The following is a 57,671-nucleotide window of genomic DNA, read 5'->3' as shown; positions in this document are numbered from 1 at the left end:
GCGGTGCAGGTGATATGGCTGCCGGCGCAGCTCAGCCGGGCACCCATGAGCGCGCCGACCTGCGCGCTCCCGCTGCCGCGCGACGGCTCCCCGCCGGACGGCCGGTGCGCCCGGGCGCCCTCGACCGTGACCCGGAAGGACGTGATCCCCCCTGCCGTCGCCCTTTCGATCGTGCTGTACCGAAAAGACCCCTCGAACAGCCCCTTACGCGCGCTGACGATCGTACTGCGGTAATTCCCTTTCCTGGGGCGCGTGTCCGAATTCGCCATCACGACGTAAAGGAGAGGAATTAATGCGGCGGCAACCCCGACGGCAACCGTCACCGTCACGGCCGTGCGCTTCCTCATCCCCATGGCGATTCCCCCTTGTCCGAGGCGCTCACGATGCCAGGTCATCCCGTATACCCCGGCGGCGCACCAGGTAATTCCAGAACGTTGTCCGGAAAGCGCCGGGAATGCCCGCCACGGGCGCCGCTCCCGTATACGGCGGCCCGTCCCGTAGGGGATCGTCTCCGGGTCGGATCCGGGGTCGTCCCGTGCGTAGCCGCGGCGGGGACTGGTTAGGCTCCTTGACGTGAGCAGGCTCCATGTCGTCAGCGGCAAGGGCGGCACCGGAAAGACCACGGTCGCCGCTGCCCTCGCCCTTGCCCTGGCCACCGAGGGGCGCCGGACCCTCCTGGTCGAGGTCGAGGGCCGCCAGGGCATCGCCCAGGTCTTCGAGACCGAAGCCCTGCCGTACGAGGAACGCAAGATCGCCGTGGCCCCCGGGCCGGACGCCGCCTCGGCCGGTGACGCCGCCCGCGGCGGGCGCCGCCCCGGCGAGGTGCACGCCCTCGCCATCGACGCCGAGCGCGCGCTGCTGGACTACCTCCAGATGTTCTACAAGCTCGGCAGCGCCGGCCGGGCCCTGAAGAAGCTCGGCGCGATCGACTTCGCCACCACCATCGCCCCGGGCCTGCGGGACGTCCTGCTGACCGGCAAGGCGTGCGAGGCCGTGCGCCGCAAGGACAAGCAGGGCCGGTACGTCTACGACGCCGTGGTGATGGACGCCCCGCCCACCGGCCGCATCACCCGCTTCCTGAACGTCAACGACGAGGTGGCGGGCCTGGCCAGGATGGGCCCGATCCACAATCAGGCCCAGGCGGTCATGCGGGTCCTCAAGTCCCCCGAGACCGCGGTGCACATGGTCACGCTCCTGGAGGAGATGCCGGTCCAGGAGACCACGGACGGCATCGCGGAGCTGCGCGCCGCCGGGCTCCCGGTCGGCGGCATCGTCATCAACATGACCCGTCCCGCCGTGCTCGGCACCGGCGATCTCGACATCGCCGCCCGCGGCGCCCGCGCGGGCGTGGCCAAGGCGCTGTCCCAGGCGGGGCTGGGCGGGGCGCGCCGCGGCGGGCTGGCCGAGCGGCTGATCGACCCGCTGCTGGAGCAGGCGCGCGAGCACGCCGAGCGCGTCGATCTGGAGCGCGCCGAGCACGCCGAGCTGACCGCGCTCGGCCTGCCCACCTACGAGCTGGAGCTGCTCCCCGAGGGAGTGGACCTCGCCGGTCTCTACCGCCTGGCGAGGGAGCTGCGGAGACAGGGGCCCATATGACCGCCGACGATCCGACGCTGGACGCCCCGGCCCCCTGGCTGGAGGTCGACGCGCTGCTCGACGACCCCGGCACCCGCATCGTGGTGTGCTGCGGCTCCGGCGGCGTCGGCAAGACCACCACGGCCGCCGCGCTGGGCGTGCGCGCCGCGGAGCGCGGGCGCCGGGCCGTCGTCCTGACCATCGACCCGGCCCGCCGGCTCGCCCAGTCCATGGGCATCTCCGAGCTGGACAACGTCCCCCGCCAGGTCAAGGGCGTCGACGGCGCGTCCGGCGGTGAGCTGCACGCGATGATGCTGGACATGAAGCGCACCTTCGACGAGATCGTCGAGGGCCACGCGGACGCCACCCGCGCCCGCGCCATCCTGGACAACCCCTTCTACCAGTCCCTGTCGGCCGGTTTCGCGGGCACGCAGGAGTACATGGCCATGGAGAAGCTCGGCCAGCTCCGCGCCCGCGACGAGTGGGACCTGATCATCGTCGACACCCCGCCCAGCCGCTCCGCGCTGGACTTCCTGGACGCGCCCAAGCGCCTCGGGTCGTTCCTGGACGGCAAGTTCATCCGGGTGCTGATGGCCCCGGCGAAGGTCGGCGGCCGGGCCGGGATGAAGTTCCTCAACGTCGGGATGTCGATGATGACCGGCACCCTCAGCAAGCTGATGGGCGGTCAACTGCTGCGCGACGTCCAGACGTTCGTCGCCGCGATGGACACGATGTTCGGCGGCTTCCGCACCCGCGCGGACGCCACCTACCGGCTGCTCCAGGCCCCCGGCACGGCATTCCTGGTGGTGGCGGCGCCGGAGCGGGATGCGCTGCGGGAGGCGGCGTACTTCGTCGAGCGGCTGGCGGCCGAGCGGATGCCGCTGGCCGGCCTCGTGCTGAACCGCGTGCACGGCAGCGGGGCGGCGAAGCTGAGCGCGGAGCGGGCGCTGGCCGCCGCCGAGACGCTGGCCGACCGCGCCGCGGAGGAGGCCGAGGCGGACGCCGGGGCGGCCCCGGGCGCGGCGGAAAATCTTGGCGCGGACGGCATTGTGGATCACGGCGACGGGAAGGCTGCTTCCGGTACCGCCGACGGCCCCTCTCCCGCCCCGGCGGCGCCTGCCGGACACCCCCCGGTCTCCGCCGAGCAACTCGCCGCCGGTCTCCTTCGACTGCACGCCGAACGCATGCAGATTCTCGACCGTGAGCGCCGTACGCGGGATCGTTTCACCGCTCTGCATCCGGAGGTCCCGGTCGCCGAGATCGCCGCGCTCCCCGGCGACGTCCACGATCTCGACGGTCTGCGGCTGATCGGCGCCCGCCTCGCCCTCGACCCCACCCATACCGACGCATCCGACTGACCCGTTCCCCGGCCGGCGGCCCTGACGGGCGCGGCCCGGTGACTCGGCTCGCCTCATCCGCCCCTCGCACCCGGCGCGTTGGCGCGTACGGGTACGGCAGAAATCCACGACGGGCATCGCGGACACGGCAGAACGCGCTGCCGGCACGGCGAACCCGCGGCCCGGCTCGTGCGCTGACGCGTGGGCCGATCCGGTGGATCCCGCGGTCAGCTGGTCAGCTGACCGCGGCGTAGGTGTCGTACGTCTCGTCCTCGCACTCCACGGGCAGCATGCCGGTGCTGCGCTCGTACTCCGTGCGCGCCGTCTCCAGCAGGCGCCGCCATGACGTCACGGTCGGGCGGCGGCGGAGCAGCGCGCGGCGCTCGCGCTCGGTCATGCCTCCCCAGACGCCGAACTCCACCCGGTTGTCCAGCGCATCGGCAAGGCATTCGGTGCGTACCGGACACCCGGTGCACACGGCCTTGGCGCGGTTCTGGGCCGCCCCCTGGACGAACAGTTCGTCTGGATCGGTGGTGCGGCAGGCTGCTTGTGCGTTCCAGTCGGTTACCCAGCTCATGCTGGCGCCGTCCTCTCCCGAAATCGAGGCTCCCCCACGGCGGCAAGCGGCATATTCACCGTTGCCAGTTGAGGACGTTACGGAAGGCGAGCAGGGCGCAACACCCCCTTCGGGCCCAATCTTGAATGGTCCTAACGGACTATGCGTACGCGGCAGATCACCCAACGGAGTGAGCGAGCGACATACGTCGCTTTTCTCGCATCGCAGGACAGGTCGCCGGGTACATACCGGAATTCCGGTGACACGAGCGGATGTTCGGGATACGGCCCCACGCGCGAATGGACCGGAAGGGGGAGGACGGGCACGCTGGGGCGGAAAGCTCCGCTGTGACAGATGTGAAACAGCGTAGGCGAACAGTTGCGCCCCTGTCCGGCGATTGAGAACGTAGGGTGCCCTCATGGGTAAGAAGCGCGACGGCAGGGGTCTGAGCAAGACCCAGCAGGCCGCGAAATTCCTGGGTGTCAGCGTGCTGGCCGGAGCCGTTCTCGCGGGTCTCGCCCTTCCTGCCGCCGGAGCACTGGGCCTCACGGCCAAGGGCACCGTCGAAGGGTTCGACGAGATCCCCTCGGACCTCAAGGCGCCACCGCTGAGCGAGCGGACCATCGTCCAGGACGCCAACGGCACCGAGATCGCCAAGATCTACTCCCGTGACCGCACGGTCGTGGATCTCAAGAACATGTCGCCGTACATCCAGAAGGCGATCGTCGCGATCGAGGACGCGCGCTTCTACGAGCACGGCGCGGTCGACATGAAGGGCATCCTGCGCGCGGTCAACAAGAACGCGCAGTCCGGCGGCGTCTCCGAGGGCGCCTCGACGCTCACGCAGCAGTACGTGAAGAACGTCTTCATCGAGGAAGCCGGGAACGACGCCGACAAGGTCGCGCAGGCCACGCAGCAGACCATCGGCCGCAAGATCAAGGAACTGAAGTACGCGATCCAGGTGGAGAAGGAGCTCGGCAAGCGCAAGATCCTGCAGAACTACCTCAACATCACCTTCTTCGGACAGCAGGCGTACGGCGTCGAGGCCGCCAGCCAGCGGTACTTCAGCAAGTCCGCCAAGGACCTCAGCCTCGGCGAATCGGCGCTGCTCGCCGGCCTCGTGCAGTCCCCGACGCGCTACGACCCGCTCAACAACCGCGACGAGGCCACCCGCCGCCGCAACACCGTGCTCCAGCGGATGGCCGATCTGAAGGACATCACGCAGGCCGAGGCCGACGCGGCGGCGAAGCAGCCGATCAAGCTGGCGGTCAGCCGCCCCAAGAACGGCTGCATCACCGCGACCGACGGCGCCGGATTCTTCTGCGACTACGTCCGCAACGTCTTCCTCAACGACAAGACGTTCGGCAAGACCGCCAAGGCGCGCGCGAAGCGGTGGAACCAGGGCGGTCTGACCATCCGCACCACCATGGATCCGCAGACCCAGAAGGCCGTCCAGGCCTCGATAGGCGGTCATGTCCACGCCGATGACCAGGTCGCCAGCGCCGCGACGATCGTGGAGCCCGGCACCGGCAAGATCCTCGGCATGGGCCAGTCCCGCCCGTACGGGTTCGGCAAGAACGAGACGGTGATGAACCTCTCCGTCAACCACGACATGGGCGGCGGCGCCGGGTACCAGCCCGGTTCGACGTTCAAGCCGCTGGTCGCCGCCGCCGCGCTGGACCAGGGCATGAGCCCGTACCAGGAGTACTCCTCGCCGTACCGGATGCAGTACCCGAGCCCGGTGCAGACCTGCAACGGCGAATGGCAGGGCCACGACTCGACGCAGAACGAGAACAAGTCGGAGGTCGGCCCGTACGCCATGAAGGAGGCGACCGCGAAGTCGGTCAACACCTACTTCGTGCAGCTGATCAGCGACATGGGCATCTGCCCGGCGGTCAAGATGATCGACAAGCTGGGCATCGAGCGCGCCGACGGCAAGCCGATGCAGGAAGTGCCGTCGATGACCCTCGGCGTGCAGGAGATGTCGCCGCTGACCATGGCCGCGGCGTACGCCGCCTTCGCCAACAACGGCACCTACTGCACGCCCATCGCCATCGCCTCGATCACCGACGCGGCCGGCAAGCCGATGGCCGTACCGCGCAGCGACTGCCAGCAGGCGATGTCCGAGAACACCGCCAAGACGATAAACGCCCTGCTCAAGGGCGTGGTCGAGGACGGTACGGGTAAGGAGGCCGGCCTCGGCGGGCGCGACAGCGCGGGCAAGACCGGCACCAGCGACAGCCGCTACGCCGCCTGGTTCGTGGGCTACACCCCGAACATGGCCGGTGCCGTGTGGGTCGGCGACCCGATGCACAAGCGGAAGATGTTCAACATCACCATCGGCGGCACCTTCCACGAGAAGGTCTACGGCGCCGACACCCCCGGCCCCATCTGGCGGGACGCGATGAACGGCGCACTCGCCGGGCGTCCGGCGCCGGGCCTGCCGACCGTCCAGATCGACGATCCCGGCGATCAGCCGGCGGACGACGGCAAGGGCAAGGGGAAGCCCGGCAAGGGCAAGCCCGCGAAGCCGGGCAACCACGGCAACAAGCCGGGCGGCGGCTGGCACCTCCCCGGCGACATACTGGACCGCCTCAAGCAGCACCACTGAGGCCGCGCCGCGAGCACGCCGAAGGGGCGCCTTCCCACCGGGAGGGCGCCCCTTCGGCGTAGGCAGCCGGCAGGCGTCTCAGCCGGCCAGCAGCTTCTTGACGGCCGCGGCGACCCGGCCGCCCTCGGCCCGGCCCGCCACCTTCGGGTTGACGATCTTCATGACGGCGCCCATGGCCTTCGGGCCCTCGGCGCCGGAGCCCGCGGCCTCCGCCACCGCGGCCGCCACCAGGATCTCCAGCTCCTCGTCGGACAGCGGCTTGGGCAGGTAGCCGGCGAGGACCTCGCCCTCGGCCCGCTCGCGCTCGGCCGACTCACCGCGCCCGCCCTTGTCGAACGCCTCCGCGGCCTCGCGGCGCTTCTTCGCCTCCCGCGCGATGATCTTCTCGACCTCGGCGTCGGACAGCTCGCGCGCTGCCTTGCCCGCGACCTCCTCCTTGTTGATCGCGGTCAGCGTGAGGCGGAGGGTCGAGGAGCGCAGTTCGTCGCGCGCCTTGATCGCGACGGTGAGGTCATCCTGAAGCTTGGACTTGAGCGTGGTCATGCCGTCGAGTATGCCCGCCCCCACCGGCAGCCGTCGCACCTTTTCCCCGCACCGCGGCCCCCTGTCACCCCCATGAACAGCCGCGATGCCGCCGCTGCGGCCCGCAGCCGGGCCGCCGCCGGCGGCCCGGCACTCTGCGACGATGGAACCATGCGCGCGCGATACGGAGTTCCCCTGTCCCTGACCGCAGTCGGCGCGGCCGGCCTGGCCTACGCCGCCGGCTTCGAGGTCCGCTCGTTCCGCCTGCGGCGCGTCACCGTGCCCGTACTGCCCCGGGGCATGCGGCCGTTGCGCGTCCTGCAGGTCTCCGACATCCACATGGTCGGCGGCCAGCGCAAGAAGCAGCGCTGGCTGCAGTCGCTCGCCGGGCTGCGCCCCGACTTCGTGATCAACACCGGGGACAACCTCTCCGACCCCGAGGGCGTCCCCGAGACCCTCGACGCCCTCGGCCCGCTGATGGAGTTCCCCGGCGCCTACGTCTTCGGCTCCAACGACTACTACGGTCCCAAGCTGCGCAACCCGGCCCGCTATCTGATCGAGAAGGTCCAGGGCCGCCACGGCCTCAACGGCAACGCCCCCGCCGTCGGCGTCGTCCACAACCCGTGGGAGGAGCTGCGCGACGCGTTCGACGCGGTCGGCTGGGTCGGCCTGTCCAACACCCGCGGCCGCCTCAAGCTGGAGGGCGCCGAGATCGCCCTGACCGGCCTGGACGACCCGCACATCAAGCGCGACCGCTACGCCGAGGTCGCCGGCGGCCCCGAGTCCGGCGCCGACCTCTCCCTCGCCGTCGTCCACGCGCCGTACCTGCGCTCCCTGGACGCCTTCGCCGCCGACGGCTACCCGCTGATCCTCGCCGGGCACACCCACGGCGGCCAGCTCTGCATCCCCTTCTACGGGGCGCTGGTCACCAACTGCGACCTCGACACCAACCGCGTGAAGGGCCTGTCGACCCACACCGCCGACGGCCGGACGTCCTTCCTCCACGTCTCCGCGGGCTGCGGCACCAACCGCTACACCCCGGTCCGCTTCGCCTGCCCGCCCGAGGCCACCCTCCTCACCCTCACCGCCAAGGAGTGACCCTCCGCGGGGCGCCCGGCCGACCCCGGCCGAGGCGCCCCGCGCCGGTCCCCGGGAACCGGATTTCACCTCTGGGGATCAGTCCGCTAAAGTAGAGCTCGTTGCTTCGGGGTGTAGCGCAGCTTGGCAGCGCGCTTCGTTCGGGACGAAGAGGTCGTGGGTTCAAATCCCGCCACCCCGACTGAAGGAACAAAGATCAGGGCCCTGATCCGTGAAAGCGGATCAGGGCCCTGGTTCGTTGTGGCGCACCACACGGTCCGCTCCTCGCGCGGTCAGCGTTCTCCGGTCGAAATCCGGTACGTGATCTGAAACACACTTGGTGCGGGGAGCTTTTTTCTTCGGCTCCCGGAGGAACGGCGGAGGGGCCCGGCCCCGTCGTGCGACGGAGCCGGGCCCCTTGCTCTGCGGCCGGCGTTCGGGTCAGACCCGGTCCGCCGCGATCAGCACGTACTGGAACGAGCCGTCCTCGTAGGAGTTGATGAAGGCGTCCTCGATGCCGGTGACGAGGGAGGACGTGGCGCGCAGCTTCCAGTAGGGGAGGGTGGCGGGGGTGAGGTCGATGACGGCCTGGGGGACGAGGCGGTTGTCGGCCATGGCGCGGAGGTATTCGCGGCGGGAGTGGATGTTGCACTCGAAGTGCGCGTTGATCTGCGAGACCCACTTCGAGGGCTGGCCGTAGCGCGGGTTCCAGCAGCCGGTGATCGTGACGTAGCGGCCGCCGACGCCGAGGATGCGGGAGTGCTCGGCGAAGAGGTCGTGCAGGTCGACGTACATGCTCGACTCGTTGTTCCACGAGGCGGCGGCCCGGCCGGTCTCGAAGGGGGTGTCGAGCATGTTGCAGACGCGGGCGCGGATGTGGTCCTCGATGCCGAGTTCGCGGGCGCGGTTGTTGGCGAAGTCGGCCTGCTTGGCGGAGAGGGTGACGCCCTCGACGTGGCAGCCGAACCGCTGGTGCGCCATGACCATGGAGCCGCCGCGGCCGCAGCCGGCGTCCACGAGGGTGTCGCCGCTCTTGATCGCCCCGAGGTTCTCCAGGAGGACGTCGGCCTGCGCCGACTCCAGGCGGTGGAGCTCGGCGATCAGCTTCTTCTCGTATGCGCTGTCGGCGGGGTCGCCCAGCGAGTCGTGGTCGACGGCGCCGATGCCGTAGTGGTGGTGGTAAAGCCCGTCGACATCGCCGAGGCGCAGGTTCACGGGCCTGGCCTCCTGGTCCCAGTAGCGGGCGATGTCTCCCTGGTAGGGCGAGGCCGCGCCGGGAATGAACACAGAGGTGCCGGTGGTGAGCTCGGTGCTGGTCACAGAGAAATCCACTTCTTACCAGAAATCGGGCAGGCTGTATCGGTAGGTGTTGGTCCGGTGCCAGTAGTGGTTGCCGTCGACCCATACGGCGACCCCGCGCAGGAAGCGGAGCACGGTCGGGACGGGACAGGCGGCGGCCAGGGCGGCGGCTTCGGATTCGAAGGCGTGCATGAGGTCGTTGTGGACCTCCACCGCCTTCAGATAGGCGTCCCGGTCGGAGACGCCCTCGCGTTCGGCGATCACCACGGGCAGATTGAGGTGGCGGCCGGGGCTGTTGAGCTCCTTGGTGTACGAGTAGAGGTCGTTGACGATCGTGGTGGCGTTCCCGGCGAGTGCGATCACCCGCTGCATGGCGGGCAGCGCGTGCAGATCGGCCGGGAGTTCGTAGCCGCCGACGGTGTCGGTGATGGTCGGGCAGGGGCGGAAGTTGTTGAACTGACGCATCGCCAGGTACTCCCACACCTCCGGAACGTGGTCCTCCTGCGCCCAGGCGGCCTCGGCGAGGTAGCCGAGGTGCAGGCGGGCCATGTCGTGCCGGTACCGGTCGGCCTGGGAGGCGCTGGACTGGCGGACGAAGTACTCCATGGCGGAGCGGTAGGCGCGCCGGGGGGCGTCCGACTGGAGCGAGGCGAGCCACGCCGGTTCGTACTCGCTCGTGGTGTGCAGCGGGTCGAGGGCGGTGTGGGCGAGGAGGAGGCGGCTGCCGAGGCCGATGGGTGAGCCGCCGTGGTCCTCGCAGTAGCAGTCGTCGACGGCGTTCTCGGCGACCATCAACCGGGTGGCGATCATCAGGTGGTCGACGGTGGGTGCGTCGGGGTGGCAGGCGACCATGTAGCGGCCGACGGAGAACCCGTCGAACTGGTCCTCCCACTCCGGCGGATAGGCCTGGACCTCGTCGACCGCCCACCGCTTGATCCGGGCGCTGATCTCCTCGACGCGCGCCGGGTCGGGCTCCGGCACCGGGTGGTGGTAGAGGCCGGGGATCGCGGAGCCGGGGGCGGGCGGTCCCGATGTGGCGGGCTCCTCCGGTGCGGCCGGCTCCTCCTGGCGGCGCAGGCGCAGGCTCGCGGTGCCCAGGCCGCTGGGGCCGCGCAGGATCCTTTCGACGGCGGGCCGCTCCACCGCGGCGGCGCCCTCCCGCGCGGCGGCGCCGGGTGCGGCCGGGCGGGCGGTCCGGGCGAACGAGGGCGGGCCGGGCAGCGCGGGCCGGGCGCCCGCGGCGGGGCGGGTCCCGGCGCGGGCCGCAGCGGCGGAAAGGCCCGGCTGCAGAGAAGAAGGCCCGGGATCGGACATCCGTAGCTCCTTGGTGAGATGAGGTGGGCTGCCCCGGATCCCGGGCGTGCTCGCCCGCCCGGGAAGGTCCGGGCCGTCGCGGCCGGTGCGGCCGCCGTCCCGCCGGCCGCCCGCGGGACCGGGCGGCCCCAGGGCCTGTTCGAGCTCCCGTCGTCGCCCGAAGGGCGGCCTCGCGGCGTCTGGTGCGCGCCCTAGCTGCGCCGGTGGGCGATCTGCACGTTCTCCAGCACGCCGAGCGCGTCGGGCACCAGGATGGCGGCGGAGTAGTAGGTGGAGACCAGGTACGAGATGATCGCCTGCTCGTTGATGCCCATGAACCGCACGGACAGGCCCGGCTCGAACTCCTCGGGCAGGCCGGTCTGGTGCAGGCCGATGACGCCCTGGTTGTCCTCGCCGACGCGCATGGCGAGGATGGAGCTGGTGTTCTCCTTGGTGACGGGGATCTTGCTGCACGGCAGGATCGGGACGCCGCGCCAGGCCGGGACCTGCTGGCCGCCGAGGTCGACGTGGTCGGGGTAGAGGCCGCGGGCGTTGAACTCGCGTCCGATCGCGGCGATCGCCTTGGGGTGGGCGAAGAGGAACTTCGTGCCGCGGCGGCGGGAGAGCAGGTCGTCGAGGTCGTCCGGGGTGGGCAGACCGGAGTGGCTCTGGATGCGCTGCTTGAAGTCGGCGTTGTGCAGCAGACCGAACTCGCGGTTGTTGACCAGCTCGTGCTCCTGGCGCTCGCGCAGCGCCTCGATGGTCAGCCGCAGCTGTTCCTCGGTCTGGTTCATCGGGCCGTTGTAGAGGTCGGCGACCCGGGTGTGGACCCGCAGGACCGTCTGTGCGACGGAGAGTTCGTACTCGCGCGGGTGCATCTCGTAGTCGACGAAGGTGCCGGGGAGCTCGGGCTCGCCGGTGTGGCCCGCCGACATCGCGATCTCGGCCTCGCCGTGACGGTTCTGCCGCTGGTGGGGCAGGGCGCGGACCTTCTCGACGTGCTCCTGGAGCTTCGGCGCCGTGGCGAGCACCGATTCGAAGTCGGCGCGGGAGAGGGTCAGCAGGGTGCCGGCGGTCTCCGCGGTGGCCGTGGACTCCCAGACGGCTTCGCCGTCCATGAGGGCCTGCTCACCGAAGTGGCCGCCGTCGGCGACGATGTTGACGGAGACGTCGCTGCCGTACTTGCCCTCGGCGGTCTGGCTGATCCGGCCGTGGGCGACGAGGTGAATGCTTTCGGCGGGGGTGCCGCGCTCGGCCAGCACCTCACCGGCGCGGAAGTCGTGCTGGACGCAGCGGTTGGCGATGGCCTTCAGCACCTGCTCGTCGTCGAAGCCGCGCAGCAGGGCCAGTTCGCCCAGCTCACGGGGGATGACGCGGACGTCGGAGCCGTCCTGGACGAACTCGATGCGGCCGTCGCCGACGGTGTAGGTCAGCCGGCGGTTCACCCGGTAGGCGCCGCCCTTCGCCTCGACCCAGGGCAGCATCCGCAGCAGCCAGCGGGAGGTGATCTCCTGCATCTGGGGGGCGGACTTGGTCGTGGTGGCGAGATTGCGGGCAGCCGCGGTGCTCAGGCTGGACTGCTCGGAGGGGGCCGGCAGGGCCTCCTGGCCGGTCTCAACGGTCATCTGGCGAGCTCTCCTTCGCAGGGGGTGGCGGCGTGCGCGGGCCACCGAGGAAAGGTGGAAAGAGGATGGGGGGCGCGAGGAAATGCGGTAAGCGGACGGATTTCAGAATTCCGTCCGACTCCCGGGGACCAGTAAAGGGGCAGGACTCCCAGCTCACGCAAATAAGAACGCCGGTGTTACCTCGATGCGGTGACGTTCAGGGGTGTGAGGTTTAGCAAGCGGCCCGAATGTTTTCGGACTACCCGATACGGAGCAGGTCAGTCATACCGAAAAGCGCCCGGGAGAATCACTCTTCTGCTAACCGGCGGGAGATGACTTAACGCCTCGTCAGAAATTGCGCGAAGTTCGGACAAAGGCGAGCAAGGGGCGGCACAATCCGCCGCGACGGCCGCCCATCCGCTCCCGACGCCTCGCCGCCCCTCGTTTGACATCCTCCGACACATCGAGAAAAGTAGATGCGACGCGTTTGCGGTGAACGCGCCGACCGGAGCGGACGGAGCGGAGCCATGGATCCCCTGGCCATCTACAAGGCGCTGGCCAATCCGGCCCGGCTGCAGTTCCTGCAGTGGCTGAAGGATCCGGCCGCCCACTTCGACGAGGACGCGTACCGGCAGCAGGGCCTCGGGTTCCACATCGGGGTGTGCGTCGGCGACATCCGGTCCCGGTCGGGCCTCTCGCAGTCCGTGGTCTCCAGCTATCTGCAGACCCTGCGGGACGCGGGACTGCTGGAGTCCGAGCGGATCGGCAAGTGGACGTACTACCGGCGCAACGAGCGCACGATCGAAGCCTTCGCGGCACACGTCCGCGACGCGCTCTGAGCCGCTGCCGGATCCGGCGACGCCCGCCGAGGCGCCGCCGGGTCCCGGTGACCGTGCGGCCTGGCCCGACCCGGCCCAGCCCGATGCGCGGGCGCTGAAATCCGAGCCCTGACGGACCAGGGATCCGCCCGCCCGTATGTATCGAGAAATCTCGATACATAGATGCAATACATAGAGGCCCAGGAAAGGACACGGCGATGAGGAGAGAGGCGGTGGCGCTTCCGGCGCTCGCGCTGGGGGTGTTCAGCATCATCACCACGGAGATGGGATTCGTCGGCGTCCTACCGGAGGTGGCGGCCAGGCTGGGGGTGAGCGAGTCCACCGCGGGACTGCTCATGGGCTCGTTCGCGCTGGTCGTGGCGGTGTCCGGGCCCTTCATGACGCTGGCGTCGTCCGCGGTCGACCGGCGGGCCGTGCTGGCGGTCACCATGGGCGTCTTCGCCGCGTCGAACGCCGTCTACGCGCTCAGCACGGACTTCGGGCTGACGCTCGCCTTCCGGATCATCCCGGCGCTGCTGCATCCGGTCTTCTTCTCCGTCGCGCTGGCCACGGCGGTACGGCTCGGGGAGCGGCAGCCGGCGCGGGCCACGGCGCGGGTCTTCGCGGGCGTCACCGTCGGCTTCGCCTTCGGGGTGCCGCTGACGTCCTATCTGGCCGGACACTTCTCGCTGCCGGCCGCCTTCTGGTGCGGCGCCGCGGTCAATCTGCTCGGCCTGGCGGGCCTCGTACGGTTCCTGCCGGCGATGCCGGCGGGGGAACGGCTGTCGTACGGCGCCCAGTTGGGCGTGTTGCGGTGGGGGCGGACGTGGCTGACGCTCGCGTCCGTGGTGCTGGTCTTCGCGGCGCTGTTCTCCGTCTACGGCTACTTCGCGGCGTATCTCGCGACCGTCACCGGGATGCGGGGGTCCTGGATCAGCGCGATGCTGCTGGTGTTCGGCGTCGTGATGATCTTCGGGAACTTCGCCTTCGCCGCGCTGCTGCGCCGCGGGGTGCGCCGCACCGTGCTCGCCTTCCCCGTCCTGTGCCTGGCCGTGTTCGCGGCGCTGTTCGCCCTGGGGACGCACCTGCCGGCCGTGGTGGCGCTGGTCCCGCTCTGGGCGGTGGTGCACTCCGGGGGGCTGATCGTGTGCCAGAGCTGGCTGGGGCGCGATACCCGGCAGGCACCGGAGTTCGGCAACAGCCTCTTCGTCTCGTTCTCCAATCTGGGCATCACGGTGGGGACGACGGTCGGCGGCTGGTCCCTGGCGGCCCTCGGCCCGCGGGCGCTCCCCTGGACCGGTGGCGCGTTCGCGCTCGCGGCGCTGGTCGCCGTGGCGCTGCGGCTGGCGTGGGGCGAGCGGGCGGAAGCGGCGCCGGAGCACGGTCCGGGAGCCGCCTCGGCCGGTTCCGGGCCGGTGCCGGTTGGCGAGGTAATTCACTGACAGCGTGGTCCGCGGCGAGTACGTTCCTTGGCGACGCCGATGAGTTGACGGAAGGGTCCCTGTGTCACAGCACCAATGGAATGCCGTCGAAAGCTACTTGGCCCCGCTGCTCGCCCCGCACGACGACGCCCTCGATGCGGCGCTGCGGGCCAGCGACGCCGCCGGACTGCCCCAGATCGCCGTCTCCCCCACCGAGGGCAAGCTGCTGCACCTCCTCGCGCAGACCCAGGGCGCGCGCCGGATCCTGGAACTGGGCACCCTCGGCGGCTACAGCACCATCTGGCTGGGGCGCGCGCTCCCCGCGGACGGGCGGCTGATCTCCCTGGAGGCGGACACGGCACACGCCGAGGTGGCGCGCGCCAACCTCGACCGGGCGGGGCTGTCCGCGGTCGCCGAGGTGCGGGTGGGCCCGGCACTCGACTCGCTGGCAGCGCTGGCCGCCGACGGCGCCGAGCCGTTCGACCTGGTCTTCATCGACGCGGACAAGCCCAACAACCCGCACTACCTGGAGTGGGCGCTGCGGCTGACCCGCCCCGGATCCCTGATCATCTGCGACAACGTCGTCCGCGACGGAAAGATCGCCGACGCGGCCGGCGCCGAGCCCGCGATCCAGGGAACCCGGCGCTGCCTGGAGATGATGGCCGAGGACCCGAGGCTGTCGGCGACCGCGATCCAGACGGTCGGCAGCAAGGGGTACGACGGCTTCGCGCTGGCCCGGGTGGTCGCGTAGGGGCACTGCCGCAGGGGCGTCCCCGAGGGGCGCCCCTGCCCGGTCAGGCGGGCCGGGTGGCCTTGAGGGAGTACATGAGCGGGATACGGGGGCGGCCGGCGGGGAGGCGGTAGAAGCCGTCGTCGTCGCGTTCCAGTGCGTCGAAGCGCTGGAACAGCGTCATGTCGTGCTCATGGAGGAACTCGATCCGCAGCCCCGTCGCGGCGACCGCGCTGACGACGTCGCCGATCGGGTGCTGCCATTCGACGGCGCGGTTGTTGACCGTCGGGGCGCCGAAGTCCGTGTAGGTACCGGGGGTTTCCTCCACCCACGCCTCACGGCTGAAGTAGTCGTGCGTGACCTGGGAGGCCGTGGCCTCGTCCAGCGCGTCGCACAAGGGGTGGAACTCGGCGAGGTAGAGGAAGCCGCCGGGGGGCGACGAGGGAGGCGGCCGTCTCGGCCCACCGCTGCACGTCCGGCAGCCAGTTGAGGGCGCCGATGCCGGTGTAGACGATGTCGTAGGCGGAATCGGGCACCGCCGCCACCGCGTCGTACACATCGGCGGCCACGAACGAGGCGCGGTCGGCGCCGTATCCGAGGTCGGCGGCGGTCTCGCGGGCGGCCTCGACGGCCGGTTCGGAGAAGTCCAGGCCGACGACCTGGGAGGCGCCGCGGTGCAGCCACGAGAGGGTGTCCTGCCCGAAGTGGCACTGCAGGTGCAGCAGGGAGCGGCCGGTGACGTCGCCGACCTCCGCCGCCTCGAAGGGGCGGATCGCGTCCCGGCTGCGCCGGAACCCTTCGTGGTCGTAATACGCGCTCTCCAGGTGCAGCGGCACCCGCTCGTCCCACCTCGCGCGGTTGGCCTCAAGCCAGTCGTCAGGGCCCGTGTGCGGTCGCATTCCGCGAAGTTATCCACAGGCATGGGCGGTAGCCAACAGGATTTCTGCGTCCGGGCGCAGAATGGGGCCATGACTGACGAGACCACCGACCACGGCCCCGGCACCGCCCCGGACGGCCCGCAGAACACCCCGCTGCCGCACTCCCCCGCGGCCGCGGCCGACGGCTCCGGCATGCCGGAGTGGGAGCAGCGGTTCCGCGCCCCGCGGGTCTCCCTGCCGGACTGGGCGGAGGACGCCCCGGACCGCTCCCTGTTCGTCTCCAACGCGACCGGCACCTTCGAGCTGTACGCCTGGGACCGGAAGACCGGTCGGCAGCGGCAGGCCACGGACCGGCCGAACGGCACCACGGACGGCACGCTGTCACCGGACGGCGAGTGGATCTGGTGGTTCTCGGACACCGATGGTGACGAATTCGGGGTGTGGATGCGGCAGCCGTTCGGCGGCGGCGCGGACGAGCCGGCCACGCCCGGCCTCGCCCCCTCCTACCCCGCCGGGCTCGCCCTCGGCCGGGACGGCTCCGCCGTCGCCGGCCGCTCCACGGACGAGGAGGGCTCGACGATCCACGTCGTACGGCCCGGTGCGGAGCCGGTGGAGATCTACCGGCACCAGGAATCGGCCGGGGTCGGTGACTACTCCCACGACGGTTCGCTGATCGCGATCGAGCACACCGAGCACGGCGATGCGATGCACTCGGCGATCCGCGTCGTCCGCCCGGACGGTTCGACCGTCGCCGAGCTGGACGACACCAAGGGCGGCACCGAGGAGCTGGGGCTGTCCGTGATGGGCTTCGCGCCGGTCGCCGGCGACACCCGGCTGCTCGTCGGCCACCAGCGGCGCGGCCGGTGGGAGCCGATGGTCTGGGACCCGCTGACCGGCGTCGAGACCGCTCTCGACATCGATCTCCCCGGTGACGTGGGCGCCGACTGGTACCCGGACGGCTCGGCCCTGCTGATCGAGCACGAGTACCAGGCCCGCAGCGAGCTGTGGCGCTACGGCCTCGGCACGGACGGGCAGGCCGGTGGCGGACTGGAGCGGGTGGCCACCCCGGCGGGCACGGTGTCGGGCGCGACGGCGCGGCCCGACGGCGCCGTGGAGTTCCTGTGGTCGTCGGCCGCCCAGCCGCCGGAGGTCCGGTCGACGAGCGGCGCGGTCGTCCTCGACCCGCCCGGAGTGAAGGCCCCGGCCTCGGTCGCGGTGACGGATGCCTGGGTGGAGGGGCCGGGCGGCCGGATCCACGCCCTGGTCCAGCGGCCCGCGGGCGACGGCCCGTTCCCCACCGTCTTCGACATCCACGGCGGCCCCACCTGGCACGACAGCGACGCATTCGCCTCCGCGCCGGCCGCCTGGGTCGACCACGGCTTCGCGGTCGTCCGCGTCAACTACCGCGGCTCGACGGGCTACGGCCGCGCCTGGACGGACGCGCTCAAGCACCGTGTCGGGCTGATCGAGCTGGAGGACATCGCCGCGGTCCGCGAATGGGCCGTCGCCTCGGGCCTGGCCGACCCGGAGCGGCTGATCCTCTCCGGCGGCTCGTGGGGCGGCTACCTCACCCTGCTGGGCCTCGGCACCCAGCCGGACGCCTGGGCCCTGGGCCTGGCCGCCGTCCCGGTCGCGGACTACGTCACGGCGTACCACGACGAGATGGAGGCCCTCAAGGCGATGGACCGCACTCTCCTCGGCGGCACCCCGGAAGAGGTCCCGGAGCGCTTCGAGGCGTCCTCCCCGCTCACCTACGTGGACGCGGTGCGGGCCCCGGTCTACATCTCCGCTGGTGTCAACGACCCCCGCTGCCCCATCCAGCAGGTGGAGAACTACGTCGAGCGCCTGGAGCAGCGCGCCCACCCGCACGAGGTCTACCGCTACGACGCGGGCCACGGCTCCCTCGTCGTCGAGGAACGCATCAAGCAGGTCCGCCTGGAACTGGACTTCGCGCTGCGGTACCTGAAGGAGAACGCGCGGGAGGAGGGGGAGAGCTGAGGTTGAGGGGGTAGGGCGGGGCTGTCCTGGGCGGGGCAGTCCTGAGCGGGGCTGGGCTGTCCTGGGCGGGGCCGGTTGGTCCCGGGCGGGCCCGGTCGGTCCCGGTCAGGCGGTTGGGGCGGTCGGTCTCGGTCGGTCCTGGTCGGTCCCGGTCGGGTGGGCCGAGTCGGCGCGGGTCGGTCTCGGCCGGGTGGGCCGAGTCGGCGCAGGGCTGCCGGGCTGCCGGGCTGCCGGGCTGCCGGGCTGCCGGGCTGAGCTTGGGGGGGGGCGGGGCGGGAGGGGTGAGGAGGGTGGAGGGGGAGGGAGGGGGCGGGGGAGGCCCCCAGAGGAACCCCTACCCCACCGAAACCCCTTCCCGCTCCCCCTCCCCCACACCAACCCCGTCCCCGTCCCCGTCCCCGATCCCCAACGCCGCGTCCCGGGCCGTCTCCGCCTCGCGTCGGAAGAGGCGGAACCACATGAAGACGACGAAGCCGGCGAAGACGAACCATTCGAGGGTGTAGCCGAGGTTCTGGAACGCCTTGAGGTCGAGCCCGCTGCCCTCCGCCGCGGCCGGCGGTACGGCCTTCAAGGGCGCGGAGGTGTCGCCGAGCGTGATCCAGGCGTCGTAGACCGGGTACGGCACGATGTTGACCAGCGAGGCGGCGCTGATCATGCCGAGCTGCCCCTTGGGGAGGCCGCCGGCGGAGTGCACGCCGCTGGTGCCGATGTTCTCGGATGCCTGGAGGGCACCGGTGACGGTGACCTCACCGGCCGGCGGCGCGGGCACCTTCGCGGTGTCGGCGGGGTTGTCCGCGTCGCCGGGGAGCCAGCCGCGGACGACCGGGAGGGCCTTGCCGCCGTCGGTGCGCAGCGGCGTCAGGACGTAGAAGCCCGGGCGGCTGCTCGCCTTGCGGTCGAGGGTGCGGTCCGGGACGAGCAGTTGGCGCCGGACGTCGTACGTGCCGCGGGCGCGGGCCTGCCGGCCGGAGGTGACCTGGTCGACGGGGAGGAGGCTGCCGAGGGGCCGAGCGGCGGCCGTCTCGGCTGCCGCGGCCCGTTCCGCCTGCTGCTGATGCGAGTCGAAGCGGACCTCGAAGCGGCCGAGCTGCCAGCTGCCCATGAAGATGCAGAAGGGGATCGCCAGTACGGCGAAGACGTTGATTCCCCACCACCGCGGGGTCAGCAGGAACCGGTACACGCCTCAACGGTACGGGGCCCGTTCGGCGTTCCTGCACCGCCCCCTGGCAGGGCCCGCTCCCCCGGCGGGGCGCCCCGCACGAGGCGGCGGCGACCTGGCTATTTGCCGTTCAGCACGCCGGTCCGGTACACGGTTCCGGCGCAGGCGTCGGTGAGGGTGGTGTCGGCGGCGATCGGGTCGCCGGCCTCCGGGGTGTGGCTGAGGACGATGCCGCCGGGCGCGGCGCCACCGCCGCCCGAACCGCCGCCGCTCCCCCCGGCGGTGTCGCCGCCCTGGCCGCCGCCCGTGCCCTCGCCGTTGTCGTCGGCCGCCGGGGCGTCCGACGGGCTGGACGGGGAGGCCGACGGCGAGGGTCCGGATCCGTTGCAGCCGCCGGACGACGGGATCCAGGCGAACTTGATCTCGTATGCCTGGCCGGGCTTGAGCACGAGCTGGTCAGGGGCGGTGGCGGGGTCGGGCAGGCCGGTGGCCTCGTCGCCGCTGGTGTGGTCGACGACGTGGATGCGGGCGGTGTCGGCGGCGCCCTGTGCGACGACGTCCACGGTGCCGCCGCCGTCGACGGAGCAGGCGGTGGCGGAGGTGTTGACGACGCGGAAGGCGCCGTAGACGCGGCCCTCGGCGTCGGCGGGGGCGACGTTGCCGCTGCCCTTGCCGAGTTGGTCGCGTCCGCAGACGGGGGAGGTGACGTCCATCGTTTCGTACGGGTCCGGGCTGACCTCGCCGGAGCCGTCGCCGGGGTGGTGGGGCTTCTCCGAGGTGCCGTGGCCGTCGTCGTGGTGGCCGGTGCCGCCGGGGGCCGTGCCGCCGCCGGAGGTCTGGCGGCCGCGGGTGGCGGTGCCGCCGTCCGGGGCGCCGTCGGTGGCGCCGGTCTGCCGGTTTCCCGCGGCGTTGGCGGGCCGGTCGCCAGGGGCTTCGTCGAGGTGGGCGACCTGCACCATCGCCGGGATGGAGGTGCCGCCGAGCAGCAGCGCGGCGGCCGCGCCGACGACGGCGTGGCGGCGTCGCCGGCGCCGGGCGGGTACGGCGTGCCGGATCTGGTCGAGGGCGTCGGGCGCCGGTTCGAGGTCGCCGACGGAGGACTGCAGCAGCCGCCGCAGCGCGTCCTCGTCGCCGAATCCGCCGTCGCCGGGCTCCTCGCCCTGCCCGGGGACGCCGGGACCGGAGCCCGCGCCTCCGCCGTGGTGGCCCGCGCCGCCGGCGCCGGGGGCGCTCTCGCCGGGTGCGGCGTCTCGGGCTCCCTGGGCCCAGCCGGGACCGGCGTGGCCGCCGTCCCCGCCGCCGGATGTCACGAAATCTCCGGCACCGTCCGGGCCGCCATGATCGCCCGCCCCGGAGTGTGCACGGGCCGGGTCGACGGTGTTGCCGTTCATGCCGGTGCCTCCATCGCGACGCGGAGCGCCGCGATACCGCGCGAGCCGTACGCCTTCACCGAGCCGAGCGATATGCCCAGCGTCTCGGCGACCTGCGCCTCGGTCATGTCGGCGAAGTAGCGCAGCACCAGCACCTCGCGCTGGCGGCGCTGGAGTCCGCGCATCGCCCGGATCAGTTCATCGCGTTCCAGCAGGTCGTAGGCGCCTTCCTCGGCGCTGGCCATGTCCGGCATCGGCTTGGAGAGCAGCTTGAGGCCGATGATGCGGCGGCGCAGCGCGGAGCGGGAGAGGTTGACGACGGTCTGCCGCAGGTAGGCGAGGGTCTTCTCCGGTTCGCGAACGCGGTTGCGGGCGGAGTGGACGCGGATGAACGCCTCCTGGACGACGTCCTCGCAGGAGGCGGTGTCGTCGAGGAGCAGCGCGGCGAGGCCGAGCAGGGAGCGGTAGTGGGCGCGGTAGGTCTCGGTGAGGTGGTCGACGGTGGTGCCGGTGGCCGCCGTGTCGTCAGATTCGCCGAGTGCGTCGGCGTCACCGCGCGGGGCGGGGAGCTTGCCGGGCCGCGTGGTGGGCCAGGGCGCGATCACCGGCATGCCCCCGGCGCCACGGGCGTGGGGCGGACGCACCGCCGCGCCCGCTGCGCCCGCCGGGGCGATCGTGAATGCGAGAACCTCTGCCACGCCTGTTGGACACGCATCTCCCCGTCAGGGTTGTACGCGCACGCCACCGTCTCCGATGTCGCGTTGTATGCCCTCATTGCGCCCCAGCTCTTCCTTGGTGCCCCAATTGTCCCGACGCGTTCGCTCCGACCTCGGCCGTGCCGGGGCCGCCGCCGGCGCGCCGTGACCACCCAGGGAGCCGTACGCCCCAGGAGCCTCGCCCGCCCACGACGCCCCGCGGGGCAGGACCCAAGACGCTCCGCTCCCGATCGCCGGTTCCCGGACGGTTCCGATCCTCCCGACCGGGCACACCGAGACGCCCCTGACCAGGCACGGGACGCCGGATCCCCGGACGCAATCACAGAACCTTCACACGTTTCGCAAGTATGTCGCAGGGGGTCGGCACCGCGACACCCGAATCCCGGAACGCCTCGCCGCCGGGTCGGCGACGTCCGGAAACAGGCCGCTTCCGGCCACCTCGCCGGCCCCGGTCACCAGGGTCCGGTCCCGCCCACAAAAGCGGGCGGCCCGCCCCCGCGTCACGCGCGGGGAGCGGACCGCCCGGTCCGTGCCGGTGGGTCAGCGCCCGGTGCCGCCGTAGACCACGGCCTCGTCGCTGTCCGTGTCGAGGCCGAAGGCGGTGTGCACCGCGCGGACCGACTCGTTGACGTCGTCGGCGCGGGTGACCACCGAGATGCGGATCTCGGAGGTCGAGATCAGCTCGATGTTCACGCCGGCGTTCGACAGTGCCTCGAAGAACGTCGCGGTGACGCCCGGGTTGGTCTTCATGCCCGCGCCGACCAGGGAGATCTTGGCGATCTGGTCGTCGTAGCGCAGCGAGTCGAAGCCGACCGCCGCGCGGGTCTTCTCCAGGGCGGCGACGGCCTTGCGGCCCTCCGCCTTGGGCAGCGTGAAGGAGATGTCCGTCAGTCCGGTCGAGGCGGCCGAGACGTTCTGGACGACCATGTCGATGTTGACCTCGGAGTCCGCGATGGCGCGGAAGATGCGCGCGGCCTCGCCCGGCTTGTCCGGCACGCCGACGACCGTGACCTTCGCCTCGGAGGTGTCGTGTGCGACGCCCGAGATGATTGCCTGCTCCATCGGCTGGTCCCCTTGCGGTTCGTTGCTGACCCACGTGCCCTTGAGCCCCGAGAACGAGGAGCGGACGTGGATCGGGATGTTGTAACGGCGTGCGTACTCGACGCAGCGGTGCAGCAGCACCTTGGAGCCGGAGCTGGCCAGCTCCAGCATGTCCTCGAAGGAGATCCAGTCGATCTTCCGGGCCTTCTTGACGACCCGGGGGTCGGCGGTGAAGACGCCGTCGACGTCGGTGTAGATCTCGCAGACATCGGCGTTCAGCGCGGCGGCCAGCGCCACCGCCGTGGTGTCCGAACCACCGCGACCGAGCGTCGTGATGTCCTTCTTGTCCTGCGAGACGCCCTGGAATCCGGCGACGATGGCGATGTTGCCCTCGTCCACGGACGTCTGGATACGGCCGGGCGTGACATCGATGATCCGCGCCTTGTTGTGCACGGAGTCGGTGATCACACCGGCCTGGCTGCCGGTGAAGGACTGCGCTTCATGACCGAGGTTTTTGATCGCCATCGCCAGCAGCGCCATGGAGATTCGCTCTCCGGCGGTCAGCAGCATGTCGAACTCGCGCCCCGATGGAATCGGGGACACTTCCTGAGCGAGATCGATCAGCTCGTCCGTCGTGTCGCCCATCGCCGAAACCACCACGACAACCTGGTTGCCGTTCTTCTTGGCCTCGACGACTCGCTTGGCAACGCGCTTGATGCCCTCGGCATCCGCAACGGATGAGCCGCCGTACTTCTGCACGACAAGGCCCACGTGCGCTCCTCGCAACTGTCTCTTCGGGAGTTTCCTCCCGGACCCCCGGAAATGGGGGTACTGCGGTCGACTCAGTTTAACGAGCAGGCGGAAACCGCCTCGCCGATACCGCATGGTGAGACACAACGCTCAACCATCGATCATCTTCGTACGCCGATGATCACCGTGTCCCGCGGCGGCTCCGCGCGGCGCCCCGTCGCGCCCGCTCGGCCAGCACATGCCCGCTCCGGCCCGGAGCACACGGGAACGTAAGCCAGGTCACACACCGCCACCACCGCACCGCATACGGTTTCCGCCATCCCGGCGGCGCCCCGGAAATCCCTCGGGTACCGCCCCGCCCACCGGCCACGGCGCACCGCGCCTGGAGGCTCCGCCACCGCTTCGGCCCGGCCGTACGCGACGGCCCTGCGCGACGGCCGGACGCCGCGGCGTCACGCCCGGCGGATCCCCAGCGGCCCGGCGATCTCCGCCGCCATGACCTTGCCCGCCTCCTCGGCGAGCCGCTCCTCGTCGCCGCCGGCGTCGCTGTCGGTGTCCAGCCCGTCCAGCGCGTCCAGCGGCTGGTCCAGGCGGACGTGGGCGACCAGCGACTGCAGCGCGCGCAGCGCCGCCGACGCGGTCGGGCCCCAGTTGGTGAGGTAGGAGAACTGCCACCACCACAGCGCCTCGCTGACCCGGCCCGCCTTGTAGTGCGCGAGCCCGTGGCGCAGATCGGTGACGATGTCGGCGAGGTCGTCGGAGATCCGGCAGGCCACCGGCTCGCTGCGCGGTACGTACGGGTCGAAGACCTCGGAGTACACGTCGACCGGGTCGAGGAGGCGGGCGAACTGCTCGCGCAGCTCGTCGGCGTCCGGCTCCGGGCCGCTGTCCGGTTCGTAGCGCTCGTCCGGGACGATGTCCTCATGGGCGCCGAGGCGTCCGCCGGTGAGCAGCAGCTGGGAGATCTCCAGCAGCAGGAACGGCACCGCGCTGTCCGGTTCGTCGCCCTTGGCGACCTCGGTCACCGCGACGATGAAGCTCTCGATCGAGTCGGAGATCGATACGGCGAAGTCGTTGGGATTCTGCGTCGCGTTGTGCAGCGTGGCATCAGACATCGAGAAGTCTCCTCCCTTCGAAGGCCCGCCCGAGCGTGACCTCGTCGGCATACTCCAGATCGCCCCCGACCGGCAGTCCGCTGGCCAGTCGCGTCACCTTCAGCCCCATGGGCTTGATCATGCGCGCCAGATACGTGGCGGTGGCCTCGCCCTCCAGATTCGGGTCGGTGGCCAAGATCAGCTCGGTGACGGTGCCGTCGGCGAGCCTGGCCAGCAATTCCCGGATCCGCAGGTCGTCCGGGCCCACGCCCTCGATCGGGCTGATCGCCCCGCCGAGCACGTGGTACCGGCCGCGGAACTCCCGCGTCCGCTCGATCGCCACGACGTCCTTGGGCTCCTCGACGACGCAGATGACCGCCGGGTCGCGGCGCGGGTCCAGGCAGACCCGGCACTGCTCCTCCTGTGCGACGTTGCCGCACACGCTGCAGAACCGGACCTTCGCCTTGACCTCCATCAGCGCGTTCGCGAGCCGGCGGACATCGGTCGGCTCGGCCTGCAGGACATGGAAGGCGATCCGCTGCGCGCTCTTGGGACCGACGCCGGGCAGCCTGCCCAGCTCGTCGATCAGATCCTGAACCACGCCTTCGTACACGGAACGTCTTCTTTCTCTTCTGCCCTGCTCAGTACGCTAGTTGGCCACCGCCGGAATGGGGAGACCGCGGTCGGCCCCGGGCCTCAGAAGGGCAGGCCGGGGATTCCGCCGCCGCCCATGCCCTGCGCCAGCGGGCCGAGCTTTTGCTGCTGGAGCTGCTGAGCACTGGCGTTCGCGTCCCGGACGGCCGCGAGCACCAGGTCGGCGAGGGTCTCGGCGGTCTCCTCCGCGGAGTCGACATCGACCGCCTTCGGGTCGATGACCAGGCTCTTCAGCTCACCCGAGCCGGTCACCGTCGCCTTGACGAGGCCGCCGCCCGCCGATCCCTCGACGGGCGTCTCCGCCAGCTCCTGCTGGGCGGCCGCAAGATCCTGCTGCATCTTCTGGGCCTGCTGGAGCAGCTGCTGCATATTGGGCTGACCACCGGGGAACACGACGTGACTCCTGCCGTACGACAACGATTGGTGCGGTAGGCCCGAGCCTACGTGCTTCCCGGGACCCGCGCCTTACGCCGTACGGACGAGCCGCCACACATACGCCCGGCCCGGTCCGCTCCGCCATCCTGCCCCTCCGGGGTGAACGGAGCGGGGCCGTCCGGCCACCCGCTGCGGTACGGACGGAGGCCCGCCCGCCGGAGCCTGCGCGGGGCGGAGTACGTACGGAGTGAGGGTGTACGGGCGCGTGGGCTCGTAGCCGCACCTGCGGGCGCACGGCCCCTGGCATGGGCCCGCGCCGCCGGGTGACGCGGCGCGCGGGGCGGTCCGGTGGTGCCCCGGAGCCTCACGCGGGGCGCCCGCCCTCTCACTCGTTGTTGAACTCCTCCACCACCGTCGCGCCCAGCTCCCGCACGATGAGGTCGTGGCCGCTCAGGGCGGAGTCGACGAGATCGGGGTCGTCCTCCTCCGGCATGTCGTACTCGACGGACACCGGCGGCGGCTCGGGCGAGACCTCGGGCTCCGGGGTGCGGCCGCCCGGACCGCCGGACGACGGCGACGACACGGCCTCCCGCGCCATCCGGGCGCCCTGGCTGCCGCCGGAGGCACCGCCGCCGGTGGCCGGGCCGCCCTGCGCGGGCGCGGACGACGGCGGACCGGACTGTGCGGGGCCGCCGTAGCCACCGCCCTGACCTGCGCCGTAACCGCCGCCCTGGCCGCCGAAGCCGCCCCCGCCGCCGCGGGCGCCACCGGTCGGCGGGTTGGCACCGCCCGACGGGTCGACGATCGCCTCGACCCGCCACTGCACCTGGAACCGCTCGGCGAGCACGTCCTTGAGCACGTCCTCGCTGCCGCCGTTGGCGAAGCTGTCGCGCGCCCCGGCGTTGGGGAAGCCGATCTGGAGGGTGGTGCCGTCGAAGCCGGAGACCTGGGCGTTCTGGCTCAGCAGGATCCAGGTGAAACGCCGGCGGCCCTTGACCGCCTCCAGGATCTGCGGCCACATCTGCCGCACCTGAGCCGCGCCCTGCCCGCCCGCGGCCGGGGCCTGCGGTGCGGGCGCCTGCGGCGCGGCGGGCTGCTGCGGCGCCGCTGCGGGCGCCGGGGCGGACGGACGCGCGCCCTGCCCCGGAGCCGTGGCCGACGGCCAGCCCCCGGGCCGCCGCGCGGCCTCGCCCTGACCTGCGCCACCGCTCCCGGGCCAGGCACCGGGCCGCGCGGGAGCCGCCTCACCGCCCGCGGCGGGTGCCGTGACCCCCGCGTCCGGCGCACCGGCCGCCGGGCCGCCGCCCGTACCGCCGGGCCAGGCACCGGCCGGACGCGCCTGCTCCCCGGCCTGCTCGGCCGCGTGCGAACCGCTCCGCGGCGCCGCGCCCTCCGCCGGTGCGGCGGCCGGAGCCGCGGGCTGAGCCTGCACGGGCGGAGCCGCAGCGGGCTGATTCGCCGCAGGGGAGGCCGGGCCGCCGGTCGCCCCGCGCACCGCCGCCCGCGCAGCCGCCGGGCCCGCCGGACCGGCGGGCGGACCCACCGGGTGGGCCTCCGGCCCCGGCACGTATCCGACGGCAGGGCCGCCACCGCCGTCGACCACCGGCGCACCGCCACCCGCGAACCCGGCCCCGCCGCCCCCGGCGAGCCCGGCCGCACCGACGCCGCGCTCCAGCCGGTCCAGCCGGCTCTGCACGGACCGCTCGTCGTCGTACGCCGCGGGCAGCAGCACCCGGGCACAGATCAGCTCCAGCTGGAGGCGCGGCGAGGTGGCACCGCGCATCTCCGTCAGCCCGGTGTTGACCAGATCGGCGGCGCGGCTCAGCTCCGCGGCGCCGAACACGGACGCCTGCGCCGTCATCCGCTCCACGACGTCGGCGGGCGCGTCGATCAGCCCCTTCTCCCCCGCGTCGGGCACCGCGGCGAGAATGACCAGGTCACGCAGGCGTTCCAGCAGATCGGCGACGAACCGGCGCGGGTCGTTGCCGCCCTCGATGACCCTGTCGACGACCTCGAAGGCCGCGGCGCCGTCCCCGGCCGCGAACGCCTCGACGATCGCGTCCAGCAGCGATCCGTCGGTGTACCCCAGCAGCGCCGTCGCCATGGCATACGTCACACCGTCGTCTCCGGCGCCGGCCAGCAGCTGGTCCATGACGGACATCGAGTCACGCACCGAACCGGCGCCGGCGCGCACGACCAGCGGCAGCACCCCGTCCTCGACGGGCGCGGACTCCCGCTCGCACACCTCGGAGAGGTAGTCCCGCAGCGTCCCGGGCGGCACCAGGCGGAAGGGGTAGTGGTGCGTACGCGAGCGGATCGTCCCGATGACCTTCTCGGGCTCCGTCGTCGCGAAGATGAACTTCAGATGCTCCGGCGGCTCCTCGACCACCTTCAGCAGGGCGTTGAACCCCGCCGAGGTGACCATGTGCGCCTCGTCGATGATGTAGATCTTGTACCGGCTGGAGGCGGGCCCGAAGAATGCCTTTTCCCGCAGGTCACGAGCGTCGTCCACGCCACCGTGGGAGGCGGCGTCGATCTCGATCACATCGATCGAGCCCTTGCCGTTGCGCGCCAGGTCGACACAGGACTGGCAGGTGCCGCACGGCGTCGGAGTGGGACCTTCCTCACAGTTCAGGCAGCGCGCCAGGATGCGCGCACTGGTCGTCTTGCCGCAGCCGCGCGGGCCGCTGAACAGATACGCGTGGTTGACGCGGTTGTTCCGCAGGGCCTGCTGCAGCGGATCGGTCACGTGCTCTTGCCCGATGACCTCGGCGAAGGTCTCGGGTCGGTAGCGGCGGTACAGCGCGAGGGACGACACGCATACGACGATATCGGCCCCCACTGACAACCGAGCCGCCCGCAAACGCAAACGCCCCTCACGCACCCGCCAGAGCCGACCTACCCTTGCTGCCTTCCGGCCCTGGGGGAGTTCAGTCAGATAGCGCCACGTGAGGGGCTGCGCACCACAGTAGCCGATCCCCCGCCCCGAACACGACCCGCCCCCACCTGCGACTCCCGCACACCTCCCCCGGATCCCCGCCTTCCGGATCATGGTCGCGAGCACCCCTCAACGTCTTGTATTGTTTGCGGCGGAGGATTCGCCTAGTGGCCTAGGGCGCACGCTTGGAAAGCGTGTTGGGGGCAACCCCTCACGAGTTCGAATCTCGTATCCTCCGCCAGTGCCTCACCGGGCACGTTGTTGAAGGGCCCCACCGCTTGCGGTGGGGCCCTTCAACTTGTTCGTGGGGCGGTCCGGCCGCTGTCCGGAGTTCCGGTCGGCGGGGAGGTGCGGGGAGCGTTCCGGAGGGCGAGGCGGGCGCCGGGGAGCATGCCGCCCCTGCCCGTCAGCGGTTGTTGCGCCCCGGGTCGTCCTTCAGCAGGCCCGACAGCAGGTAGGTGACGACCTCGGATGCCTCGCGGCCGGCTTTTTCGTGGTCGTCGGCGAGGGACAGGGAGGTGGCCGCCTCGCAGAGGGTTCCGAGCAGAGGGTTCCGAAGATGACCGAGCCGGCCATTTCGCGCGAGACGTCCTGTAGTTCACCTCGGCTTCGCAGGTCCTCCAGGAGGCCGAGGACCAACGGGTGTGCCAGTTCTCCGTAGTTTTCCCGGCAGCGGTGGACGCCGAGCACGCCGGCGGACTGGCGGAACAGTGAGCGCTTGCGCGCGTCGGTGACGTAGCTGCTCAGGAAGCTCTCCACCGCAGTCACGGCGGTCTCCAACGGGGGTCGCTCCGCGCCGCCCGTATCGGCCACGGCGGCTTCCTGGACGTGGTCCAGGACCTCGCCCTGAACGACCCGGAAGACCTCGTCGAAGATCGCCTTCTTGTCGGGGAAGTGGTGGTAGACGGCCCCCTTGCTGACCCGCGCCGCGGTGGCGATGTCGTCGATGGACGTGGCGGCGAAGCCCTTCTCGGCGAAGAGCTCGGCGGCGGCGTCGAGCAGCGCCGCACGCGTCAGCGCGGCGTGTTCGGCGCGGCGGGACTTGACTCTCATATGGCCTCGCCCTGCGGCGCGGGACGGCGCGGCGCGGGCGTGCCTGGGGCGGCCTGCTTCTCGGGCTCGCCGACGTCGTCGTCCTGGCGGTATTGGTCACCGCGGACGGGACGGTCTCATGGGATCTGTGACGGGCGGCGGCACCACAGCAGAGCGCCGCCCCCCAACACCACCGGCCACAGCAGATACGCCCCCGTCAGGGCGAGCAGTACGCAGATGAGGAGGAGGGAGGTGAGGGCGGCGGCTGTGCCCCAGGGGGTGTGGGGTCGGAGGAGGCGGGCGCCGGCGGCTGAGCCTACGGCGTAGACGGCGCCGAGGCAGGCGGTGGTGCTCAGGACCAGGGGCTGTACCGGCGTATGGGTGATGGTGGCGGCGGTGAAGACGGTGGCCGCGATCGCTGCGACCACCGTCAGGCTGCGGCGGGGGACGCCGCCCGGTTCGGCGCCGGATCCCAGGGCAGGGGGCAGGGCTCCGTCGCGGGCGAGGGCGGCGCCGAGTTTGGCGGTGCCGGCGATGTAGGCGTTCATGGTGCCGAGGGTGGTGAGGACCGCGATCACCCCGGCGAGGAGCGGGCCCGCGGGGCCGAAGCCCAGTTCCAGCAGGGCGGCGAGGGAGGTCGCCGAGGTGCCGGCGGCGCCGAGGGCCAGCACCGTGACGGTGGCCAGGGCGAGGTAGAGGACGCCGATGGTGAGCAGTGCGGCGGCGGTCGCCCGTTTGATGTCGCGGCGCGGGCGGGCGAACTCCGCGGACAGATGCGTCACCGTCTCCCAGCCCGTGAACGACCAGACGAGGAGCGCCGCGGCGGGGCCGATCGCCGACCAGCCGTGCGGGGCGAAGGGCCGCAGGCGGGCCGGGTCGGCGTGCGGCAGCGCCACCAGGATGCCGAGGACGAGGAGCAGGGCCAGGGAGCCGGAGAGGAGGAGTTGGACGCGTCCGGAGACCCGTACGCCGAAGGCGTTGGCCAGGAAGCCGGCGGCGAGCAGCGCCGCCGCGTAGCCGGTGGTCGCCACGGGGCCGCCGCCGGTGCTGCGTTCCAGGTAGGACGCGCCGAAGAGGGCCAGTGCCGGGATGCCGACCGGGGCGCCGAGGTAGAACCACCAGCCGACGACGGTGGCGGCGCGGTCGCCGAACGCCCGCCGCACATAGGTCGACACTCCGCCCGGGTCGGGTTGGCGGGCGGCGAGCGCCGCGAAGGTCGCGGCGAGCGGCACCGACATCACCACGAGCGCCGCCCAGGCGATCAGTGACGCGGGGCCGGCGGTCTGCGCGGTCAGTCCGGGGAGGGCGAGGACGCCGGTGCCGAGCACCGCGCCGACGTAGAGGGCCGTGCCCTGCGCGAGGGTGAGCCGCCCGGTGGTGGCCGGGCCCCGGGCCGGGGCCGCGGGGTGCGGGGGGCGGCCGGGGGGTGCGGGGCGGTTCCGGGGTGGGGTGGCGGGCGCCATTTCGTCCTCCTTCGCATCGGCTTCACGCTAGGGCGCGCGCCTGCCGTTCCCACAGGGGAAGTTGAAGGAGTTCGACGGCCTTGACTTGGGAATTCTCCGTATTCTTGGCGAATGGCTGATGAGGTGAAAGCGGCGCTCGACGCGACCGATTGGCGCATCCTGGAGGAGCTGCAGGCCAATGCCCGCATCACCTTCAGTGAGCTGGGACGACGGGTCTCCTTGACGCCGCCGGCGGTCACCGAACGGGTCCGGCGGCTGGAGCAGTCCGGGGTCATCGAGGGGTATCGGACGCGGGTCAATCTGTCCGCGCTGGGACTGCCGATCCTGGCTATCGTCAACATCGTGTTTCCGGGCAGCAATTACCAGGAATACCTCCGCGTTCTCCGCGACTGCCCGGAGATCGTGGAGTGCCACCATGTGACCGGGAGCGACTGCTTCGTCGCCAAGGTGGCGGCCCGTTCGATGGGCCATCTCGAAGAGGTCACCGCGCGCATCACGAAGATCGGCTCCCTGGCGACGACGATCGTGTACTCGACGAACGTGAGCGACCGGGTGATCACCCGGGAGATGGCCGAGCCCGGCTCCCGCGCCCGGCCCGTCACGGGGGAGGTCAACGGGAGCGGGAGCAGAAGCCGGGGCCGGTCCGGGGGTGCGGTCCAAGGGGTGTCCCGTAGGGGAGCCGGTTCGGTCACTCGTGGGCGCTGATCTCGCCGCCGGCGGTGAGGACGATGGAGACACCGTTGGCGTCGACGCCGTCGGCGTTCTCGTTGGCCTCCAGCGTGGCGTCCACCGAGCCCTCGTGGCCGATGATCTCGGCGCGGAAGTGGAGTTCGCCGACCTTGGTGACCTTGGCCTGCCAGCCGCCGGCGAGGGTGAAGGTGCCCGGCCCGCGCTGGGCGCCGCCCATCCAGGAGTGGACCTCGCCGCCCATCGTGAGCAGGACGTACATGCCGTTGAGGTCGGCCGCGGCGTCGGAGTCCTTCGTCTCCAGCGTGGCCAGGATCTCGTCGTCGTGGACGATCCGGGCGAGGTAGTTCTGGTTGCCGAGGTCGTAGATCTCGGCCGTGCTGCCGTCCTCCAGGGTCACGGTGCGGTCCGGGGTGCCCGCCTCGCCCGTGGCGTCGGACGCGCCGGCCGACTTCGCGCCCTCGGCGGCGGACTTGGCCTCCGCGGCGTTGCCGGCCTTGGCGCCGGAGCCCGTGCCGGACTCGGCGGTGGCCGCGTGACCTGCGGGCTTCGTGCCGGCGGCGTCCGCGCCCGAGCAGGCGGTCAGGGTGAGGCCGGCGGCCACGGTCAGGGCGGCGAGGGCGACGCGCAGGGTGCGGCGGCGCGGGGTGCGGGTGGCGGTGCTGGCGTTCATGGCGGGTCCCCTGGGACGGTCGGTGGCGTGCTCTCCTCGGTACGTCACCGACTCTGCCCAGGGCCGCTACCGCCCGGCTGCCCCACCGCTAACACCTGGCTAACCGGCCGGTGGCGGCGGATCCCCTACGGGTCGCCGGGCGCCGGGCGGGGCGTTGCGGGCGTCCCTTGGGGGATCTCCGGGGTCTGGGCCTGTCTCGTGCTGGCGAAGCGTTGGCGGTAGTGGGTCGGGGTGGTGCCGAGGTGGCGGGCGAAGGCGCGGCGGAGGGATTCGTCGGTGCCCAGGCCGCTGTGGCGGGCGGCGGCGGTGACGCTGTGGCCGTCGAGGAGGAGTTGCCGGGCGCGGTCGAGGCGGACGCGTTCGACCCAGCGGGCCGGGGTGGTGCCCAGTTCGGCGCGGAAGCGGCGGGTCAGATGGCGGGGGCTGACGGCCGCGGCGGCGGCCAGCGCCGCCAGGCTGTGGTCGGCGGCCGGATCGGCGAGGACGGACTCCAGGACCGGGCGGAGCAGGTCGCCGCGGGCGGGCGGGGCGCCGAGCGCCGCGGAGAACTGCGACTGGCCGCCCGGCCGGTGCAGGAAGACGACCATCTCCCGGGCGATCTCCCGGGCCGCCTCGGCGCCGTGGTCGTCCTCCACCAGGGCGAGGGTCAGGTCGATGCCCGCGCTGATGCCCGCCGAGGTGACGTACCGGCCGTCGCGGAGGTGGAGCGCGTCCGGCTCGACGCGTACCCGCGGGTGGCGGCGGGCGAGGGCGGCGGCGTGCCGCCAGTGGGTGGTGGCGCGGCGGCCGTCCAGCAGGCCCAGTTCGGCGAGGACGAAGGCGCCGGTGCAGACGGAGGCGATGCGTGCCGCGCCGGGGGCGAGCGTGCGGACGGTCGCCAGGAGTGCGTCGTCGGGCGGCTGCTCGGCGAGGCGGTCGCCGCCGGCGACCAGCACCGTGTGGACGGGCCCGGCCTCCGCCGCCGCAACGGTGCCGGTCAGCGCCGGTCCGGCGGCGGTGGTGACCGGCCCGCCGCCGGGTGCGACCAGCACCGTCTCGTACGGGCACCCGAAGCGGCCCGCCTGGTGCAGTACCTCCGACGGGCCACTGACGTCGAGGAAGGTCACGCCGTCGAAGACCACGAGCGCCACCCGGAGCGGACCGGCCGCACCCGGGCGGCATGTCCGGATCTGTGGTTCATCCGGCCGTGAGGACATGGCGTCAGGGTAGGGACCCGGGCGAATCTGGGGGAAGCGGTGCGAGGCGGCCGCCCTTCGTTCGGCCGTTCATCCGTTCCGACCCGAGAGGACGTACCCATGAGTGCATCGATCGCAGGTGTGGAGATCCCGGACAGCGCGCTGGCGCGGGAGGCCACCGAGCTGGTGCGGGAGGCGGCACCGCCGCTGGTCTTCGACCATTCGCGGCGGGTGTTCCTGTGGGGCTCGCTGCGCGGCCGGGAGCAGGGGCTGACGGTCGACCCCGAGCTGCTGTACGTCGGGGCGATGTTCCACGATCTGGGGCTGACCGAGCGGTACCGCCGGACGGATCAGCGGTTCGAGATCGACGGTGCCGACGAGGCCCGCCGGTTCCTGCACGCCCACGGCGTCACCGGCGAGGCGGCCGATCTGGTCTGGACGGCCATCGCGCTGCACACCACGCCCGAGATCCCGCTCCATATGGCGCCGGAGATCGCGCTGGTCACCCGGGGTGTGGAGCTGGACGTCCTGGGCATCGGCTACCACGCGGTCTCCGACGAGCAGCGGGCCGCGGTGGTCGCGGCGCACCCCCGGCCGGATTTCAAGAACGGCATCCTCGCCGCGTTCACGGAGGGCATCAAGGACCGGCCGGAGACGACGTTCGGCAATGTGAAGGCGGATGTGCTGGCGCACTACGTGCCCGGGTTCGTGCGGGGGGACTTCGTGGAGGTGATCAAGAACTCCGACTGGCCGGAGTGAGGCCGCGCGCGGTGCGCCGGGCGGGAGCGGACCCCCGGGGGCCCGTTCACCGTCCCGAGGCCGGAGATGTTCGCCGTCCCGGGGCCGGCGCGGGAAACCGGTCCACGGGGCCGGCGCGGGAAACCGGTCCACGGGGCCGGTGCGGGAAACCGGGCCCGTTCACTTCCCCCCGTTGATCTCCGCCCGCGGTACCGCGCCCGCCCTCACGCCCCATTTGGCGAGGAGCTTCCCGTAGGTGCCGTCCGCGATCAGCCGGTCCAGGGAGGCTCGGACGGCGTCGCGGAGGTCCGTTCGGGACTTGGCGACGGCGATGCCGAAGGGGCGCGGGGCGATCTGGCCGCCGGTGGTGACGAGGGCGGTGTGGGTGGTGAGGGTGCGGGCGGCGACGGGGTACTCGTCGAGGCAGGCGTCGGAGCCGCCCTTGAGGAGGTCGGCGTACGCCTCGTCGGCCGTGTCGAACTCCCGGACGTCCGGCTTCTTCCGGCCCAGTCCGGCCAGGTGCTCGCGGGCGGCCGAGCCCCGCTGCACGGCGACCGTCCGGCCCGTCAGGTCGTCGAGCCCCTTGATCGTCGCGCGGGCGGCGCGGGGGACGACGAGGGCGAAGCCGCTGTGGAAGTAGTCGATCAGATCGACGCCGCCGCGCGGCTCGGAGCCGGTGCCCCGCTGCCGTTCCGGGGTGTCGGTGAGGGCGGAGAGCACCAGGTCGTAGCGGCCCGAGGCGAGGCCGGGCAGGAGCGAGTCGAAGGAGCCGTTCGCGATCACGGCGGTGACGCCCAGGTCGCTGCCGAGGGCGTCCGCCAGATCGATGTCGAAACCGGCGGGCTTGCCCCCTTTGACGAACTCCATGGGTGCGTAGCTGAGGTCGGAGCCGACGACGAGGCTGCCCCGGTCGCGGATCTCGGCCGGCAGCCCGGTCCTCGGGGAGCTGCCGGCGGACGGCTTCCGGTCGGGTCGCGCGTTCCCGACGGACGGGTCCCGGCCGCTCTCCCCCGCGGGCCACAGGAACCAGGCCAGCGCCCCGGCGCCGGCCACGGACAGGCCGGCCAGGGCGCGGCGGCGGGTGGGCCCGGCGCCGCCGGGGCGCGCGCCGGGAGCCGTCTTCTCCGTTCCCGCGGGGGCCGGGCCCGGGTGCGGACCGGGCCCGGCTTGCCCCTGGGGCGGCATGACCGGGGCCGGACCGTACCGGCCCTGCGGGGGCGTGGGGGCGAGGCCGGGGGCCGGGGTGGTCGCGGCGGGGACGGTGGCAAGGGCGTGCGGCGGGACGGCGGCGGCCCCGGGGGATGCGGGTGGGGTGGCGGCCCCGGGGGATGCGGGCGGGCCCGGCGTGCGGTCCGTGCCGTCAGGCGTGCGGTCCGCGGCGTCGGGCGTGGGTTGCATGGCGTCGGGAATCGCGCCGTCCGTCGCGGGGCCCGGCCGGCGGGGGTCGCGCAACCGGTCGGAGAGGCTGCGGAGTTGTGCCGTGACCGGTTCCGGGAGCCAGTTCCCGTACGGGCCCGGGGCGCCGACGCGCGCCGCGAGGTCGGACACCGCGGGCCGCCGCTCCGGCTCCTTCACCAGACAGGACGACGCCAACGCCCTGATGCCTTCCGGCAGTCCGTCGAGCCGGGGCTGTTCGTGGACGGTGCGGTACATGAGGATCTGCGGTTCGGCGCTGCCGTACGGGCCGCCGCCGGTCGCCGCGTAGACGAGGACGCCGCCGAGGGCGAAGACGTCGGCGGCGCCGGTGATGTCGCCGCCGGAGAGGGTGAGTTGTTCGGGCGCCATGAAGCCGGGGGTGCCGAGGGCGGTGCCGGTGGCGGTCAGGGCGGTGTCGGTGGCGGAGTGGGCGATGCCGAAGTCGATGACGCGGGGGCCGTCGGCGGTGAGCAGGATGTTCGACGGTTTGAGGTCCCGGTGGACCAGGCCCTGCGCATGGACCGCGGCCAGCGCCTGGAGCAGCCCGGCCGTCAGTGCCCGCACCGTGGGCACCGGCAGCGGCCCGGTGTCGTGCACGGCGTCGCTGAGCGAGACGCCCGGTACGTACTCCGTCGCCATCCAGGGGATCTCGTCGTGGGGCGCCGCGTCGACGACCGGCGCCACGAACGGCCCGCCGACCCGCCGCGCCGCCGCCACCTCGCGGGCGAACCGCTTGCGGAAGCCGCGGTCGTCGGCGAGTTCGGCCCGCGCGGTCTTCACCGCGACCGTCCGCCCGTCCGCCCCGCGCCCCAGATAGACCCGCCCCATCCCGCCGCCCCCGAGCAGCCCGACCATCCGGAACGGCCCGATCTGCTGCGGGTCCCCCTTGCCCAGCGGACGCACCGATTCCCCCTGCCTGTGGCGTCAGTTGCGTAGGCAGTATCGCGGACGGGGCGGGGAGGGTGGCCATGGGGCGGTGGGCGGACGGGAACGGGCCCCACCGCAATCGGTGGGGCCCGTCGTCTGCCGTGGTGCCCCGCGGGGCCGGGGGTGCAGGTCAGCCGAAGCCGGGGGTGTGCGGGTGCTGCGGTCCGCCGTCATGAGGGGGCTCGGGCCGGTCCGCGGCCGCCGGGGTGTCCGGTCCGTCGGCGTCCGCGGGCGGCATGGCCCACACGCGGCGGGGCGCGGCGGGCGGGCCGGCCGGGGGCGCCGCCGGTCCGTCGTCGGACGGCCCGGCCGGGTCGCCCCACCACAGGGGATCGCCGGTCGGCGGGGTGCCGTTCGCGGGCGGGACCGTGTCGGCTCCCGGTGCGTGTCCCGCCGGCGCCGCGTCGTTCGGCGGCGGTGCGTATCCGCCGTCCGGGGCCTGCTCCGGCGGCATTCCGTAGCCGCGCCGGGGGTCGTGGCCGGCAGGACGGGGGTCACCGGGCCGGTCGGGGCCGTCGAACGGGGACGGGTCCTCGGGGCCGTCGAACGGGGACGGGTCCTCGGGGGCGTCGTACGGGGACGGTTGCGGGGACGGTTGCGGGGCCGGGCCGTGGCCGCCGCCGGGGGCGGAGTGCGGGGCGGCGTCGGGCGCGGAGTGCGGGGCGGCGGGCTGTCCGTTGGCGGCGTACCCGTCCTCGGCGCCGAATCCGCCGCCCGCCTCCTCGCCCTCCGAGGGTGCGCCGGTGAAGAATCCCTCGGGGGTCTTCTGCCTCGCGTCACCGTCGCCGGGGCGGTCGTCGAACGAGGGCGTGGGGGCGGCGGGGGCCTCCTCGGGGCGGTGGCCCGGCCCCCAGCCCTCCTCGGGAGCGGAGCCGCGCGGGGCGTCGTCGGCAGGGGCGGAGGCGGGAGCGGCGTGGTCAGCCGGGGTCCACTGGCCGTCCGGGGCGGTGCCGTGGTGGCCGGGAGGCGGCGCGGCGGGGGCGGTGAACGGCGGCCGGGCCCCGGGGGGCGGGCAGTGGTCGGGGATCAGCCGCTGCCTGATCCGTTCCGCCTCCTCGGAGAGTCCGGAGGCCTCGGTGGTCCGGGCGATGCGTTCGATGTACGCCGCGCGCTCCGGGGTGCCTTCCTTCAGGCCGAGTTCGTCGAGCAGCCCGGCGATGTGGTCGACGGCGTCGCCGCTCGGAACCGTGGCCGTGGCGCCGAACGGGCCCGGCTCGTCCGGCTCGTCCGGCCCGTACGCGCCGTACCGAGGTCCCTCGTCCGTGTCGTCCGGGAAGGCGGAGTCCGGGCCGAAGCTGAACGGCGGCTGCTCCGCGTCCGGCATGGGCGTCCTGGCGGCGTACCCCGTGTCGTCGGCGATCTCCGCGTCGACCGCCTCGTTCACCGCGGCGAGGTAGGACTCGCGGTCCGGGTACCCGGCGACGACGTGCCGGAACGGTTCGGGGATCACGGTGTCGTTGGCGGCGGCGGACAGCTGGGCGAGCGGGCCGATCATGTTGACCGCGTCCTTGACCCGTTCGTCGTGGCGGGCCAGCCACCACACGACGGCGCTGCCGGGCGTCTTGAGCACCTCGTCGCCGAGGTAGGAGCGACGGCTGCGTTCGAAGTGGCGGTGGCGTTCCCAGTCGTCCTCGTCCTTACGGAGCTGGGACAGCTTCTCCAGCCGGATGCGGTCGTCCTCGTCCAGCGTCAGGCTGATGCCGTCGGCGAGCACGGTGATCAGGTCCGCGGCGTCCGTGCGCTGGCAGCCGATCTCGCTCTGCAGCCGGTGGGGCGCGGTCTCCCAGCGCTCGGGGTCCTCCTGGCCGACGACCGCCTGGGCCCGGGAGAGCACGGTGGAGACGGCGAGGTCCGCGAGGCCCGGCTGCGCGGGGCCCGCGCCGCTGCGGAGCGGGCGCCACCACACGGTGGCGGAGAACACGAACGTGTAGTCCGGACGCGCGCTGGCGAGCCGGACGCGGTCCACCCGCCTCTCGTTGAAGGGAGGTTCGGACGGCGCCGTGAGCCTGGTCGTGAAGGGCGTCGGCACGGGCTCCGCCACGGGCGACGGTTCGGGACGGTACGGATCGGGCTCCCGCTCCGGCTCGGCGGACTGGTACACCACCAGCAGGGACAACAACGCCACCAGCGCCAGCGCCGGGAAGACGGTCACCCAGGCGGGCCAGCCGAGCTGCAGCCCGAGCAGGACGGCCACGGAGCCGCCGAGCAGGACGAGGAGGATGGGGACGGTTTTGGTTCGGAACGTCATCGGGGTTCTCCCTAGGGGGCGCCGGGGCGACCGGTCGTGAAGTCCAGGCCCTGCGCGGCGTCGATCTTCTGCCGGAGCTCGGCGGCGGTCACCTGCCGGGCCGCGCGGTCGCGCGGCGACACGGCGGCCGCCGCCCATTCGCAGGTCATTACGTAGAGGTGGTTCAGGACGCCCGGATCGCCGTCGGCCGCGCGTATCAGGGCGTCGGGCGCGCGGTCCCAGTCCGGCCGTTCGTGCACCGCGGTGAAGAGCGCGAGCGCCGACGGCTTCCAGACCGCCGGGGAGTCGGCCCGGGCCAGCACGGCCCGCCAGGCGCCCTGGAGGGACTGCCGGTACGGGCAGAAGCCGAGCCGGGCCGGGGCGATCAGGTCGAGCAGCAGCCGGAACTTCCGCTCCTCCGCACCCCGTCTCACGGTCAGCAACCGGTCGACGAGGCGCGCGTGGAGACGGCGGCTGCCGCACGCCAGGTCCAGCAGGTCCTCCCACGCCACCTCGGCCTCCTCGCCGGAGCGGAGCGCCAGATGGTGCAGACGGACCAGGGCCTGGTCGGGGTGGGTGGCGGCGAGGACCTGCCGGCAGACGCCGGTCAGGACGCGGGCGAGGCCGAGGCTGAGCTGGGCCCCCGTCACCCACTCGTAGATCCGGGCGCGGATACGGCCGGCGTGCCGTGGATGGGCGAGGCCCTGTTCCAGGAGGGCGGCGGCCTCGGCCTCCATCCGGTGGTGGGTGTCGGCGGCGGTCCACTTCTCCGCCACGAACCAGAGGTCATGGGGGCGGTCCACGGCGAGGCACTGTTCGGCGAACCGCACCACCAACCGTTGCCGGTCACCGGCGGTCAGCCCCGGGAACTGCGCGATGCCCGCCACCCAGGTACGCAGCCGGCCCCGTAGATCCGGGTAGTTGGCCCAGAAGTGGCGCCGGACCGCGCCGTCGTAGGCGAGCTTGACGAAGCGGACCCGGCCGTCGTCGTCCCGCTGGATGTCGAGGGCCTGAAGCTGTTCACCGAGGCCGGGCCTGGCCAGCAGCGGCGTTCCGTCGTCCTCGTGTCCGAGCAGCCGCAGGAGTGCAGCGGCACAGCGGTGCACGGCGTCGGCGGTGCCGCCGCTGAACAAGGCCGCGGAGAGCAGCAACACCCGTTCCGGGACGGTGGTGTGCTCCCGCACCTGGTCGGTGACCTCCTTCGACCGGTCGGTGACCGCGGCGAGGGCCTCGGCGCACCATTCGGGGAAGCTCCCGCCACGGGTGTCCCGCTCGCGGGCGCGACGCACCATCTCGGCGAAGGCGGCGATCTCCCGCATCGGTGCCGCGTGGAGCAGCGGCCGCAGGTCCGGCTCCGGCCCGCTGCCCCGCCCGGTGTCGGTGCCGTCCTGCCGGAGGTAGCGGGCGAGTACCCGTGCCCCGTCGGGGCGGCCCAACTCGACCACCAGCGGCGCCAGTTCCTCGTGGATCAGATGGCGGAGCCCGTTCGGCAGGACGACGGCCAGCCGCGCTCCGCGCTCCGACACCTTCGTCCGGTAGACGAGCAGCAGCCGCTGAGCCTTCCGGTAGGACTCGTCGGAGGTGCCGGAGAGGTCGAGCAGGAATCGGTCGCCCGCGGCGATGTCGGGGCCGTTCTCCTCCTTCTCCTTCTCCTCGGCGGACAGTTCTTCGAACCGGCCTTCCGCGGACTCCAGGCAGTGGAGCAGCATCGTGGCGGCGGTCCGCAGCCCGACGCCTTCGGGACCGTCCAGCAGGACGGTGGTTCCGGGCTCCTCCAACCGTTCGGCGGCCTCCCCGTAGTGGGAAGGGGCGATGAACCGGCGGCGCAGCCAGGTCCGGTGGTCCCGCGCGATGGTCAGCGGGTCGGTCCCGGCACGAACCAGATGGGAACTGTCGGCGCTGAGGTACCAGGTGTTCGAGATGTACTGAGACCCGGGCCCGGTGTGCACCGGGCCCTGCGAGCCGCTGACCCAGGTGGCGCCGTCCTCGTCGGTCACCTGTCGCTGTCCTCGGATGCGCGGCGGTTGTCGTGGTGGGTGCCGATGGTGCCGGTGTGGTTCCCGGCGATGTGGGTGCCGCCGACCGGTCCGGCGGCATCGCCCGCGACGTAGTGCGCGCCGTCCCCGGAGAACTGCGGGGCGTGGTGCGTGGTGTTCTGCGCGCCGGTTCCCGTGTGGACGGGCCCGGTCGGCCGGTCGAGGTACGTGCCGTGGAAGCCGCCGGCGAGGTTGCCGATGCCGCCGTTCTGGTGGATGGTGCCCGCTTCCGCCTGGACGCCTTCCACCCGGTTGCCGCCGCCCGCCTCGGCCGCGCTCCGGGCGTTCTCCTCGGGCCCGTGCCGGTCGGCCTCGGCGAGATGCGGGACCAGCTCGGCGATGTCGTCGCCGATGCGCCGGAGGCCGGCGGTGTGGTCGCGGTGGTACAGCCGCCGGTATTGGCAGTCGGCCAGCCAGGCGAGGGCCTTGGGCAGGTCGGGGCGCTCCAGCCGGAGCGTGTCCCCGACCAGTACCGGGATGACCTGCGCCGATTCGGCCGCTTCCAGGATCTCCCGGCGCGTCCAGTCGTCGGGCGCGTCCAGCGCCCGCCTGCCGTCCTTGGCCTTCGCCGTCAGCCAGTCCGGTCCGATCACCGCGAGCAGGACGTGGCAGCGGCGCGCGGCGGCGACCAGCCCCTTGCGGAAGTCCTGGCCCGCGTCGATGGACTTGCTGGCGCGGAAGACCTGATCGGTGCCGAAGCGCCCCGAGAGATAGACATCGAGCGTGGTGGCGGTGGCCTCTTCGTCCTTGGTGCGGTAGTTGATGAAGATGTCGTGCATGGCGGTGTTCGCTTCCTCTTCGGTTCTCTGCGGGTGCGGTCCGCCGCGGGGCGACGGGCCGGGTCGGCGACGGATCGGGGGAGGATCCGGGTGCGGTGGTCGGCGTTTCCGGGCGTGGCGAGACGGGCCGCTGGCGGCGGCCGGGTTCCGGCGCGGAGGCCAGGGGCGGGAGCGGGGCAGCGGCCGTACGGCCGTGGAGTACGCCTCGCCCCTACGGGCAGGCGTCATCGGCCCCGTACGGCGGTGGCATCAGGCGGGGTCCGCCGCCCGGCGACGGGGTGCGTGCGGGGCGGCCGTCAGGGCCGGGTGAGGGTGAGCGCTCTGGAGAGCGCGGGCTGCAGCTCGCGTACGGCGCGGGCGGTACGGAAGCGCGCCAGCTCCCTGGCGAGGTTGCGGACGTCCGCGGTCACGGTGGCGGAGCGGGCGGTCACCGTCAGGTCGAGCAGTTCGGCCGCGAGGGCGCAGGCGCGCTCGACCTCACCGGCCGCGGCGTGTGCCCGCGCGTGGCGGATGCCGTACCGGGTGCGGGAGCGCAGGGCGTGGGGCGGGATGCGCGGGCACTCCCGGTCGAAGACCTCGGCGGCCTCGCGGGGTCGTCCCAGGTCGAAGAGGCACCAGCCGGTGACCATGGCGGCGGGGTCCGTGAGGTGCGAGGTGCCGATCACCGGGTCGCCGCCGGTCCGGGCGGGCTCCGCGGCGAACATCGCGCGGGCCCGGTCGAGGCTGCGCAGGCAGGCGCGCTCGTCACCGGCGAGCGCATGGCCCTGGGCCTCCCGCTGCGCGGCCAGCCCCCGGATGCGGGACGGCAGCCGCTCCGACTGCGCACGGCCCGCGAGCGCGACGGTGCCCGCCGCGTCGTGGTCGTAGAAGGCCACCAGCGCCTGCCGGACCAGGGCGTACGACGACAGGTCGCGGTCGCCGCCGGCCTCCGCCAGATCGACGGCCTTGGCGGTCCAGTCGAGTGCGGCGCGGTTGTCGCCGCTCTCCTGCGCCATCCAGCCGGTGTAGTTGGCGAAGTGCGCGGCGAGGACGAGGAGTTCGGCGCCGTCGGCGGAGCCCTGTGCCACCGCGAGCTGGGCGACGGTGCGGGTCTGCACCCCGAGCAGGTCGAGCAGGGAGCCCGGGTCCGCGCTCTGCCCGAGGCGGCGCATCTGCTCCAGCTGCGCCCGGAACGGATCGGCGAGCGAGACGCCGGCGGGCCGGGCGGCCACGGTGCCGGCGCCGGCGCCGGTGGGCAGGTTGTAGCCGATCAGGGAGGCCGCGCCGGCAGTGAGCAGGCCGCGTCGGCCGACGGGCCGGTCGGCCAGTGCTAATGCGCCGGCCAGGTCGGGCAGTTCCTCCTCCGCCAGCTCCTGCAGCCGGCCGGCGGCCTGGAACAGGGCGTCGCAGCGGCGGGCCAGCGCGACGGAGGGCCGCTTCTCCCCGCGTTCGATGCGACTGAGGTGGCTGCGGCTGTAGTTGGTCTCCTGCGCCAGGTCGTGCAGCGTGCGTCCGGCCTGCTCCCGCAGGCGACGCAGTTCGCCCCCGAAGGTCGGGTTCATGGGCATGCCAAGTCCTCTCGTCGCGGCGCACGCGTCGACAGATTCGGGTGGGGTCGAAGCGCGATTTCCGCTCCACCACGAGCTTGGCACGCGAAGGGAGTCCCGCACGGCAATCCGGACGTGTTGTCCGTTGCCTCTTTCCGGTAACCGGACGCGAAACGGCGAGCCGGGCCGGGCCCGCGCGGCGGCCGCGGCCCGGGCCCGGAAAACGCGGGGACCGTTGCGTGCGCTCTTGCCGCGCTTGCGGTGCGCACACATCACGGAGGGCCGAACACCCGCTCGGAGCTGGCGAGTTGGCGCGATCCCTGCGCCCCGGAGGGCCATCCCGAGGCCGGACCGGGGCCACCCGGAAGGAGCACCGCGCCCGCCCCCACCGGCCGGACGCGGCCCCCCTCACCCCTCCCCCACCACCTCCCTCAGCGCCACGTTCAGTTCCAGCACGTTCACCCGGGGCTCGCCCAGGAAGCCGAGGGTGGGGGTGGTGGTGTGGGTGTCGACGAGGCGGGTGACCTCGGGGACGGGGAGGTGGTTGCGGGCCGCGACCCGGTGGATCTGGAGGCGGGCGTAGGCCGGGGAGATGTCGGGGTCCAGGCCCGAGCCGGAGGAGGTCACGGCGTCGGCGGGGACGTCCGAGGGCTTGGGGGTGTAGCCGGGGACAGTGTTGTCCGCGAGGACGGCCGCCTTGGCCTCCTTGACCGCCTTGACGAGGTCGGGGCTGTCGCCCGCGCGGTTGGTGGCGCCGGAGACCTGGAGCTCGTACTGCGTGTTGACGGTGTTCTGGCCGAGGCCGTCGGACGGGCGGGGCTGGAACCAGCGCAGGTCGGGGGCGGGGGTGGACTCGCCCTTCTTCGGCGGCAGGTCGTAGCGCTGGCCGATGAGCGAGGAGCCGACGACCTTGCCGTCGCTGCGGAGTTCGGAGCCGTTGGCCTGGTGGGGGAAGAGGCCCTGGGCGAGGCCGGTGACGGCGAGGGGGTAGAGGACGCCGCACAGGACGGTGAGGGCGAGGAGGGCGCGGAGCGCGGCGCCGGTGAGGCGGGCGGTGTTGGCCAGGGAGGTGTTCATGGTGGGCGTCACCCGATGCCAGGGATGAGGGTCAGGAGCAGGTCGATGAGCTTGATGCCGAGGAAGGGCGTGATCAGGCCGCCGAGCCCGTAGAGGGCGAGGTTGCGGCGGAGCATGCGGTCCGCGCTCATCGGGCGGTAGCGGACGCCCTTCAGGGCGAGCGGGACCAGCGCGACGATGACCAGGGCGTTGAAGATGACGGCCGACAGGATCGCGGACTGCGGGGACGTCAGGCCCATGATGTTGAGCTTGTTCAGGCCCGGGTACACCACCGCGAACATCGCCGGGATGATCGCGAAGTACTTGGCGACGTCGTTGGCGATGGAGAAGGTCGTCAGGGCGCCGCGGGTGATCAGCAACTGCTTGCCGATCTCGACGATCTCGATGAGTTTGGTGGGGTCGGAGTCGAGGTCGACCATGTTTCCGGCCTCCTTGGCGGCGGAGGTGCCGGTGTTCATGGCGACGCCGACGTCGGCCTGGGCGAGGGCCGGGGCGTCGTTGGTGCCGTCGCCGGTCATCGCGACGAGCTTGCCGCCCGCCTGCTCCCGCTTGATGAGGGCCATCTTGTCCTCGGGGGTGGCCTCGGCGAGGAAGTCGTCGACACCTGCCTCCGCGGCGATGGCCCTGGCGGTGAGCGGGTTGTCGCCGGTGATCATGATGGTCTTGATGCCCATCCGGCGCAGCTCCTCGAACCGCTCCCGCATGCCGTCCTTGACGACGTCCTTGAGGTGGATGACGCCCAGCACGCGGGCGCCGTCCGCGTCGTCGACGGCGACCGGCAGCGGGGTGCCGCCCGCCTCCGCGATGGCCGTCGCGATCCGGTCGACGTCGTCGGCGACGGTGCCGCCGCGCTCGGTCACCCAGGCGGCGACGGAGGCGGTGGCGCCCTTGCGGACCTTGCGGGCCGGGGCCGCGGTGCCGTCCGCCGGGAGGTCGACGCCGGACATCCGGGTCTGGGCGGTGAACTCGATCCACTCGGCGCCGGTCAGCTGGTCCTGCTGCCGGGCGGTGCGGCCGTACTTCTCCACGGCGAGGTCGAGGACGGAGCGGCCCTCGGGGGTCTCGTCGGCGAGCGAGGAGAGCTGGGCGGCGTCGGCGAGTTCGGTGTCGGTGACGCCGGGGACGGGGACGAACTCGGCGGCCCGGCGGTTGCCGTAGGTGATGGTGCCGGTCTTGTCGAGGAGGAGGGTGGAGACGTCGCCCGCGGCCTCGACCGCGCGGCCGGACATCGCGAGGACGTTGCGCTGGACGAGCCGGTCCATGCCGGCGATGCCGATGGCGGAGAGCAGCGCGCCGATGGTGGTGGGGATCAGGCAGACCAGCAGCGCGGTCAGCACGACCATCGACTGTTCGGCGCCCGCGTAGACCGCGAACGGCTGGAGGGTGACGACGGCCAGCAGGAAGACGATGGTCAGGGATGCCAGCAGGATGTTGAGGGCGATCTCGTTGGGGGTCTTCTGCCGGGCGGCGCCCTCGACGAGGTTGATCATCCGGTCGATGAAGGTCTCGCCGGGCTTGGTGGTGATCTTGATGACGATGCGGTCGGAGAGGACCTTGGTGCCGCCGGTGACGGCCGAGCGGTCGCCGCCCGACTCCCGGATGACCGGCGCCGATTCACCGGTGATGGCGGACTCGTCGACGCTGGCGACGCCCTCGACGACGTCGCCGTCGCCGGGTATGACGTCCCCGGCCTCGCAGACCACCAGATCGCCGACGCGCAGGTCGGTGCCGGGGACGCTCTCCTCGTCGGCGCCGGTCAGCCGGCGGGCGACGGTGTCGGTCTTGGCCTTGCGCAGGGTGTCGGCCTGCGCCTTGCCGCGGCCCTCGGCGACCGCCTCGGCGAGGTTGGCGAAGAGGGTGGTCAGCCAGAGCCACGCGGTGATCGCCCAGCCGAACCACTCGCCGGGGTGGAGCAGCGCCAACGCGGTGGTGAGCACCGAGCCGATCAGCACCACGAACATCACCGGGGACTTGACCATCACCCGGGGGTCGAGCTTGCGGAACGCGTCGGGCAGCGAGCGCACCAGTTGCTTGGGGTCGAAGAGCCCGCCGCCGACGCGGCCGCCTTCGGGGTGTTCGGGGGCGGGCGCGTCCTGCTGCGGCGCCCGTTCCTGGGTGACGGTGGACATCGCATCGTCCTCGTGCTTCTCGGAGGGGGTGGGCGGCTGCGCGCCGGTGGACCGCTGCGTGCCGGGGGGTCTTCTCGTACCGGCGGTCATGACGCCAGTCCCTCGGCGAGCGGGCCCAGCGCGAGGGCCGGGAAGTAGGTCAGACCGGCGACGATCATGATCGTGCCGACCAGCAGACCGGAGAAGAGCGGCTTCTCGGTGCGCAGGGTCCCGGCGGTCTTCGGGACGGGCTGCTGCTCGGCGAGAGAGCCGGCGAGCGCCAGCACGAAGACCATCGGGACGAAGCGGCCCAGCAGCATCGCCAGGCCGATGGTGGTGTTGAACCACGGGGTGTCGGCGTTCAGCCCGGCGAAGGCACTGCCGTTGTTGTTGGCTCCGGAGGTGTACGCGTAGAGGATCTCGGAGAAGCCGTGCGCACCGGAGTTGAGCATCGAGTGCGGCGGGGTGGGCAGCACCAGCGACGCGGCGGTGAAGCAGAGCACCAGCGCCGGGGTGACGAGGATGTAGCAGGCGGCGAGCTTGATCTCGCGGGTGCCGATCTTCTTGCCGAGGAACTCCGGCGTCCGGCCGACCATCAGCCCGGCGAGGAACACCGCGATGACCGCCATGATCAGCATGCCGTAGAGGCCGGAGCCGACGCCGCCGGGCGCGATCTCGCCGAGCTGCATGCCCAGCATCGTCAGCCCGCCGCCGAGCCCGGTGAACGAGGAGTGGAAGCTGTCCACGGCGCCGGTGGAGGTGAGGGTGGTGGCGGCGGCGAAGATCGACGAGCCGGCGATGCCGAAGCGGGTCTCCTTGCCCTCCAGCGCGCCGCCGGCCAGCTCGAACGCCCGGCCGTGGCCGCCGGATTCGGCCGCCCACATCAGCACGGTGAAGCCGATCCAGATGACGGCCATGGAGCCGAGGATCGCGTAGCCCTGCTTGAGGGAGCCGGTCATCCTGCCGAAGGTGCGGGTCAGCGCGAACGGGATCACCAGGATGAGGAAGACCTCGAAGAGGTTGGTGAAGCCGTTGGGGTTCTCGAAGGGGTGGGCGGAGTTGGCGTTGAAGTAGCCGCCGCCGTTGGTGCCCAGCTCCTTGATGACCTCCTGGGAGGCGACGGCGCCGCCGCGCCACTGCTGCGTGCCGCCCAGGAACTGGCCGGTCTCGTGGACGCCGGAGAAGTTCTGGATCGCGCCGCACGCGACGAGGACCAGCGCGCCGACCACGGATATCGGCAGCAGCACCCGGACGGTGCCGCGCACCAGGTCGGCCCAGAAGTTGCCGAGTTCGCCGGTGCGGGACCTGGCGAAGCCGCGGACGAGGGCGACGGCGACGGCGATGCCGACCGCCGCGGAGACGAAGTTCTGCACCGCGAGCCCGGCGGTCTGCACGACGTGGCCCATCGCCTGTTCACCGGCGTACGACTGCCAGTTGGTGTTGGCGACGAACGACGCGGCGGTGTTGAACGCCTGGTCCGGGTCGATCGAGGCGAAGCCGAGGGAGCCGGGCAGGCTGCCCTGGAGCCGCTGGAGCGCGTAGAGGAAGAGGAGGCCGGCGGCCGAGAAGGCGAGGACGCCGCGCAGATAGGCGGGCCAGCGCATCTCGACGCGGGGGTTGGCGCCGATGGCCTGGTAGATCCACTTCTCGACGCGCAGGTGCTTGTCGGAGGAGTAGACGCGGGCCATGTAATCGCCGAGCGGGCGGTAGGCGAGCGCGAGCGCCGCCATGAGGGCGAGCAGCTGGCCCGCCGCGGCGACGGCGGGGCTCAGGGCACCGGAGGCGGCAGCGAGGGAGTTCACCGTCAGAACCTCTCGGGCTTGATGAGGGCGAGGACGAGATAGCCGAGCAGGGCGACGGCCACGAGCAGCCCGATCACGTTCTCGATGCTCTGTGCGCTCACAGCTTCGCCACCCCCTTGGCGATGACGGCCACCAGCGCGAAGACCGCGAGCGTGGTGACGACGAAGGCCACGTCGGCCATCGTGAACTCCTGGGAGGAAGGGACAAGAAGGACGACCGGGCACGAACACCCGGCCGTGTGGACCTCTCGACGAAACCTCTTTTCGGCCATCCGCCGTAGCCCGTTGACGGGTCCCTTACGGCTCCGGGCTCGCTCTTTACGCGTCCCGTACGCCGCCTTCGGCCAGGGGCGGCGCGGGGGCGGGCCCGGGGCGCGGTATGAGGTCCGCGGCGCGCTCGGCGCGGGGGCGCCGCGCGCCGCCTCCGGTGCCACGTTTTCGCAGCTCAGAGGCGCTGTGTCAGCCGTATGCGCAGGCGGCAGACGGCCGCGTCGGTGTCGCGGCGCACGGCGTGCGCGACGAGGGCGCCGCGCTGGTTTTGGAGCAGCCGGTGCCAGAGGCGGTCCGGTTCCGCCTCCGGGATCAGCACCGTGACCCGGGCCCCGGGCTCGGCCGCCGCCAGCGCGCGGACGTATCCGGCGACCGGCCGGCCCAGGGTGCGGCGGGCGCAGTGCAGCGGGAGCAGCGCCACGCCCGGATCCCATCGGTGCCAGTCGCGCAGCAGCGCCGCGGTCCGGGCGCGGTCCTCGGGGTCCGGGTGGCAGACGGTCACCGCGCGCACCTCGTCGCCCAGACAGGCGGCGGCGGACAGTGCCTCCCGGGTGAGCCGGTTCAGCGCGCCCACCGGGACGACCACGAGCGACCGGCCGCCGTGCGGGGCGTCGGGGAGACGGCCGACGCCCAGCCGGTCGCCGATGCGCGCGTAGGCCCGGTGCACGGCACCGAGGACGGCGACCAGCAGCGGCAGCGCGACGACGATCAGCCAGGCGCCGTCGGCGAACTTGGTGGCGGCGGTGACGACGGCGCTGACGCCGGTCAGCGCCGCGCCCAGCCCGCCCAGCACCGCCTTGGCCCGCCACCGCGGGCCGCGCACCTGCCGCCAGTGGCGGACCATGCCCGCCTGGGCGAGGGTGAAGCCGACGAAGACACCGATGGCGAAGAGCGGCACCAGGGCGTTGGTGTCGCCGCCGGAAACGATCAGCAGCGCCGCGGCGACCACGGCCAGCGCGAGGATGCCGTGCCGGTGGACCCCGGGGGTGTCTTCCCGCTCTTCGCGGGGTCGTGGCGCCCAGCACCGCACCTCGCGGCGTTGTCGCCCCACCCACGGACGCCCAGTCCGCGGGCGAGGCTCCGCCTTGCGATGCACGGCACCGGACGCCACGACCTGACCCACGAAGAGCGAAAAGACACCCCCTTGCCGGTCGGCGCGCAGCCCGAAGACGTGCGGCACGTAGTTGTCGCGGGCCAGCAGCTTCAGCAGCACCGGCAGCCCGCCGAACGAGGTGTTCGCGGAGAGCGCCAGCAACACCGTGGTGGCGCCCTGCACGGCGTAGAACGCGGCGTGGTGGCCGAGGGCGGCGTCGGCGAGCTGGGCGAGGACGGTGACGCCCTCGACGGGGCGCAGCCCGAAGCGGGAGATCAGCACCGCCAGGCCGATCAGCAGCGCGCCCAGCAGCGCCCCGAGCGCGGTCTCGGCGCGGCGGGCGCGGCGCACGGCGGGCGCCCGGAACGACGGCACGGCGTTGGCGAGCGCCTCGACGCCGGTCAGCGCCGAGCAGCCGGAGGCGAACGCCTTGAGGAGCAGCAGCACGCCGACGGTGGTGGCGTCGCCCGACACCGCGGCGGCGTGCCCGTCGGCCGCCGCGGTCGACACCGGGGCGTCCCGGCACAGCCCGGCGGCGATGAGCACCAGCAGCGCGACGACGAAGAAGGCCGTCGGCAGCAGCAAGGCCCGCGCCGCGTCGGCGATGCCGCGCAGATTGACCGCGGTGAGCACCGTCAGCACCGCCAGGCACAGCGCGAGCCGGTGGTCGTGGAGGGAGGGGACGGCGGAGGTGAGCGCGGCGACGCCGGCGGTCACCGCGACGGCGACGTTCAGGACGTAGTCGAGGATCAGCGAGGCGGCCGCCACCAGGGCGGCGCGGCGGCCGAGATACCGCCCGGCGACCGCGTAGCTGCCGCCGCCGTCCGGGAACGCCGCGATGACCTGGCGGTACGAGGCGACGAGGACGGCCAGCAGCGCGACGACGGCCAGCGTGACCGGGAGCGCGAAGCCCAGCCCGCGCGCCCCCGCCGCCGCCAGGACCAGCACGATCGCCTCCGGCCCGTACGCGACGGAGGCCAGCGCGTCGAGGGAGAGCGCGGCGAGGCCGGTCAGGGCGGTGAGCCGGTGGCGGTCGGCGGCGGGCGGGGCGCCGCCGGGCGCGGGCGGCGGCGCGGCGGCGGGCGCGGTCGGCGGCGCGGCGGCAGGCGCGGGCGTGGCGGGACCTGCGGGGATCGCGGTCATGGGGAGGGGCTCCTTTCCGTCCGGGGCGGCTCAGCGTCCGTCCCGGCGGCCGGGGGCGGGCCGCGTCCTGTCGCGCTCCTGTCGGCGGACTCCGCTACCTTCACGTCTTCTTGACGGCGCGTCGGCCGCCGCGTCCCGGGGCGCGTATGGACTCCGTCAAGGTGTGATCCGGGGCCGTCAGCGCCGTGTCAACGGGCCGTCCGGCGGGCGGGGGCGGGCCTAGCCTCGGCGGCATGGGACGACGTAGCACGCGCTCCGCCGTGCGGCCGGCGGCCGTCGCCGTGCGGACCCCGGAGCGCACCGCGACCGACGAGGACTGGCCCGCCGCGCTGCGCGAGGCGGTGGTGAGCGGGGCGGGGCTGCTGGTGGCGCTGGTCGCCCTGGACGCCGCCGCCGGCAGCCTCGACGTGCTCCGCGGCGGGCTGTGGGCGGCGCTGGCGGCGGTGCTGTTCGGGCTGCTGCTGCCGCCGCGGGTGACCGCGGGTCAGGGCTGGCTGGCGGCGCGCGGTCCGCTGCGGCGGCGGCTGGTGCGCACCGACCGGCTGGTGTCGGTGCGCTGGTCCGAGGGGGTCGCCCAGCGGCTGGTGCTGCGCGACGACGCGGGGCGGCGGCTGGTCCTCGACCCGCGGGTGCTGCTCGCCAACCCGGCGCTGTGGCACCTCTTCGCCACCGGCGCCCGCACCGCGCAGGACTCCGGCGTGTTGCTGTGCGGCGCGACGGCGCTGCGGCAGCTGACCGAGCGCGCCGAGGAGCGGACCGCGCGGACGCTGCTCACGGGGAACGGTCCGGCGTAGGCGCCCCGCCCCCCGGCCCGGGGCCGCCGCCCGGCCGGGCGCCGCGCGGCGGGCGGCGGATGCCGTATCCGGTGGCGGGGACCCCGCGGCGGACCGCGCCCGCGCCCCGGACGGTGGGGCGGACGTGCGCCGAGGACGTCAGCTGCCAGGGCACGGACGTGACCATCACACCGGGCGTGAACAGCAGCCGGCTCTTGAGCCACAGCGCCGTCTGGTTGTGCAGCAGGTTCTCCCACCAGCGGCCCACCACGTATTCGGGGATGAAGACGCCGACCACGTCCCGGGGGCTGGTGCGGCGGGCGTGGCGGACGTACTCGACGACCGGGCCGGTGATCTCCCGGTACGGCGAGTCGATGACGGTCAGCGGGATGTCCGTGTCGAGGCGCGCCCACTGTTCCTCCAGCCGGGCGGTGGCGGCGCGGTCCGCGTCGACGGTGAGGGCCTGGAGGCGGTCGGGGTGGAAGGCGCGGGCGTAGGCGAGGGCGCGCAGCGTCGGCTTGTGGACGTCGGAGACGAGGACGAGCGCCAGCACCCGGGGCGGCGGGGTGAGGTCGGCGCGCGGATCGGTGACGGTCAGCTCCGCGGCGACCGCGTCGTAGTGGCGGCGGATGGCGCGCATCATCAGCCACAGCACCACCGCCGCGAGGACGGCGAGCCAGGCGCCTTCGAGGAACTTCGTCGCCAGCACGATGACCAGCACCAGACCGGTGACGAGCGCCCCGGCGGCGTTGACCACCCGCGCCAGCCGGCAGCGGCGGCGCCGCGCCGGGTCCGGGTCGGTGCGCAGCGCGCGGTTCCAGTGCCGGACCATGCCGGTCTGGGAGAGCGTGAAGGAGGTGAACACCCCGAGGATGTAGAGGTGGATGAGGCTGGTGACGTCCGCCTTGAAGCCGAACAGCAGCGCTCCGGCGACGACGGCCAGCACGAGGATGCCGTTGGAGTACACCAGCCGGTCGCCGCGGCTGTGCAGCTGGGTCGGCAGATAGCGGTCCTGCGCCAGGATCGAGGCGAGCAACGGGAAGCCGTTGAACGCGGTGTTGGCGGCGAGGATCAGGACCAGCGCGGTGGCCGCCTGCACGACGAAGAAGCCGACGGAGGACGACCCGCCGAAGACCGACGAGGCGAGCTGGGCGATGACGGTGCGCTGGGTGTACCCGGCGCAGTCGGCCAGGCCGATCAGCCGGCAGGGATCCTGGACGATGTGGACCTTGGCGACGATCGCGAGGGTGGTGACCCCGGCGAACATCGCGACGGCGATGGCGCCCATCGCCGCCAGCGTGGCCGCCGCGTTCCTGGGCTTGGGCCGCCGGAACGCCGGGACGCCGTTGGAGATCGCCTCGACGCCGGTCAGCGCGGTACAGCCGGACGAGAAGGCGCGCAGCACCAGCATGACGAGGGCGAGACCGGTCAGTTGCGCCGAGCCCGGGGTGGGTTCGACGCCGTAGCGGGCGCTCTCGGCGACCGGCGCGTCTCCCATCAGATACCGGATCAGGCCCGTCCCCACCATGATCAGGACGGCGCCGACGAAGAGGTAGGTCGGGGCGGCGAAGGCGCGGCCGGACTCGCGGACGCCGCGCAGGTTCATCGCGGTCAGCAGCGCCACGAAGCAGAGCGCCAGCAGCACCCGGTGCCCGGCGAGCGCGGGCAGCGCGGAGATGACGTTGTCGACCCCGGAGGCGACCGACACCGCCACCGTCATCACGTAGTCGACCAGCAGCGCCGCGGCCACCACCAGCCCCGCCGACGGCCCCAGGTTGGTGGAGACCACCTCGTACGAGCCGCCGCCGCTCGGATAGGCGTACACGACCTGCCGGTAGGAGAGGACGACCACGGTCATCAGCCCGATGACACCGGCGGCGAGATACGGCGTGACGTACACGTAGGCGAGGCCGCCGAGGGTGAGGACGAGCAGGATCTCCTGCGTGGCGTACGCGACCGACGACAGCGGGTCGGAGGCGAAGACCGGCAGCGCGAGCCGCTTGGGCAACAGCGTCTCGCCCAGCTCCTCGCTCCGCCGGGCCCGGCCGAGAAGCAGGCGCTTGAACAGTCCGGTCACGGTGGCCACGGGGCGAGCGTAGGGAGCGGCACGCCCCTGGCCGTGGCGGCGCGGGTGCAGGGACGGCGGATGGAGCAGCGGGGAGCGCCGGGCGGGGGCGGGACGGGGGCGGGCGCCGGGCGGGACGGGCCGGGCGCGGCGGCCCGGTGCGGCCGCGAGCCGGTGCGGCCGCGAGCCGGTGCGGCCGCGAGCCGGTGCCGGCGCCCGGTGGCCCGGCCCGCGCCCGTCCGCCGCTCCTCGTCAGGCCTCTCGTCAGGCCCTTCGTCAGGCCCCGCGGCGGAGGCTCTCCGGGCGGGCCGGGGCGAGGCGGGGCCCGTAGCGGGACCACAGGGCGCGTTGGGCGGCGAGGGTGAGCGTGCCGGAGACCAGCATGCCGGCGATGTTGACGCCGAGCTGCACGAAGGAGGCGCCGACCTCGCCCCAGTGGCCGAGGGCGAGGGCGACCGCGATGTTCCCGGCCGCCGGGACGGTGGTTACGGAGATGAAGACGCCGATCAGCGAGGACGACTTCCCGGCCGTCATCGACAGGATCCCGGCGGCCCCGGCGAGCACCGCCACGATGAACGACCAGCGGTCGGGGTGGACGATGAAGCCGGTCAGCGGCCGGGCGCCGAGCATGTCCGGGGTGATCCAGCCCAGCAGCCGGCTGACCGCCGCGCAGGCCAGCGTGACCGCGATGGCCGTCCCGAAGCCGACGACGAGCGTCCGCACCGCGACCCCCGCCTGCCGGACGTCGCGACGCAGCGCCGCGAAGCAGAGCGCCGCGAGCGGCCCGAACTCCGGCCCCAGGACCATCGCGCCGACGATCAGGATCGGCTGGTCCAGCAGCGCGCCGATCGCCGCGATCTGCGTGGCCAGCGTGAGAAAGGCGAGGAACGCCCAGGTCATCCGGGACTCGGCGGCGGTACGGGCGGTGAGTTCGGCCCAGACGACGGCGTCGTCCGGATCGCCCGGCGCCGCCGCCTCGGCGCGGTCGGCGGCCGCCGACATCGTCAGATCGAGCGGTTCGACGGTGAGGCCGCCGGACTCCTCGAGCCCCAGCTCCCGCAGCTGGGCCAGGACGTCGTTGGCGCCCTCCCGGGCCACGTCGAACTCGATGTAGTCGCCGGGCGGCGCGAGGGCGGCGCCCGGCAGCCGGACGACATGGGTGGCGGCCCGGCAGGCGGTGACGATCCGCACCACCTCGTCGGCCCGATCGGCCGGGGAGATCACTCGTACGTGCAACACGGCGGTCATTGTGCCGCCCCGGTGCGGGCGGGGTGACGGAAACGGGGGCCGTGCCTGCGGGGCGCGGACCCGGGCGGCAGGGGGCGCGCCCGGGGCGCCGGGCGGACGGCCGCGGCGCGCGCCCGGCCCCCGCACGCCGGACCGGTCGGGGACGAGCCCCGGCCCCCGCGCGCCGGGGCCGGTGGCAGGCGGCCCCGGCCCGTTCCCGACCGGCCGCCAGCACTCGTTCGATCCGTGGGAGGAGGGCACACTGAGGTGATCGGTCCGTTCGACGTACGGAGTGTCCACATGGCCGTGCCACGACCGGAGCCGCCGGCGCCGTTGAATGGCGTCGTCGCGGTCGTGATCGACGAGAACGGCCTGGTCACGCACTGGACGCGGTCCGCCGCGCAGCTGCTGGGCCATGAGCCGGACGCGGTGCTCGGCACGCCCGCCCGCGCGCTGGTCGTGCCGCCGTCCGCCCGGCCCCTCACCCGTACGGGTGAATATTCCGGCGCCCCCGGCGGCCGGATCCTTCCGCTGCGCCACCGCGACGGGCACGCCGTCCCCGTCTGGGTGCGGCTGCTGCCGCTGGCCGGCGCCGGGGTGCTCGCCCTGGGGCTGCCCGCGGCGGCGCTCACGGCGTGGAGCGACGAGACGGCGGTCGGCCGGGCGCTGCTCGCCCAGGACCTGTGGCAGCTCGCGGTGCACGACCCCGACCTGCGGATCCGGCAGGCCAGCCCGGCGGTCGGCCGGGCCGGGCGGCTGACGGCCGACGGCCACGACCCGCTCTGCACGATGCCCGGCCTGGAGGGCGGCCGTACCGGTGGCGAGCTGCTGCGGTACGTGATGGACAGCGGCGAGCCGGTGGTGGACGCGTCGGGCGTGCTGCGCTCCGAGACGCCCGGCAGCCACGACCTGGTCTACTCGCTGACCGCGGCGCCGCTGTACGACCTGTCGGGCCGCCCGGACGGCGCGCTGACCTCGCTCGTCGACGTCACCGAGCGCTACCGCTCGGCGCGCCGCCTCGACCTCGTCTACCGGGCGACGCGGTCCATCAGCGGCAGCCTGGAGGTGGAGCGCACCGCGCAGGACCTGGTGGATCTGCTGGTGCCGTCGATGGGCGATCTGGCGGCGGTGGAGATCGCGGAGGCGACGCTGCGCGGGGGCGAGCCGCCGCGCAGCGTGGAGGGCGTGCACGGGGACTTCCGGCGGCTGGCCGTCAAGCATGCGCACGGCCCCTGGCCCGAGGAGCTGATCCAGGCGGGCGAGATGCTGCCGGACATCCCCAACGGGCCCGGCTTCCGCGATCTGGAGCGCGGCAAGGTGCTGGTCGTCAACGAACCGGACGCCTACGCGGCGATCCTCGGCAACGGCCCGGCGGTGCCGCGGATGGTGCCGGAGGACCTGAGCGCGTCCATCGGGGCGGCGCTGGTCGCGCGGGGGCTGGTGCTCGGCTACGTCCAGGTCTACCGCGTCCGGCAGGCCGCCCCGTTCGACGGGCAGGACGCCAAGCTGCTCCAGGAGATCGTCAGCCGCGTCGCGCTCGGCATGGACAACGCCCGCCGCTACACCCGTGAGCACCGGATGTCGGTGATGCTCCAGAACAGCCTGCTGCCGCCGGTCTCGCGCTCCACCGCGGCGGCGGAGACCGCGGGGATCTATCTGTCGGCGGAGGGCGACGCCGGAGTGGGCGGCGACTGGTTCGACGCGGTGCCGCTGTCGTCGCTGCGGACCGCGCTGGTGGTCGGCGACGTCATCGGCCACGGGCTGCCCGCGACCGCCACCATGGCGCGGCTGCGCACCGCCGTGCAGACCCTCTCCGACCTCGATCTGGGCCCGGACGAGCTGCTGACCCGGCTGGACGACCTGGTGCACCGGATGGCGGAGGAGGCCGAGCACCCGGACACGATGGGCGCGTCGTGCCTGTACGCGGTGTACGACCCGGTGGACCGCCGGTGCCAGGTGGCGAGCGCCGGGCATCTGATGCCGGCGGTGGTGCATCCGGACGGCACGGCCCGGTTCATCGACGTGGCGCCGGGGCCCGGGCTGGGCGTCGGCGGGATGCCGTTCGAGGTGACGGAGGTGGAGATCCCGCCGGGCAGCGTGCTGGCGCTCTACACCAACGGGCTGATCGAGGCGGAGCGCCGGGGCACGTCCGCGTCGTTCGAGGACGCGGAGGCGGCGGTGCTGCGGCGGCTGGCCGAGGCGGCGGGCCCGGGGCGGTCGCTGGACGCCATCGGGGAGGAGCTGATCGCACCGGTCCGCTCGGCGCCGCACCGGCCGGACGACATCACGGTGCTGCTGGCCCGCACCCGCGCGATCCCGGCGACGTCGCTGGCCGCCTGGCAGTTCCCCGCCCGGCCCACGGCGGTGGCGCTCGCCCGCGAGCTGGTCACCGGGCAGCTGACGGAATGGGGCCTGGACGCGCTGGTGTTCAGCACCGAACTGGTCATCAGCGAGCTGGTCACCAACGCGCTGCGCTACGCCCGCGGCCCGATCGGCGTCCGCCTCGTCCGCGACCAGGTCCTGGTCTGCGAGGTCACCGACTCCTCCAACAGCCAGCCCCGCCTGCGCCAGGCCCGCGACACCGACGAGGGCGGCCGCGGCCTCTTCCTCGTCGCCCAGCTCACCACCCGCTGGGGCAGCCGCTACGGCCCGACCGGCAAGACGGTGTGGACGGAGCAGGCGATCGAGGGCGTGGAGGGGTGACCGGAGCGGTCTGCTCGTGCTGATGACGAAGTCCCGGCACAAGAAGCCGGAGAACGTCCGCGCGTACTTCCATCCCTCGCCGGAGGCGATCGCCGAGATCACCAGCCTCCTCGCGCCCGGCGGCAGCAGGCGCCGACCTCGGTCGGCCAGCGACGCCGATGGGGCATCACTGCGGGTAGCGCACGATCAGCAGGGCCTCGACGTCTCCGGCGGGTGCCTGATACAGGTGCGGGACATCAGCGGCCCAACTGCCGTGCATGCCCGGGCCGACCAGGACAGGGTCGGTGAGCCCGCCGACGCGCGCCATGCCGGTGAAGACGATGAGGTGCTCTGTCGTGCCCGAGGAATGTGCTGCGGACTCCTGCGTCGTTCCGGAGCGGATGCGAACCCGGTAGGTCTCCGCGACGGAGGTATCAGCCTCGAATCGCTCGATGAGGACGGCTTCGACGGCGTGACCGGAGATCTTGGCCGGATACGCGAGATCGTGCAGAACGGTGCTCAGAGGCACCTTGAGCGCTGTCGTAAGAGCGTAGAGCGTTTCCAGAGTGGGGTTGCGCCGGCCGCCCTCCAGTTCGGAGAGCGTCCCCTTACCGATCTTGGACCTGCGCGCCAGCTCGGACAGTGACATGCCCTGCGCCTTGCGCAACTCCCGCAAGCGCAAGCCGACGCCGGCGGCCAGATCCATGAAGCCCCTTCCCGTCTGCGGAGGCCGGTTGATCCAAGCCTCTTGAGGGATCTATCGTTCCACATACAGAACGTTCCGTATACGGAACGCACGATGGTGCGACGTTGGATGAAGGAGTCACATGGCGCCCCAGGAAGGCACACCCCTGCCCGTCCGCAGCATGGAGGTGGCCCGCATCCTCGCCGAGGCCGGCATCGCGGGTCAGGTACGCGAGTTGGCGGAGTCAACGCG

General features: G+C 73.0%; 44 protein-coding genes, 2 tRNA genes, 1 other RNA gene and 2 pseudogenes (2 of these 49 only partly in view). 15 read left to right on the top strand and 34 right to left on the bottom strand.

What is annotated here, in order from left to right; translation table 11 throughout:
* On the bottom strand, positions 1-329 hold the 5' end (the start) of the coding sequence (locus tag ABT345_RS13700) for a hypothetical protein (RefSeq protein ID WP_351322105.1). Its footprint begins 343 nt before the window's first position; only the first 329 of its 672 coding nucleotides appear in the window; the start codon lies at positions 327-329; its stop codon lies off the left edge, out of view.
* A 244-nt stretch (positions 330-573) separates the two neighbouring features.
* On the opposite strand from ABT345_RS13700, the gene bagA reads away from it, so the two are divergent.
* A complete protein-coding gene (gene bagA, locus ABT345_RS13695; RefSeq protein WP_345077775.1) occupies positions 574-1,596 on the top strand; it encodes an ATPase BagA in 1,023 nt (340 codons plus the stop codon).
* Positions 1,593-2,933 carry an ATPase BagB gene (gene bagB, locus ABT345_RS13690; RefSeq protein WP_345077778.1) on the top strand — a complete coding sequence of 447 codons (1,341 nt, stop codon included), beginning with the start codon at positions 1,593-1,595 and terminating at the stop codon, positions 2,931-2,933. Before bagA ends, bagB begins: the two co-directional genes overlap by 4 nt.
* A 214-nt stretch (positions 2,934-3,147) precedes the next feature.
* Here bagB and ABT345_RS13685 read toward each other — a convergent pair whose 3' ends face one another.
* Positions 3,148-3,489 carry a WhiB family transcriptional regulator gene (locus ABT345_RS13685; protein WP_030285505.1) on the bottom strand — a complete coding sequence of 114 codons (342 nt, stop codon included), beginning with the start codon at positions 3,487-3,489 and terminating at the stop codon, positions 3,148-3,150.
* A gap of 397 nt (positions 3,490-3,886) precedes the next feature.
* Here ABT345_RS13685 and ABT345_RS13680 point away from each other — a divergent pair, with 397 nt between their 5' ends.
* Positions 3,887-6,079: a transglycosylase domain-containing protein gene (locus tag ABT345_RS13680; RefSeq protein ID WP_345077782.1), complete on the top strand. Its 2,193-nt coding sequence runs from the start codon at positions 3,887-3,889 to the stop codon at positions 6,077-6,079.
* 78 nt (positions 6,080-6,157) lie between these two features.
* On the opposite strand, the gene ABT345_RS13675 is transcribed toward ABT345_RS13680, so the two are convergent.
* Positions 6,158-6,622: a GatB/YqeY domain-containing protein gene (locus ABT345_RS13675; protein ID WP_345077784.1), complete on the bottom strand. Its 465-nt coding sequence runs from the start codon at positions 6,620-6,622 to the stop codon at positions 6,158-6,160.
* 150 nt (positions 6,623-6,772) lie between these two features.
* On the opposite strand from ABT345_RS13675, the gene ABT345_RS13670 reads away from it, so the two are divergent.
* Positions 6,773-7,699 (top strand): metallophosphoesterase, encoded by a 927-nt coding sequence (locus ABT345_RS13670; RefSeq protein ID WP_345077786.1) that lies wholly within the window; start codon positions 6,773-6,775, stop codon positions 7,697-7,699.
* Positions 7,700-7,806: 107 nt separating this feature from the next.
* Positions 7,807-7,880, top strand: a tRNA-Pro gene (locus ABT345_RS13665).
* Between the two features lie 239 nt (positions 7,881-8,119).
* Here ABT345_RS13665 and ABT345_RS13660 read toward each other — a convergent pair.
* The 3 genes from ABT345_RS13660 to ABT345_RS13650 form a co-directional block, all read right to left on the bottom strand.
* Positions 8,120-8,998: a geranyl diphosphate 2-C-methyltransferase gene (locus ABT345_RS13660; protein WP_345077788.1), complete on the bottom strand. Its 879-nt coding sequence runs from the start codon at positions 8,996-8,998 to the stop codon at positions 8,120-8,122.
* 15 nt (positions 8,999-9,013) lie between these two features.
* Positions 9,014-10,291 carry a family 2 encapsulin nanocompartment cargo protein terpene cyclase gene (locus ABT345_RS13655; protein WP_386460562.1) on the bottom strand — a complete coding sequence of 426 codons (1,278 nt, stop codon included), beginning with the start codon at positions 10,289-10,291 and terminating at the stop codon, positions 9,014-9,016.
* Positions 10,292-10,482: 191 nt separating this feature from the next.
* Positions 10,483-11,895, bottom strand: a complete 1,413-nt coding sequence (locus ABT345_RS13650) for a family 2B encapsulin nanocompartment shell protein (protein ID WP_345077791.1) — start codon at positions 11,893-11,895, stop codon at positions 10,483-10,485.
* A 506-nt stretch (positions 11,896-12,401) separates the two neighbouring features.
* Between ABT345_RS13650 and ABT345_RS13645 the strand changes: the two genes are divergently transcribed.
* The 3 genes from ABT345_RS13645 to ABT345_RS13635 all read left to right on the top strand — a co-directional run bounded on the left by ABT345_RS13645 (position 12,402) and on the right by ABT345_RS13635 (position 14,864).
* Entirely contained in the window at positions 12,402-12,713 is a 312-nt protein-coding gene (locus ABT345_RS13645; protein WP_345077794.1) for an ArsR/SmtB family transcription factor, read from the top strand.
* Between the two features lie 197 nt (positions 12,714-12,910).
* Positions 12,911-14,134 (top strand): MFS transporter, encoded by a 1,224-nt coding sequence (locus ABT345_RS13640; RefSeq protein ID WP_345077797.1) that lies wholly within the window; start codon positions 12,911-12,913, stop codon positions 14,132-14,134.
* A gap of 61 nt (positions 14,135-14,195) precedes the next feature.
* Positions 14,196-14,864: an O-methyltransferase gene (locus tag ABT345_RS13635; protein WP_345077800.1), complete on the top strand. Its 669-nt coding sequence runs from the start codon at positions 14,196-14,198 to the stop codon at positions 14,862-14,864.
* Positions 14,865-14,907: 43 nt separating this feature from the next.
* Here the strand turns inward: ABT345_RS13635 and ABT345_RS13630 are convergent.
* A pseudogene (locus tag ABT345_RS13630) lies at positions 14,908-15,742 on the bottom strand (class I SAM-dependent methyltransferase).
* Positions 15,743-15,913: 171 nt separating this feature from the next.
* On the opposite strand from ABT345_RS13630, the gene ABT345_RS13625 reads away from it, so the two are divergent.
* Positions 15,914-17,719: a S9 family peptidase gene (locus ABT345_RS13625; RefSeq protein ID WP_345078552.1), complete on the top strand. Its 1,806-nt coding sequence runs from the start codon at positions 15,914-15,916 to the stop codon at positions 17,717-17,719.
* A gap of 334 nt (positions 17,720-18,053) precedes the next feature.
* Here ABT345_RS13625 and ABT345_RS13620 read toward each other — a convergent pair whose 3' ends face one another.
* The 9 genes from ABT345_RS13620 to ffs all read right to left on the bottom strand — a co-directional run bounded on the left by ABT345_RS13620 (position 18,054) and on the right by ffs (position 27,839).
* Positions 18,054-18,899: an SURF1 family protein gene (locus ABT345_RS13620; RefSeq protein WP_345077802.1), complete on the bottom strand. Its 846-nt coding sequence runs from the start codon at positions 18,897-18,899 to the stop codon at positions 18,054-18,056.
* Positions 18,900-18,997: 98 nt separating this feature from the next.
* Positions 18,998-20,269, bottom strand: a complete 1,272-nt coding sequence (locus ABT345_RS13615; RefSeq protein WP_345077805.1) for a hypothetical protein — start codon at positions 20,267-20,269, stop codon at positions 18,998-19,000.
* Positions 20,266-20,946, bottom strand: coding sequence for a SigE family RNA polymerase sigma factor (locus ABT345_RS13610; protein ID WP_386460570.1), 681 nt, complete (start codon positions 20,944-20,946; stop codon positions 20,266-20,268). Before ABT345_RS13610 ends, ABT345_RS13615 begins: the two co-directional genes overlap by 4 nt.
* A 558-nt stretch (positions 20,947-21,504) precedes the next feature.
* A complete protein-coding gene (locus tag ABT345_RS13605; protein ID WP_345077808.1) occupies positions 21,505-22,776 on the bottom strand; it encodes an aspartate kinase in 1,272 nt (423 codons plus the stop codon).
* Between the two features lie 431 nt (positions 22,777-23,207).
* The gene (locus ABT345_RS13600; protein ID WP_345077811.1) at positions 23,208-23,870 is read right to left on the bottom strand and encodes a DUF5063 domain-containing protein; all 663 of its coding nucleotides are present in this window, start codon (positions 23,868-23,870) and stop codon (positions 23,208-23,210) included.
* Positions 23,863-24,462 (bottom strand): recombination mediator RecR, encoded by a 600-nt coding sequence (gene recR, locus ABT345_RS13595; RefSeq protein WP_030285547.1) that lies wholly within the window; start codon positions 24,460-24,462, stop codon positions 23,863-23,865. The genes ABT345_RS13600 and recR overlap by 8 nt, the downstream gene beginning before the upstream one ends.
* Before the next feature lie 83 nt (positions 24,463-24,545).
* Positions 24,546-24,872, bottom strand: a complete 327-nt coding sequence (locus ABT345_RS13590; RefSeq protein WP_345078558.1) for a YbaB/EbfC family nucleoid-associated protein — start codon at positions 24,870-24,872, stop codon at positions 24,546-24,548.
* Between the two features lie 391 nt (positions 24,873-25,263).
* On the bottom strand, positions 25,264-27,696 hold the full coding sequence (locus tag ABT345_RS13585; RefSeq protein ID WP_345077818.1) for a DNA polymerase III subunit gamma and tau: 2,433 nt from the start codon (positions 27,694-27,696) through the stop codon (positions 25,264-25,266).
* Between the two features lie 44 nt (positions 27,697-27,740).
* An RNA gene (ffs, locus tag ABT345_RS13580) (signal recognition particle sRNA small type) lies at positions 27,741-27,839 on the bottom strand.
* A gap of 130 nt (positions 27,840-27,969) precedes the next feature.
* On the opposite strand from ffs, the gene ABT345_RS13575 reads away from it, so the two are divergent.
* Positions 27,970-28,057, top strand: a tRNA-Ser gene (locus ABT345_RS13575).
* 194 nt (positions 28,058-28,251) lie between these two features.
* Here the strand turns inward: ABT345_RS13575 and ABT345_RS13570 are convergent.
* Entirely contained in the window at positions 28,252-28,869 is a 618-nt protein-coding gene (locus ABT345_RS13570; protein WP_345077821.1) for a TetR/AcrR family transcriptional regulator, read from the bottom strand.
* 116 nt (positions 28,870-28,985) lie between these two features.
* Positions 28,986-30,311 carry an APC family permease gene (locus tag ABT345_RS13565; protein ID WP_345077824.1) on the bottom strand — a complete coding sequence of 442 codons (1,326 nt, stop codon included), beginning with the start codon at positions 30,309-30,311 and terminating at the stop codon, positions 28,986-28,988.
* 111 nt (positions 30,312-30,422) lie between these two features.
* Here ABT345_RS13565 and ABT345_RS13560 point away from each other — a divergent pair.
* Positions 30,423-30,875 (top strand): annotated as a pseudogene (locus ABT345_RS13560) (Lrp/AsnC family transcriptional regulator); the annotation flags it as partial.
* Positions 30,876-30,999: 124 nt separating this feature from the next.
* Here ABT345_RS13560 and ABT345_RS13555 read toward each other — a convergent pair.
* Entirely contained in the window at positions 31,000-31,671 is a 672-nt protein-coding gene (locus tag ABT345_RS13555) for a hypothetical protein (RefSeq protein WP_345077827.1), read from the bottom strand.
* A 125-nt stretch (positions 31,672-31,796) separates the two neighbouring features.
* Positions 31,797-32,867, bottom strand: coding sequence for a GlxA family transcriptional regulator (locus tag ABT345_RS13550; protein ID WP_345077830.1), 1,071 nt, complete (start codon positions 32,865-32,867; stop codon positions 31,797-31,799).
* A 99-nt stretch (positions 32,868-32,966) separates the two neighbouring features.
* On the opposite strand from ABT345_RS13550, the gene ABT345_RS13545 reads away from it, so the two are divergent.
* Positions 32,967-33,605, top strand: coding sequence for an HD domain-containing protein (locus ABT345_RS13545; RefSeq protein ID WP_345077833.1), 639 nt, complete (start codon positions 32,967-32,969; stop codon positions 33,603-33,605).
* 159 nt (positions 33,606-33,764) lie between these two features.
* On the opposite strand, the gene ABT345_RS13540 is transcribed toward ABT345_RS13545, so the two are convergent.
* The 11 genes from ABT345_RS13540 to ABT345_RS13490 all read right to left on the bottom strand — a co-directional run bounded on the left by ABT345_RS13540 (position 33,765) and on the right by ABT345_RS13490 (position 49,987).
* Positions 33,765-35,903, bottom strand: coding sequence for a protein kinase domain-containing protein (locus ABT345_RS13540; RefSeq protein ID WP_345077836.1), 2,139 nt, complete (start codon positions 35,901-35,903; stop codon positions 33,765-33,767).
* Positions 35,904-36,057: 154 nt separating this feature from the next.
* The gene (locus ABT345_RS13535; protein ID WP_345077839.1) at positions 36,058-38,175 is read right to left on the bottom strand and encodes a hypothetical protein; all 2,118 of its coding nucleotides are present in this window, start codon (positions 38,173-38,175) and stop codon (positions 36,058-36,060) included.
* Between the two features lie 11 nt (positions 38,176-38,186).
* Positions 38,187-40,151 carry a hypothetical protein gene (locus ABT345_RS13530; RefSeq protein ID WP_345077842.1) on the bottom strand — a complete coding sequence of 655 codons (1,965 nt, stop codon included), beginning with the start codon at positions 40,149-40,151 and terminating at the stop codon, positions 38,187-38,189.
* Positions 40,148-40,969: a toll/interleukin-1 receptor domain-containing protein gene (locus ABT345_RS13525; protein ID WP_345077845.1), complete on the bottom strand. Its 822-nt coding sequence runs from the start codon at positions 40,967-40,969 to the stop codon at positions 40,148-40,150. Before ABT345_RS13525 ends, ABT345_RS13530 begins: the two co-directional genes overlap by 4 nt.
* Before the next feature lie 296 nt (positions 40,970-41,265).
* On the bottom strand, positions 41,266-42,516 hold the full coding sequence (locus ABT345_RS13520; protein ID WP_345077848.1) for an NsdA family TPR-like regulatory protein: 1,251 nt from the start codon (positions 42,514-42,516) through the stop codon (positions 41,266-41,268).
* 387 nt (positions 42,517-42,903) lie between these two features.
* Positions 42,904-43,572, bottom strand: a complete 669-nt coding sequence (locus ABT345_RS13515; RefSeq protein ID WP_345077851.1) for a potassium-transporting ATPase subunit C — start codon at positions 43,570-43,572, stop codon at positions 42,904-42,906.
* Between the two features lie 8 nt (positions 43,573-43,580).
* Positions 43,581-45,701: a potassium-transporting ATPase subunit KdpB gene (gene kdpB / locus ABT345_RS13510; RefSeq protein WP_345078561.1), complete on the bottom strand. Its 2,121-nt coding sequence runs from the start codon at positions 45,699-45,701 to the stop codon at positions 43,581-43,583.
* An 86-nt stretch (positions 45,702-45,787) separates the two neighbouring features.
* Entirely contained in the window at positions 45,788-47,410 is a 1,623-nt protein-coding gene (gene kdpA / locus ABT345_RS13505) for a potassium-transporting ATPase subunit KdpA (protein WP_386460626.1), read from the bottom strand.
* 74 nt (positions 47,411-47,484) lie between these two features.
* A complete protein-coding gene (gene kdpF, locus ABT345_RS13500) occupies positions 47,485-47,583 on the bottom strand; it encodes a K(+)-transporting ATPase subunit F (RefSeq protein ID WP_030285908.1) in 99 nt (32 codons plus the stop codon).
* Positions 47,580-47,753 carry a hypothetical protein gene (locus ABT345_RS13495; RefSeq protein ID WP_345077858.1) on the bottom strand — a complete coding sequence of 58 codons (174 nt, stop codon included), beginning with the start codon at positions 47,751-47,753 and terminating at the stop codon, positions 47,580-47,582. Before ABT345_RS13495 ends, kdpF begins: the two co-directional genes overlap by 4 nt.
* Before the next feature lie 173 nt (positions 47,754-47,926).
* Positions 47,927-49,987: an APC family permease gene (locus ABT345_RS13490; protein WP_345077861.1), complete on the bottom strand. Its 2,061-nt coding sequence runs from the start codon at positions 49,985-49,987 to the stop codon at positions 47,927-47,929.
* A gap of 233 nt (positions 49,988-50,220) precedes the next feature.
* On the opposite strand from ABT345_RS13490, the gene ABT345_RS13485 reads away from it, so the two are divergent.
* Positions 50,221-50,781: a hypothetical protein gene (locus ABT345_RS13485; protein WP_345077864.1), complete on the top strand. Its 561-nt coding sequence runs from the start codon at positions 50,221-50,223 to the stop codon at positions 50,779-50,781.
* Here ABT345_RS13485 and ABT345_RS13480 read toward each other — a convergent pair.
* Positions 50,759-52,846 carry an APC family permease gene (locus ABT345_RS13480; protein ID WP_345077867.1) on the bottom strand — a complete coding sequence of 696 codons (2,088 nt, stop codon included), beginning with the start codon at positions 52,844-52,846 and terminating at the stop codon, positions 50,759-50,761. The genes ABT345_RS13485 and ABT345_RS13480 overlap by 23 nt on opposite strands.
* A gap of 255 nt (positions 52,847-53,101) precedes the next feature.
* Entirely contained in the window at positions 53,102-54,064 is a 963-nt protein-coding gene (locus ABT345_RS13475; RefSeq protein ID WP_345077870.1) for a DUF389 domain-containing protein, read from the bottom strand.
* Between the two features lie 288 nt (positions 54,065-54,352).
* Between ABT345_RS13475 and ABT345_RS13470 the strand changes: the two genes are divergently transcribed.
* Positions 54,353-56,755, top strand: a complete 2,403-nt coding sequence (locus tag ABT345_RS13470) for a SpoIIE family protein phosphatase (protein ID WP_345077873.1) — start codon at positions 54,353-54,355, stop codon at positions 56,753-56,755.
* 166 nt (positions 56,756-56,921) lie between these two features.
* Here ABT345_RS13470 and ABT345_RS13465 read toward each other — a convergent pair whose 3' ends face one another.
* A complete protein-coding gene (locus tag ABT345_RS13465) occupies positions 56,922-57,440 on the bottom strand; it encodes a helix-turn-helix domain-containing protein (RefSeq protein WP_345077876.1) in 519 nt (172 codons plus the stop codon).
* Positions 57,441-57,561: 121 nt separating this feature from the next.
* On the opposite strand from ABT345_RS13465, the gene ABT345_RS13460 reads away from it, so the two are divergent.
* Positions 57,562-57,671, top strand: partial view of a YbaK/EbsC family protein gene (locus tag ABT345_RS13460; RefSeq protein ID WP_345077879.1) — the 5' portion only. 382 nt of this gene lie beyond the right edge of the window; the window shows 110 of its 492 coding nt (coding positions 1-110); its start codon is at positions 57,562-57,564; the stop codon falls past the right edge of the window.

Origin of the sequence: Streptomyces sp. NPDC000404, assembly GCF_040300365.1 — a bacterium.
Lineage (GTDB): Bacteria > Actinomycetota > Actinomycetes > Streptomycetales > Streptomycetaceae > Streptomyces > Streptomyces ramulosus.
The sequence above is the reverse complement of the archived record's forward strand: the minus strand, read 5'-3'. Positions and strand labels throughout refer to the sequence as shown.

Coding starts and splice junctions, on each gene's coding strand:
- bagB (WP_345077778.1), top strand. CDS start 1,593: ATGACCGCCGACGATCCGACGCTGGACGCCCCGGCCCCCTGGCTGGAG.
- ABT345_RS13685 (WP_030285505.1), bottom strand. CDS start 3,489: ATGAGCTGGGTAACCGACTGGAACGCACAAGCAGCCTGCCGCACCACC.
- ABT345_RS13680 (WP_345077782.1), top strand. CDS start 3,887: ATGGGTAAGAAGCGCGACGGCAGGGGTCTGAGCAAGACCCAGCAGGCC.
- ABT345_RS13675 (WP_345077784.1), bottom strand. CDS start 6,622: ATGACCACGCTCAAGTCCAAGCTTCAGGATGACCTCACCGTCGCGATC.
- ABT345_RS13670 (WP_345077786.1), top strand. CDS start 6,773: ATGCGCGCGCGATACGGAGTTCCCCTGTCCCTGACCGCAGTCGGCGCG.
- ABT345_RS13655 (WP_386460562.1), bottom strand. CDS start 10,291: ATGTCCGATCCCGGGCCTTCTTCTCTGCAGCCGGGCCTTTCCGCCGCT.
- ABT345_RS13650 (WP_345077791.1), bottom strand. CDS start 11,895: ATGACCGTTGAGACCGGCCAGGAGGCCCTGCCGGCCCCCTCCGAGCAG.
- ABT345_RS13645 (WP_345077794.1), top strand. CDS start 12,402: ATGGATCCCCTGGCCATCTACAAGGCGCTGGCCAATCCGGCCCGGCTG.
- ABT345_RS13640 (WP_345077797.1), top strand. CDS start 12,911: ATGAGGAGAGAGGCGGTGGCGCTTCCGGCGCTCGCGCTGGGGGTGTTC.
- ABT345_RS13625 (WP_345078552.1), top strand. CDS start 15,914: ATGCCGGAGTGGGAGCAGCGGTTCCGCGCCCCGCGGGTCTCCCTGCCG.
- ABT345_RS13615 (WP_345077805.1), bottom strand. CDS start 20,269: ATGAACGGCAACACCGTCGACCCGGCCCGTGCACACTCCGGGGCGGGC.
- ABT345_RS13600 (WP_345077811.1), bottom strand. CDS start 23,870: ATGTCTGATGCCACGCTGCACAACGCGACGCAGAATCCCAACGACTTC.
- ABT345_RS13590 (WP_345078558.1), bottom strand. CDS start 24,872: ATGCAGCAGCTGCTCCAGCAGGCCCAGAAGATGCAGCAGGATCTTGCG.
- ABT345_RS13570 (WP_345077821.1), bottom strand. CDS start 28,869: ATGAGAGTCAAGTCCCGCCGCGCCGAACACGCCGCGCTGACGCGTGCG.
- ABT345_RS13565 (WP_345077824.1), bottom strand. CDS start 30,311: ATGGCGCCCGCCACCCCACCCCGGAACCGCCCCGCACCCCCCGGCCGC.
- ABT345_RS13555 (WP_345077827.1), bottom strand. CDS start 31,671: ATGAACGCCAGCACCGCCACCCGCACCCCGCGCCGCCGCACCCTGCGC.
- ABT345_RS13550 (WP_345077830.1), bottom strand. CDS start 32,867: ATGTCCTCACGGCCGGATGAACCACAGATCCGGACATGCCGCCCGGGT.
- ABT345_RS13545 (WP_345077833.1), top strand. CDS start 32,967: ATGAGTGCATCGATCGCAGGTGTGGAGATCCCGGACAGCGCGCTGGCG.
- ABT345_RS13535 (WP_345077839.1), bottom strand. CDS start 38,175: ATGACGTTCCGAACCAAAACCGTCCCCATCCTCCTCGTCCTGCTCGGC.
- ABT345_RS13525 (WP_345077845.1), bottom strand. CDS start 40,969: ATGCACGACATCTTCATCAACTACCGCACCAAGGACGAAGAGGCCACC.
- ABT345_RS13520 (WP_345077848.1), bottom strand. CDS start 42,516: ATGCCCATGAACCCGACCTTCGGGGGCGAACTGCGTCGCCTGCGGGAG.
- ABT345_RS13515 (WP_345077851.1), bottom strand. CDS start 43,572: ATGAACACCTCCCTGGCCAACACCGCCCGCCTCACCGGCGCCGCGCTC.
- kdpB (WP_345078561.1), bottom strand. CDS start 45,701: ATGTCCACCGTCACCCAGGAACGGGCGCCGCAGCAGGACGCGCCCGCC.
- kdpA (WP_386460626.1), bottom strand. CDS start 47,410: ATGGCGGCGCTCGCGCTCGCCTACCGCCCGCTCGGCGATTACATGGCC.
- ABT345_RS13495 (WP_345077858.1), bottom strand. CDS start 47,753: ATGGCCGAAAAGAGGTTTCGTCGAGAGGTCCACACGGCCGGGTGTTCG.
- ABT345_RS13490 (WP_345077861.1), bottom strand. CDS start 49,987: ATGACCGCGATCCCCGCAGGTCCCGCCACGCCCGCGCCTGCCGCCGCG.
- ABT345_RS13485 (WP_345077864.1), top strand. CDS start 50,221: ATGGGACGACGTAGCACGCGCTCCGCCGTGCGGCCGGCGGCCGTCGCC.
- ABT345_RS13470 (WP_345077873.1), top strand. CDS start 54,353: ATGGCCGTGCCACGACCGGAGCCGCCGGCGCCGTTGAATGGCGTCGTC.
- ABT345_RS13465 (WP_345077876.1), bottom strand. CDS start 57,440: ATGGATCTGGCCGCCGGCGTCGGCTTGCGCTTGCGGGAGTTGCGCAAG.